General features: G+C 71.0%; 51 protein-coding genes and 1 pseudogene (1 of these 52 running past the window's edge). 23 read left to right on the top strand and 29 right to left on the bottom strand.

Annotated elements, in window-relative coordinates; all coding sequences use genetic code 11:
* From H537_RS51595 to H537_RS0128200, 9 genes are all read right to left on the bottom strand, one after another.
* A partial coding sequence (locus H537_RS51595; protein ID WP_259375247.1) for a tripartite tricarboxylate transporter substrate-binding protein occupies positions 1-514 on the bottom strand: 514 nt, incomplete at its 3' end.
* 101 nt (positions 515-615) lie between these two features.
* Complete coding sequence (locus tag H537_RS0128165) at positions 616-1,881, bottom strand: phenylacetate--CoA ligase family protein (protein WP_029000527.1); 1,266 nt, start codon at positions 1,879-1,881, stop codon at positions 616-618.
* Positions 1,874-2,167, bottom strand: a complete 294-nt coding sequence (locus H537_RS0128170) for a hypothetical protein (protein ID WP_029000528.1) — start codon at positions 2,165-2,167, stop codon at positions 1,874-1,876. Before H537_RS0128170 ends, H537_RS0128165 begins: the two co-directional genes overlap by 8 nt.
* 24 nt (positions 2,168-2,191) lie before the next feature.
* Positions 2,192-2,998, bottom strand: coding sequence for an ABC transporter ATP-binding protein (locus H537_RS0128175; protein WP_029000529.1), 807 nt, complete (start codon positions 2,996-2,998; stop codon positions 2,192-2,194).
* Positions 2,999-3,096: 98 nt separating this feature from the next.
* The gene (locus H537_RS0128180) at positions 3,097-4,443 is read right to left on the bottom strand and encodes an ABC transporter substrate-binding protein (RefSeq protein WP_029000530.1); all 1,347 of its coding nucleotides are present in this window, start codon (positions 4,441-4,443) and stop codon (positions 3,097-3,099) included.
* A gap of 85 nt (positions 4,444-4,528) precedes the next feature.
* Positions 4,529-5,605: a branched-chain amino acid ABC transporter permease gene (locus tag H537_RS0128185; protein WP_029000531.1), complete on the bottom strand. Its 1,077-nt coding sequence runs from the start codon at positions 5,603-5,605 to the stop codon at positions 4,529-4,531.
* 19 nt (positions 5,606-5,624) lie between these two features.
* Positions 5,625-6,554 carry a branched-chain amino acid ABC transporter permease gene (locus H537_RS0128190; RefSeq protein WP_029000532.1) on the bottom strand — a complete coding sequence of 310 codons (930 nt, stop codon included), beginning with the start codon at positions 6,552-6,554 and terminating at the stop codon, positions 5,625-5,627.
* A gap of 70 nt (positions 6,555-6,624) precedes the next feature.
* On the bottom strand, positions 6,625-7,482 hold the full coding sequence (locus H537_RS0128195; RefSeq protein ID WP_084150995.1) for an ABC transporter ATP-binding protein: 858 nt from the start codon (positions 7,480-7,482) through the stop codon (positions 6,625-6,627).
* A complete protein-coding gene (locus H537_RS0128200; protein WP_029000534.1) occupies positions 7,482-9,428 on the bottom strand; it encodes an AMP-dependent synthetase/ligase in 1,947 nt (648 codons plus the stop codon). The genes H537_RS0128195 and H537_RS0128200 overlap by 1 nt, the downstream gene beginning before the upstream one ends.
* 127 nt (positions 9,429-9,555) lie before the next feature.
* Between H537_RS0128200 and H537_RS0128205 the strand changes: the two genes are divergently transcribed.
* Positions 9,556-10,287 (top strand): Crp/Fnr family transcriptional regulator, encoded by a 732-nt coding sequence (locus H537_RS0128205; protein WP_029000535.1) that lies wholly within the window; start codon positions 9,556-9,558, stop codon positions 10,285-10,287.
* Positions 10,288-10,351: 64 nt separating this feature from the next.
* Positions 10,352-11,464, top strand: coding sequence for an AI-2E family transporter YdiK (ydiK, locus tag H537_RS0128210; protein ID WP_043460372.1), 1,113 nt, complete (start codon positions 10,352-10,354; stop codon positions 11,462-11,464).
* A 30-nt stretch (positions 11,465-11,494) separates the two neighbouring features.
* Here the strand turns inward: ydiK and H537_RS0128215 are convergent, their stop codons facing one another.
* The 12 genes from H537_RS0128215 to gspG all read right to left on the bottom strand — a co-directional run bounded on the left by H537_RS0128215 (position 11,495) and on the right by gspG (position 23,515).
* Positions 11,495-12,496 (bottom strand): AAA family ATPase, encoded by a 1,002-nt coding sequence (locus H537_RS0128215; protein WP_029000537.1) that lies wholly within the window; start codon positions 12,494-12,496, stop codon positions 11,495-11,497.
* A 201-nt stretch (positions 12,497-12,697) separates the two neighbouring features.
* Positions 12,698-13,918, bottom strand: a complete 1,221-nt coding sequence (gene gspF / locus H537_RS0128220; RefSeq protein WP_029000538.1) for a type II secretion system inner membrane protein GspF — start codon at positions 13,916-13,918, stop codon at positions 12,698-12,700.
* A gap of 40 nt (positions 13,919-13,958) precedes the next feature.
* On the bottom strand, positions 13,959-15,377 hold the full coding sequence (gene gspE, locus H537_RS0128225) for a type II secretion system ATPase GspE (RefSeq protein WP_029000539.1): 1,419 nt from the start codon (positions 15,375-15,377) through the stop codon (positions 13,959-13,961).
* Between the two features lie 32 nt (positions 15,378-15,409).
* Positions 15,410-17,806, bottom strand: a complete 2,397-nt coding sequence (gspD, locus tag H537_RS0128230) for a type II secretion system secretin GspD (protein WP_156901989.1) — start codon at positions 17,804-17,806, stop codon at positions 15,410-15,412.
* A 2-nt stretch (positions 17,807-17,808) separates the two neighbouring features.
* Positions 17,809-18,594, bottom strand: coding sequence for a type II secretion system protein N (gene gspN / locus H537_RS0128235; RefSeq protein ID WP_051243485.1), 786 nt, complete (start codon positions 18,592-18,594; stop codon positions 17,809-17,811).
* Positions 18,595-18,686: 92 nt separating this feature from the next.
* Complete coding sequence (locus H537_RS0128240; RefSeq protein ID WP_238446828.1) at positions 18,687-19,202, bottom strand: type II secretion system protein M; 516 nt, start codon at positions 19,200-19,202, stop codon at positions 18,687-18,689.
* Entirely contained in the window at positions 19,199-20,440 is a 1,242-nt protein-coding gene (gene gspL, locus H537_RS45990) for a type II secretion system protein GspL (RefSeq protein WP_043460374.1), read from the bottom strand. The genes H537_RS0128240 and gspL overlap by 4 nt, the downstream gene beginning before the upstream one ends.
* Positions 20,441-20,540: 100 nt before the next feature.
* Positions 20,541-21,581 (bottom strand): type II secretion system minor pseudopilin GspK, encoded by a 1,041-nt coding sequence (gspK, locus tag H537_RS0128250; RefSeq protein ID WP_043460376.1) that lies wholly within the window; start codon positions 21,579-21,581, stop codon positions 20,541-20,543.
* Positions 21,578-22,216, bottom strand: a complete 639-nt coding sequence (locus H537_RS0128255; protein ID WP_051243397.1) for a type II secretion system protein GspJ — start codon at positions 22,214-22,216, stop codon at positions 21,578-21,580. The genes gspK and H537_RS0128255 overlap by 4 nt, the downstream gene beginning before the upstream one ends.
* Positions 22,217-22,221: 5 nt before the next feature.
* A complete protein-coding gene (gene gspI, locus H537_RS0128260; protein ID WP_084150998.1) occupies positions 22,222-22,581 on the bottom strand; it encodes a type II secretion system minor pseudopilin GspI in 360 nt (119 codons plus the stop codon).
* Positions 22,582-22,583: 2 nt separating this feature from the next.
* A complete protein-coding gene (locus H537_RS0128265) occupies positions 22,584-23,030 on the bottom strand; it encodes a prepilin-type N-terminal cleavage/methylation domain-containing protein (RefSeq protein WP_029000546.1) in 447 nt (148 codons plus the stop codon).
* Positions 23,031-23,080: 50 nt separating this feature from the next.
* A complete protein-coding gene (gene gspG / locus H537_RS0128270; protein ID WP_029000547.1) occupies positions 23,081-23,515 on the bottom strand; it encodes a type II secretion system major pseudopilin GspG in 435 nt (144 codons plus the stop codon).
* Positions 23,516-23,556: 41 nt separating this feature from the next.
* Here gspG and H537_RS55145 point away from each other — a divergent pair, with 41 nt between their 5' ends.
* A complete protein-coding gene (locus H537_RS55145; RefSeq protein ID WP_051243399.1) occupies positions 23,557-24,237 on the top strand; it encodes a hypothetical protein in 681 nt (226 codons plus the stop codon).
* A 67-nt stretch (positions 24,238-24,304) separates the two neighbouring features.
* Here H537_RS55145 and ilvA read toward each other — a convergent pair whose 3' ends face one another.
* Positions 24,305-25,873 (bottom strand): threonine ammonia-lyase, biosynthetic, encoded by a 1,569-nt coding sequence (gene ilvA, locus H537_RS0128280; protein ID WP_029000548.1) that lies wholly within the window; start codon positions 25,871-25,873, stop codon positions 24,305-24,307.
* Between the two features lie 343 nt (positions 25,874-26,216).
* Here ilvA and H537_RS0128285 point away from each other — a divergent pair, with 343 nt between their 5' ends.
* Positions 26,217-26,639 carry an OsmC family protein gene (locus H537_RS0128285; protein ID WP_029000549.1) on the top strand — a complete coding sequence of 141 codons (423 nt, stop codon included), beginning with the start codon at positions 26,217-26,219 and terminating at the stop codon, positions 26,637-26,639.
* A gap of 35 nt (positions 26,640-26,674) precedes the next feature.
* Here the strand turns inward: H537_RS0128285 and coq7 are convergent, their stop codons facing one another.
* Positions 26,675-27,322, bottom strand: coding sequence for a 2-polyprenyl-3-methyl-6-methoxy-1,4-benzoquinone monooxygenase (gene coq7, locus H537_RS0128290; protein ID WP_029000550.1), 648 nt, complete (start codon positions 27,320-27,322; stop codon positions 26,675-26,677).
* Here coq7 and H537_RS0128295 point away from each other — a divergent pair.
* Positions 27,321-28,706 (top strand): porin, encoded by a 1,386-nt coding sequence (locus H537_RS0128295; RefSeq protein WP_084150999.1) that lies wholly within the window; start codon positions 27,321-27,323, stop codon positions 28,704-28,706. The two genes, coq7 and H537_RS0128295, sit on opposite strands and share 2 nt — an antisense overlap.
* Before the next feature lie 163 nt (positions 28,707-28,869).
* Here H537_RS0128295 and lysA read toward each other — a convergent pair whose 3' ends face one another.
* Both lysA and lptM read right to left on the bottom strand, forming a co-directional pair.
* Entirely contained in the window at positions 28,870-30,153 is a 1,284-nt protein-coding gene (lysA, locus tag H537_RS0128300) for a diaminopimelate decarboxylase (protein WP_029000552.1), read from the bottom strand.
* Positions 30,150-30,314, bottom strand: coding sequence for an LPS translocon maturation chaperone LptM (gene lptM / locus H537_RS51605; protein ID WP_238446829.1), 165 nt, complete (start codon positions 30,312-30,314; stop codon positions 30,150-30,152). The genes lysA and lptM overlap by 4 nt, the downstream gene beginning before the upstream one ends.
* A 51-nt stretch (positions 30,315-30,365) precedes the next feature.
* On the opposite strand from lptM, the gene cyaY reads away from it, so the two are divergent.
* Positions 30,366-30,719, top strand: coding sequence for an iron donor protein CyaY (gene cyaY / locus H537_RS0128310; protein WP_029000553.1), 354 nt, complete (start codon positions 30,366-30,368; stop codon positions 30,717-30,719).
* A 99-nt stretch (positions 30,720-30,818) separates the two neighbouring features.
* Here cyaY and H537_RS0128315 read toward each other — a convergent pair whose 3' ends face one another.
* Positions 30,819-33,200, bottom strand: a complete 2,382-nt coding sequence (locus H537_RS0128315; RefSeq protein WP_084151001.1) for a penicillin-binding protein 1A — start codon at positions 33,198-33,200, stop codon at positions 30,819-30,821.
* Positions 33,201-33,419: 219 nt separating this feature from the next.
* Here H537_RS0128315 and pilM point away from each other — a divergent pair.
* The 17 genes and pseudogenes from pilM (at position 33,420) to H537_RS46030 (ending at position 52,311) form a co-directional block, all read left to right on the top strand.
* A pseudogene (gene pilM / locus H537_RS46000) lies at positions 33,420-34,533 on the top strand (type IV pilus assembly protein PilM).
* Positions 34,533-35,210, top strand: coding sequence for a PilN domain-containing protein (locus H537_RS46005; protein WP_051243405.1), 678 nt, complete (start codon positions 34,533-34,535; stop codon positions 35,208-35,210). Before pilM ends, H537_RS46005 begins: the two are co-directional and overlap by 1 nt.
* Before the next feature lie 6 nt (positions 35,211-35,216).
* The gene (locus H537_RS46010; protein ID WP_051243408.1) at positions 35,217-35,882 is read left to right on the top strand and encodes a type IV pilus inner membrane component PilO; all 666 of its coding nucleotides are present in this window, start codon (positions 35,217-35,219) and stop codon (positions 35,880-35,882) included.
* Complete coding sequence (locus H537_RS0128335; RefSeq protein ID WP_029000555.1) at positions 35,879-36,424, top strand: pilus assembly protein PilP; 546 nt, start codon at positions 35,879-35,881, stop codon at positions 36,422-36,424. Before H537_RS46010 ends, H537_RS0128335 begins: the two co-directional genes overlap by 4 nt.
* A complete protein-coding gene (locus tag H537_RS46015; protein ID WP_084151002.1) occupies positions 36,421-37,977 on the top strand; it encodes a type IV pilus secretin PilQ in 1,557 nt (518 codons plus the stop codon). The genes H537_RS0128335 and H537_RS46015 overlap by 4 nt, the downstream gene beginning before the upstream one ends.
* An 82-nt stretch (positions 37,978-38,059) precedes the next feature.
* On the top strand, positions 38,060-38,638 hold the full coding sequence (locus H537_RS46020) for a shikimate kinase (protein ID WP_259375248.1): 579 nt from the start codon (positions 38,060-38,062) through the stop codon (positions 38,636-38,638).
* A 9-nt stretch (positions 38,639-38,647) separates the two neighbouring features.
* Complete coding sequence (gene aroB / locus H537_RS0128350) at positions 38,648-39,742, top strand: 3-dehydroquinate synthase (protein WP_029000556.1); 1,095 nt, start codon at positions 38,648-38,650, stop codon at positions 39,740-39,742.
* Between the two features lie 67 nt (positions 39,743-39,809).
* Entirely contained in the window at positions 39,810-40,949 is a 1,140-nt protein-coding gene (locus H537_RS0128355; protein ID WP_029000557.1) for a deoxyguanosinetriphosphate triphosphohydrolase, read from the top strand.
* A gap of 11 nt (positions 40,950-40,960) precedes the next feature.
* Positions 40,961-41,656 carry a transposase gene (locus tag H537_RS0128360; RefSeq protein WP_029000558.1) on the top strand — a complete coding sequence of 232 codons (696 nt, stop codon included), beginning with the start codon at positions 40,961-40,963 and terminating at the stop codon, positions 41,654-41,656.
* A 134-nt stretch (positions 41,657-41,790) separates the two neighbouring features.
* A complete protein-coding gene (locus H537_RS0128365; RefSeq protein WP_029000559.1) occupies positions 41,791-46,551 on the top strand; it encodes a glutamate synthase-related protein in 4,761 nt (1,586 codons plus the stop codon).
* A 121-nt stretch (positions 46,552-46,672) separates the two neighbouring features.
* A complete protein-coding gene (locus H537_RS0128370) occupies positions 46,673-48,139 on the top strand; it encodes a glutamate synthase subunit beta (protein WP_029000560.1) in 1,467 nt (488 codons plus the stop codon).
* Between the two features lie 184 nt (positions 48,140-48,323).
* Positions 48,324-49,157 (top strand): ABC transporter ATP-binding protein, encoded by an 834-nt coding sequence (locus H537_RS0128375; RefSeq protein ID WP_029000561.1) that lies wholly within the window; start codon positions 48,324-48,326, stop codon positions 49,155-49,157.
* Positions 49,154-49,945 carry a lipid asymmetry maintenance ABC transporter permease subunit MlaE gene (gene mlaE, locus H537_RS0128380; protein WP_084151003.1) on the top strand — a complete coding sequence of 264 codons (792 nt, stop codon included), beginning with the start codon at positions 49,154-49,156 and terminating at the stop codon, positions 49,943-49,945. The genes H537_RS0128375 and mlaE overlap by 4 nt, the downstream gene beginning before the upstream one ends.
* Before the next feature lie 38 nt (positions 49,946-49,983).
* Positions 49,984-50,490, top strand: a complete 507-nt coding sequence (gene mlaD, locus H537_RS0128385; protein WP_029000563.1) for an outer membrane lipid asymmetry maintenance protein MlaD — start codon at positions 49,984-49,986, stop codon at positions 50,488-50,490.
* Positions 50,491-50,528: 38 nt separating this feature from the next.
* Positions 50,529-51,317 carry an MlaA family lipoprotein gene (locus H537_RS46025; RefSeq protein ID WP_064736066.1) on the top strand — a complete coding sequence of 263 codons (789 nt, stop codon included), beginning with the start codon at positions 50,529-50,531 and terminating at the stop codon, positions 51,315-51,317.
* Between the two features lie 71 nt (positions 51,318-51,388).
* Positions 51,389-52,006: an MlaC/ttg2D family ABC transporter substrate-binding protein gene (locus H537_RS0128395; protein ID WP_051243415.1), complete on the top strand. Its 618-nt coding sequence runs from the start codon at positions 51,389-51,391 to the stop codon at positions 52,004-52,006.
* 5 nt (positions 52,007-52,011) lie between these two features.
* On the top strand, positions 52,012-52,311 hold the full coding sequence (locus H537_RS46030; RefSeq protein ID WP_238446841.1) for an STAS domain-containing protein: 300 nt from the start codon (positions 52,012-52,014) through the stop codon (positions 52,309-52,311).
* 90 nt (positions 52,312-52,401) lie between these two features.
* Here H537_RS46030 and H537_RS0128405 read toward each other — a convergent pair whose 3' ends face one another.
* The 3 genes from H537_RS0128405 to zwf all read right to left on the bottom strand — a co-directional run.
* Positions 52,402-53,274 carry a MurR/RpiR family transcriptional regulator gene (locus tag H537_RS0128405; RefSeq protein WP_029000565.1) on the bottom strand — a complete coding sequence of 291 codons (873 nt, stop codon included), beginning with the start codon at positions 53,272-53,274 and terminating at the stop codon, positions 52,402-52,404.
* Positions 53,275-53,352: 78 nt separating this feature from the next.
* Positions 53,353-54,531, bottom strand: coding sequence for a right-handed parallel beta-helix repeat-containing protein (locus H537_RS0128410; RefSeq protein ID WP_051243418.1), 1,179 nt, complete (start codon positions 54,529-54,531; stop codon positions 53,353-53,355).
* Positions 54,528-55,942, bottom strand: the 3' portion of a protein-coding gene (gene zwf / locus H537_RS0128415; RefSeq protein ID WP_029000567.1) for a glucose-6-phosphate dehydrogenase. 61 nt of this gene lie beyond the right edge of the window; only the last 1,415 of its 1,476 coding nucleotides appear in the window; the start codon falls outside the window, past its right edge; it ends in the stop codon at positions 54,528-54,530. The genes H537_RS0128410 and zwf overlap by 4 nt, the downstream gene beginning before the upstream one ends.

Genomic DNA, 55,942 nt, shown 5'->3' on the forward strand with positions numbered 1-55,942 from the left:
CCATCTTCAGGCTCTGCTGGAACAGCAGCCCGCACAGGTGCGAGGCAGCGCCCAGGCCGGCGTGCGCCAGGTTGACCTTGCCCTGGTTGTCCTTGAGCCACTTCTGCAGCTCGGCCCAGTTGTTGGCCGGCAGCCCGGACTTGCCGATCACGGTCATCGGCACCTCGTTGATCAGGCCCAGGTACTCGAAGTCCTCCACGGGCTTGAACGACAGGCTGCGGTACAGCGCCGGCGAGGTCGCCATGCCGACGTGGTGCAGCAGCAGCGTGTAGCCGTCCGGCGCGGCCTTGGCGACCTTGGCCGCACCCAGCGTGCCGCCGGCGCCGCCGACGTTCTCGATGACGATCGTCGCCTTCAGCGGGCCGCGCAGTGCCTCGGCCAGGTCGCGCGCGACCTTGTCGGTGGGTCCGCCCGCGGCGAAGGGCACGATGATCGTGACGGGCTTCTCGGGGTACTCCGCCAGCGCGGCCGAGGTGGCGGCCAACGCCATGGTGGCGAACAGGAACTTCTTCATGGGGACTACCTCAGGATGAGAAACGGCAGGCCGCGGTGGCTGGGAAAGTCCGCCGCGCGTCGGTTGCGTATCGGTCGCGGCGGCGGCAACTTGAGCCAGCCTCACTCGTAACGGCGGCTGTCCTCGATCACTTTGCCGTCATTGGGCAGGCTGCCCGGCGTGCACAGCTCCACCTCGGCCCTCAGCTTCGTGACTTCACGCACGCTGGCTGCCAGCAGTTGAGCCAGCTCCTGCGCCTGGGGTTCCGTGACTTCCGCGCGCAGCAGCAGTTTTTCCGCCGCCGGCTCGCCGCTGACGACCAGCCGCAGCCGCCCCAGCCCCGGATGGCGCTGCGCCACCTGCGCCAGCTGTCCCGGGTGCACGAACATGCCGCGCACCTTGGTCGCCTGGTCCGCGCGGCCCAGCCAGCCGCGCAGGCGCACGTTGCTGCGCCCGCTGGGGCAGGCGCCCGGCAGCACGGCCGAGAGGTCGCCGGTGCCGAAGCGGATGAGCGGGTAGTCGGGGTTGAGCGTGGTCACCACGACCTCGCCGATCTCGCCCTCGGCCACCGGCTCGCTGCCGCCGGGCTGCACGATCTCCACGATCACGCCTTCGTCCACCACCAGCCCCTGGCGCGCGGCGGTCTCGTAGGCGATGAGCCCCAGGTCCGCCGTGGCGTAGCACTGGAAGGCCTGCACGCCGCGCGCGGCGAACCACGCCTGCAGCGAGGGCGGGCAGGCCTCGCCGCTGACCAGTGCCTTGGTGAGCTGCGGCAACGCGGTGCCTTGCTCCGCCGCCCGCTCCAGCAGGATCTTCAGGAAGCTCGGGGTGCCGACGTAGCCGTGCGCACCCAGCTCGGCCAGGGCCTGCAGCTGCAGCTCGGTGTTGCCCACGCCGCCGGGAAACACCGTGCAGCCCAGCGCGTGGGCGCCGGTCTCCATGATCGAGCCTGCCGGCGTGAGGTGGTAGCTGAAGCTGTTGTGCAGCAGGTCGCCGCTCCTGAAGCCCGCGGCGAAGAGCGCGCGCGCCATGCGCCACCAGTCCGGCGCCGTACCCTCGGGCTCGTACAGCGGCCCGGGCGACTGGAACACGCGCCGCGCCCCGCCGGGGCGCGGCAGGCCGTTCCAGCCGATGGCGGCGAAGCCGCCGAAGGGGTCGCCGTGGCGGCGCTCGCGCTGGCGCTGCAGCAGCTCGGACTTGCGCAGCACCGGCAGCTGCGCCAGCGCCGCGCGGCTGCCCACGTCCTGCGGCTGCACGCCGGCCAGCAGCTCGGCCGCGGCGCTGCTGTGCGCCTGCGCGCGGGCCACCACCTGGGGCAGCGCCGCCATCAGCGCCGCTTCGCGCGCGCCCGGATCGCGCGTTTCCAGCGCGTCGTAGAACTCACTCATCCCGGTCTCCCCAGCGTGCGAGCTCACGTTTGAGCTCGGCGACGAAATCGCGCAGCGCGGCGCCGTCCTTGATGCTCTTCTCAATCCATTGCGGGCTGCGGGCCGGCTCGCGCACGCGGGCCGCCTTGAGCGCCGCGCCGTCGAGCGCCACGCGCGCCACGGGCTGGCCGCGGCGTTCGAAGCGGCCCTCGCGCTCCGTCAGGCCCAGGCCGCGCAGCTCGCGCTGCAGGCGCTGCAATCCCTCCTCGGGCTTGAAGGGGGGCGGGGCGAAGATGTCGTCGCTCATGGCGCAGCTCCCGTGCTGCGGGCGTCAGGCCAGCCAGCGCTTGCGGCGCTTGTAGCTCTTGACGTCCTTGAAACTCTTGCGGTCGCCGCCGCCCACGCCGAGGTAGAACTCCTTGACGTCCTCGTTCTCGCGCAGGGCCTTGGCCTCGCCGTCCATGACGATGCGGCCGCTTTCCATGATGTAGCCGTAGTCGGCGTAGCGCAGCGCCATGTTGGTGTTCTGCTCGGCCAGCAGGAAGGTCGTGCCCTCCTTGGCGTTGAGGTCCTTCACGATCTCGAACACCTCCTCGACGATCTGCGGCGCCAGGCCCATCGAGGGCTCGTCGAGCAGCACCATCTTCGGGTTGGCCATCAGCGCGCGGCCGATGGCGCACATCTGCTGCTCGCCGCCGGAGGTGTAGGCCGCCTGCGAGCCGCGCCGCGTTTTCAGGCGCGGGAAGTAGGCGTAGACCTTCTCCAGCGTCTGCGCCACCGAGGCCTTGCCGTCGCGCCGGGTGTAGGCGCCGGTCATGAGGTTCTCCTCGATGGTGAGGTGCGCGAAGCAGTGCCGCCCCTCCATCACCTGGATCACCCCGCGCTCGACCATGGCCGCGGGCGTGAGCTTCTCGATGCGCTCGCCGCGCAGCTCGATGGTGCCCTTGGTGACCTCGCCGCGCTCGCCTTCGAGCAGGTTGGAGATGGCGCGCAGCGTGGTGGTCTTGCCGGCGCCGTTGCCGCCGAGCAGCGCGACGATGCGGCCTTCGGGTATCTGCAGCGACACGCCCTTGAGCACCAGGATGACGTGGTTGTAGATGACCTCGATGCTGTTGACGTTGAGCAGCGGTGGGGACATGGCGGAAGGGGGCAGGGTGGTTGGCGGGAGGCTCCCGCCCGGGCCGGGCCCGGACGGAAGCCTTTCAGGGCCTGGGCGGCCTCAGGCCGTCAGGCGCATCAGGCGCCGCTCTGGCAGTCCTCGGGCGGACGGCGGGTGAGCTTCTTCTCCGCGGCGTACTTGTCCGCGGCGGCCTTCACCAGCGGCTTGGAGATCTGCTCGTCGGCCTGGTACCAGTCGGAGCTGAAGTTCCACTTGCTGCCGTCCCAGGTGTGCACGCGCACCCAGCTGGAGCCCATGTGGTCGGTGCAGGAGGTGCTCAGCGGGCGCATCACGCCCGAGAGGCCCAGCGCGTCGAGCTTCTTCTGGTCCAGCGACAGGTTCTCCAGGCCCCAGCGCACCTGCTCGGCCGTCATGACCTTGCCCTTGCCGAAGCGCTCCTGGGCGCGGCGCACGGCCTCCACGCCCAGCATCTGGATGATCACGCCGCGCATGTACAGCACCGAGCCGACCTCGTCGCGCGGGCCCGAGCCCTGGCCCTTGTCGTGCACGTGCTTGAGGATGTCCTGCACCACCTTGAACTGCTGGCCCGACGGGTTGAGCGCCAGCGCGCTGTAGCCCTTGGCGCCTTCGCCCACGTCCTTCACGTCGGGCTCGGCGCCGGCCCACCACACGCCGAACATCTTCTCGCGCGGGTAGCCCGTGGCCTGCGCCTCCTTCAGCGCGGTGGAGTTCATCACGCCCCAGCCCCACAGCAGCACGTAGTCCGGACGGCTCTGGCGCACCTGCAGCCAGGCCGACTTCTGCTCCACGCCCGGGGCCGTCACGGGGATGAGCTGCAGGTCGAAGCCGTGCATCTTGGCGCGCTCCTGCAGCAGCGGGATGGGCTCCTTGCCGAAGGGGCTGTCGTGGTAGACCAGCCCGATCTTCTTGCCCTTGAGCTTGTCCAGGCCGCCTTCCTTCTTGCCGAGGTGCTGGATCAGCGCGTCGGCGCCGGTCCAGTAGCTGCCCATGAGCGGGAAGTTCCACTTGAACACGCCGCCGTCCTGCGAGGCCGCCAGGCCGTAGCCCAGCGTGATCAGCGGGATCTTGTCCGTGGGCGCCTTGTCGGTCAGCGCGAAGGTGATGCCAGTGGACTGCGGGTCGAAGAGCGTGTTGGTCTTGCCCTTGAGCCGCTCGTAGCACTCCACGCCCTTGTCAGTGGCGTAGCCGGTCTCGCACTCCTCGAAGGCGATCTTCACGCCGTTGATGCCGCCATCGCGGGCGTTGATCATCTTCAGGTAGTCCTGCTTGCCGTTGGCCCAGGGCGTGCCGTTGGGCGCGTAGGCGCCGGTACGGTAGACCAGCAGCGGGAAGAACTGTTCCTTGGCCTGGGCCTGGGCGTCGGTGCTGCCGAAGGTGCCAGCCAGCGTTGCGGACACGGCCGCGGCGGCCAGGGCGAGCGAACGGATGCGGGAAAGCTTCATGACAAGTCTCCTCTGGAGTTGCGGCGCACTCTAGGGTGCGGTGTTCAGGACGGTTGCCGAAGGGAGCGCGCGAAGAAGGCGCGCCTCAGTGCGGGAAGGGCCACAGGCGCAGCTTCTCCTTGGCGGTGGACCACAGCCGGGCGATGCCGTGCGGCTCCACGATCAGGAAGAAGACGATGAGGCCGCCGAAGATCATGAATTCGAGGTGGCTCAGCACGGCGGTGTCCACGTGCAGCCCCACCAGCGCGCCCAGCGTGGGCAGCGTGTTGGTCAGCACGATGGGCAGCACGACGATGAAGGCCGCGCCGAAGAAGCTGCCCATGATCGAGCCCAGCCCGCCGATGATCACCATGAACAGCAGCTGGAACGAGCGGTCAATGTTGAAGGCCGCCGGCTCCCACGAGCCCAGGTGCACGAAGCCCCACAGCGCGCCGGCCACGCCCACGATGAAGGAGCTCACCGCGAAGGCGCTGAGCTTGGCGTACACGGGGCGAATGCCGATCACGCTGGCCGCCACGTCCATGTCGCGGATGGCCATCCATTCGCGCCCGATGGCGCCGCGCACCAGGTTCTTGGCCAGCAGCGCGAACACGCACAGCAGCGCCAGGCAGAACAGGTACTTCTGCACCGGCGTCTCCAGCGGCAGCCCGAACAGGTTCAGCCCCGCCACGCTCACCGAGCCCGAGGACGAGCCGTTGGTCACCCAGCCCAGGCGCAGGCAGGCCCAGTCCACGAAGAACTGCGCCGCCAGCGTCGCCACCGCCAGGTACAGGCCCTTGATGCGCAGCGAGGGGATGCCGAAGAGCACGCCCACGGCCGTGGCGCTCAGGCCCCCGCCCAGCAGCGACAGCAGCAGCGGCATGCCTTCGAAGCGCACGTGGAAGTTGTAGGCCGCGTAGGCGCCCACGGCCATGAACGCGCCCGTGCCCAGCGAGATCTGCCCGCAGTAGCCCACCAGGATGTTCAGCCCCAGCGCGGCCAGCGCCAGGATCAGGAAGGGGATCAGCACGGCACGGAACAGGTACTCCGGCGCCACCGCCGGCACGGCGACGAAGGCCAGCGCGACGAGGGCCAGGATGGCCCAGCGGTCCTGTGCGATCGGGAAGATCTGCTGGTCGGCCTGGTAGCTGGCCTTGAACTGGCCGTTCTCGCGGTAGAGCATGGTTCTTCTCCTTGTAGGCTCAGACGCGGTCGATGATCTTTTCGCCGAACAGGCCCTGCGGGCGCACCAGCAGGAACAGCAGCGCCAGCACGTAGGCGAACCAGATCTCGATGCCCCCGCCCAGCAGCGGGCCGATGTAGACCTCCGAGAGCTTCTCGCCCACGCCGATGATCAGCCCGCCCAGGATGGCGCCGGGCACCGAGGTCAGCCCGCCCAGGATCACCACCGGCAGCGCCTTGAGCGCCACCAGCGACAGCGAGAACTGCACGCCCAGCTTGGAGCCCCAGATGATCCCGGCCACCAGCGCCACGAAGCCCGCCACGGTCCAGACGATGATCCAGATGCGCGACAGCGGGATGCCGATGGACTGCGCCGCCTGGTGGTCGTCGGCCACCGCGCGCAGCGCGCGGCCCGTGCCCGTCTTCTGGAAGAACAGCGACAGCACCGCCACCAGCGCCGCGGCGATCAGCGCGGCGTAGAGGTCCTCCTTGTTGAGCAGCACGCCGCCCTCGAAGAAGCTCTCCAGCACGAAGATCGGGTCCTTGGGCATGCCCACGTCGATCTTGTAGATGTCCGAGCCGAAGAGCGTCTGGCCGAAGCCGTCGAGGAAGTAGGTGATGCCCAGCGTGGCCATCAGCAGCGTGATGCCCTCCTGGTTCACCAGCTTGCCCAGCACCAGGCGCTCGATGGCCCAGGCCACCGCCGCCATCACCGCCAGCGCGCAGCCGAAGGCCAGCAGGTTGGCCAGCAGCCGGCTCTCGAAGCCCAGCAGCTTGGGCAGCCACTCGGCGAAGCGCGCCATCGCCAGCGCCGCGAACAGCACCATCGCGCCCTGCGCGAAGTTGAAGACGCCGCTGGCCTTGTAGATGAGCACGAAACCCAGCGCAATCAGCGCGTAGAGCATGCCGGCCATCAGCCCGCCGGTGAGCGTTTCCAGAAAGAAGCCCATGGTCTCCTCGATGCGTGGTGTCCGGTGCGCCGCGCGCACGGCGCGGCCCGGGAGCTTGTCGTTGTGGTCGTCAGTGCGAGGTGCCGAGGTAGGCGCGGATCACGTCCTCGTTGCGCCGCACCTCGTCGGGCGGGCCGTCGCCGATCTTCTTGCCGTAGTCGAGCACCACCACGCGGTCGGAGATGTCCATCACCACGCCCATGTCGTGCTCGATCAGCACGATGGTGGTGCCGAACTCGTCGTTGACGTCCAGGATGAAGCGGCACATGTCCTGTTTCTCCTCGACGTTCATGCCCGCCATGGGCTCGTCGAGCAGCAGCACCGAGGGCTCCATCGCCAGCGCGCGGCCCAGGTCCACGCGCTTCTGCAGCCCGTAGGGCAGGCGGCCCACGGGGGTCTTGCGCCAGGGCTGGATTTCCAGGAAGTCGATGATCCGCTCCACCGCCGCGCGGTGCTCCATCTCCTCGCGCTGCGCCGGGCCCAGCCTCAGCGCCTGCTGGAACAGGTTGCTCTTCATGCGCAGGGTGCGCCCGGTCATGATGTTGTCCAGCACGCTCATGCCCTTGAACAGCGCGAGGTTCTGGAAGGTCCGGGCCACGCCCGCCTCGGCCACCTGGCGCGGGTTCATGTTGCGAAAGCTCTGGCCGCGCAGCGTGATGGAGCCTTCCTGCGGCTGGTACACGCCGTTGATGCAGTTGAGCATCGAGCTCTTGCCGGCGCCGTTGGGGCCGATGATCGAGCGGATCTCGTGCTCCCGCACGTCGAAGCTGATGTCGGTGAGCGCCTTCACGCCGCCGAAGCGCAGCGTGATGTGGCTCACCGCCAGGATCACGTCGCCGATGCGCTTGCCCGGCGCGGGCTCCAGCCCGGGCGGGGTCAGTGCGGTGTCGGGCTGGGCGAGCAGCTCAGAGCTGACGATGGCGTTCATCAAGCGGCCCTCCGGGCAACGGGGTAGGTCTTGGCCTCGGCGATGCGCAGCGTGGCGCTGACCACGCCGCTGCGTCCGTCCTCGAACTTCACCGGGGTTTCGATGTACTGGCTCTCGCGCCCGTCGAAGAGCGCCTGCACCAGCGGCGCGTAGCGCTCGGCGATGAAGCCGCGGCGCACCTTGCGCGTGCGCGTGAGCTCGCCGTCGTCGGCATCGAGCTCCTTGTGCAGCACCAGGAAGCGGTGCACCTGGCAGCCCGCGAGCTGCTCGTCGCGTGCGAGGTCGGCGTTGATCTGCTCCACGCAGCCGCGGATGAGTTCCAGCACCTGCGGCTTGCTCGCGAGGTCGGTGTAGCCGGTGTAGGGCAGGTTGCGGCGCTCGGCCCAGTGGCCCACGGCTTCCATGTCGATGTTGACGAAGGCGCACACCCGGTCGCGCCCGTCGCCGAAGGCCACCGCCTCTTTCACGTAGGGGAAGAACTTCAGCTTGTTCTCCACGTACTTGGGCGCAAACATGGCGCCGTCGAAGTCGCCGCCCTTGAGCCGGCCCACGTCCTTGGCGCGGTCGATGATCTTCAGGTGCCCGCCGGCGTCCAGGAAGCCGGCGTCGCCGGTGCGGTACCAGCCGTCCTGCATCACCTCGGCCGTGGCCTGCGGGTTGCGGAAGTAGCCCTTGAGCAGCCCCGAGGACTTCACCTGCACCTCGCCGTCGGCGGCAATGCGCAGCTGCACGCCCTCGATGGGCACGCCCACCGTGTCGGCGCGCGCCTCGTTGTCGGGCTGCAGGCACACGAACACCGCCGTCTCGGTGGAGCCGTAGAGCTGCTTGAGGTTGATGCCGATGGCGCGGTAGAAGCTGAACAGGTCCGGCCCGATGGCCTCGCCGGCGGTGTAGGCCACGCGCACGCGCGACATGCCGAGCTGGTTGCGCAGCGGGCCGTAGATGCACAGGTCGCCCAGCTTCCACGCCAGCCGGTCCGCCAGCGGCAGCGGCAGCGGCTTGCCGTCCATGCGGTCCGGGCCCACGCGGCGCGCCAGCTTCATGAAGCGCTCGAACAGCCAGCGCTTCACGCGCCCGGCGTCCTCCATGCGCACCATCACGCTGGTGAGCAGGCCCTCGAACACGCGCGGCGGCGCGAAGTAGTAGGTGGGCCCGATCTCCTTCATGTCGATCGCGACGGTCGCGGCCGACTCCGGGCAGTTCACCACGTAGCCGCAGGCCAGCCACTGCGCGTAGCTGAAGATGTTCTGGCCGATCCACGCCGGCGGCAGGTAGGCCAGCACCTCCTCAGCGTCGCTGAGCTTGTCGAAGCGCGCGCCGGCCTGGGCGCGGTCCAGCAGCGAGGCATGGGTGTGCACCACGCCCTTCGGGGTGCCGGTGGTGCCCGAGGTGTAGAACATCGCCGCCGCGTCATCGGGCTTCGCCTGCGCCACCTCGGCGTCGAAGAAGTGGGGATGCTGCTGCGCGTGCGCGCGGCCTGCCTCGGCCAGGGCGTCCAGCGAGGCCAGGCCCGGCTCGCGGTAGTTGCGCAGGCCGCGCGGATCGTCGAACCACAGCCGCTGCAGCTGCGGGCACTGCGCCCGGATCTCCAGGAACTTGTCCACTTGCTCCTGGTCCTCCGCCACCACGAAGCGCACCTCCGCGTTGCGCAGCGGGAACACGAACTCCGCCGCCACCGCGTCCTGGTACAGCGGCACCGGAATGGCGCCCAGCGACTGCGCCGCCAGCATCGAGGCGTACAGCCGCGGCCGGTTCTCGCCGACCACGATCAGGTGCTCGCCCCGCTGCAGCCCGGCCTGCGCCAGGCCATGCGCCAGCGCGCGCACCAGCGAGGCCAGATCGGCCCAGGTCAAGGTCTGCCAGATGCCCAGGTCCTTCTCGCGCAGCGCAGCGGCCTGCGGGCGACGGGCGGCATGTTCAAGCAGCAAGTGAGGAAAAGTCGTCAACGGCGTCTCCTGGCGGCAGGCCCCGCAATCCCGTGATTGCGAAGTGCGCGAATTCTGGGCGGCGCTTTGACGCCAAGTTGTCGCGACGGCGACAATCTGCGGGTCTGTCCCCAAAGGGGTTTCCCGCATGGTCCTTCGTGATCTGACGCCCGCGGCCTCGCTGCTTTCCCGCTCGCGCACGCCGAGCCCGCAGGACCTGCAAGGCATCCACTGGCTGCCGCGGCTGGAGCCCGAGGCGCGCAAGCTTGCGCTGTCTGCGCTGCGCGTGGTGGAGGTCGAGCCCGGCGAGCTGGTGTGCCGCATGGGGCGCCCGCCGGCCTACTGGTTCGGCGTGGTGGACGGCCTGCTCAAGATCAGCAACGACAGCCTGATGGACCTGCCCGTGACCTACACCGGCGTTCCTTCGGGCGGCTGGTTCGGCGAGGGCACGGCGCTCAAGCGGGAGGTCTACCGCTTCAACGTGCAGGCGCTGCGGCGCAGCGTGCTGGCCGGGCTGCCCATCGACTGCTTCGACCGGCTGTTGGAGAGCAGCCTGGGCTTCAACCGCTTCCTGATGCAGCAGCTCAACGAGCGGCTGGGCCAGTTCATCGCCGCGCGCGACATCGACCGGCTCTCGCAGCCCGACGCGCGCGTGGCGCGCAGCCTGGCGGCGCTGTTCCACCCGGTGCTCTATCCCGGCGTGGGCGAGCTGCTGCGCATCACGCAGCAGGAGCTGGCCTACCTGGTGGGCCTGTCGCGCCAGCGCGTCAACCGCGCGCTGCGCGCCATGCAGGCCGCGGGCGTGATCCGCATCGAGTACGGCGGCGTGCGCGTGCTGGCGCTGGACAAGCTGCGCAACTACGGGCCGGCGCTGGACTGACGAAGCCGTCAGGAGCGCTGGTTAGCATCCCGCCGCCGCGCCCGTTACTGCCGCCCTGACACCGATGCCCCCGTCCCCGCCCGACCTGCCACGCGCCACGCTCGGCGTACTGTTCATCGCGACGTTGATCGTGGGCTCGCTGTGGATCCTGCGGCCCTTCCTGGGGCCGGGCATCTGGGCGGCGATGCTGGTGGTCTCCACCTGGCCGCTGCTGCTGCGCGTGCAGCGGCGGCTGTGGAACCGGCGCTGGCTGGCGGTGACAGTCATGACGCTGCTGCTGGTGCTGCTGCTGGTGCTGCCCCTGACGCTGGCCGTGGGCGCGCTGGTGTCGCACATCGACCAGATCGGCGAGGGCGTGCGCGCGCTCACCGACTGGCGGCCGCCGCCCAGGCCGCCGGCCTGGCTGGCCGGGCTGCCCTTCATCGGGCCGCAGCTCACCCGCGCCTGGGCCGAGGCCGTTTCGATGGGCGTGGGCGGGCTGGTGGCCATGCTCACGCCCTACGCCGGCAACGCCACGCGCTGGCTGCTGACAGAGGTGGGCGGCGTGGGGCGGCTGTTGCTGCAGTTCCTGGTCACGACCGTGCTGGCGGCGGTGATGTACGCCGTGGGCGAGCGCTGGGCGGCGGCGCTGCGGCGCTTCGCGTGGCGGCTGGGCGGGGACCAGGGCGAGGCCGTGGTGGAGCTGGCGGGCCAGGCCATCCGCGGCGTGGCGCTGGGCGTGGGGCTGACGGCGCTGCTGCAGGCGCTGCTGGCCGGCGTGGGCCTGGGGCTGGCCGGCGTGCCGCTGGCCGGGCTGCTGACCATGCTGATGTTCATGCTGTGCATCGCGCAGTTGGGCGCGCTGCCGGTGCTGCTGCCCGCCACTGCCTGGGTGTTCTGGCAGGGCCACACGGGCTGGGGCGTGTTCCTGCTGGTGTGGTCGCTGGTGGTCACGACCATGGACAACGTGGTGCGCCCGGTGCTCATCCGCCTGGGCGCGGACCTGCCGCTGCTGCTGATCTTCACCGGCGTGGTGGGCGGGCTGCTGGCCTTCGGGCTGGTGGGCATCTTCATCGGCCCGGTGGTGCTGGCCGTGGCCTACACGCTGCTCGACGCCTGGGCGCGGCAGGGGACGGCGCTGCCGGGCGCCACGCCGGCGCTGCCGCCCCAGCCGCCGCGGGAGCCGCCCGCGGCCTGAGAGCCGACGGGCGCCGCCGCGGCGCGCCCGCTACTGCGTCACGAAGCCGATGGGCGCGCGCTTCGGCGCCGCGCCGGGCAGGTCCGCCGGCTCGATGTGGTCGCGTCCGGCCAGGCGGGCGTTGCCGAAGGCCGTCATCCAGGTACGGCGCATCTCGCGCGGCGCCATCGCCGCCAGCCGCTCCAGCACCTCCGGCTGCGGCTCAGGCTCGAAGCGCCGGCCCCAGTCGTGCGCGGTGCGGATGCCCTCGTACAGCCGCAGCGCGATGCAGCGCGCCGCCTCGTGGTCCGGCGGCTGCACCTCGTACACGTTCATGCGGTTGAGGATCGGCTCGGGGATGCAGCGCTCGTCGTTGGCCGTGGCGATCCAGATCACCTGGCTCGCGTCGATGGGCACCTCGGCGAATTCGTCGGTGAAGCTGTGCGCCGTGTCGTGCTCCAGCAGCCCGTAGAGCGCGCCCAGCGGGTCGTAGGCCTGCTCGGCGCGGGCCTTGTCGATCTCGTCCACCACCATCACCGGGTTGGCGTAGGCGCCGTCCACCAGCGTCTCGAACACCTTGCCCGGGCGCGCGCCCTTCCACTGGCTGGAGGCGCCGCTGAGCACCCAGCCCGCCGTCAGCGAGCTCATCGAGATGAAGCCCAGCCCCGTGGCCAGGAGCTGCGACACCGCGCGCGCGAAGTGCGTCTTGCCGATGCCCGGCGGGCCCAGCAGCAGCATGGGCGTGATCTCCAGCGCGTCGCGGCTGTCGTGGCACAGCGCGAGCTGGCGCCGCACGTCGTCGAGCACCTCGCGGAAGTTGGGCAGCTCGTCGTAGAGGTGCTGCATCGCCGGCAGCCCCGAGGGCTTCACCTGGAAGCGCTCCGGCCCCTTTTCGAGCATGCGCTCGTAGGTGCTGCGCAGGTGCTCGTGCTCGCGCGGGGGCAGCTTGGTCAGCCGCCGCTCCACTTCTTCCAGGCGGTAGAGGCTGCGCAGGCTGGCAATGGGAATGCCGCTGGCAGGGGAAGGAACGAGATCGGTCGATGGGGCAGCCATGGAACACCTCCTTGCACTTCGAGGCGCGCGGACCACATCTGACCGCCATCCAGCGCGGAAGGACCGTGCCGCTGCGCCTTTTGCCTGAATTTAAGCAAGAGGCGGGCCCAGCAGGAAAGGCCCATCGGTCACTGATGGCGTGCCGTCTTCACGCTCCAGGCCGGGTTGCGCGGGGGAGGCCCGCCACGCACCACGCTGGGGCTACTTGACCCAGGTGTTGAGCTGGATGATGGGCAGCAGCACCGCCAGCACGATGAGCATGACGATGCCGCCCATGCCCACGATCAGCAGCGGCTCCAGGATCGTGGCCATCGCCATCGCGCGGCGCTGCACCTCGGCGCCCAGCTGCGCGGCGGCGCGGCCGAGCATGCGCGGCAGCTCGCCGGTCTGCTCGCCCAGGCGCGCGAACATCGACAGCAGCCCGGGGAAGCGCTTCTTGGCCGCCAGCGCCAGCGCCAGCGGCGCGCCCTCGCGCACCTGCACCAGCGCATCCATCGCGTCGGCGCGCATGGCCTGGTTGGACAGCGTCTCGGCCGCCGCCTGCAGCGCCTTGAGGATAGGCACCCCCGCGCCGGCCAGCATCGCCAGCGTGCCGGCGAAGCGCGCCGCGTTGTAGCCGCGCGAGAGCCGTCCCAGCAGCGGCAGCCGCAGCCAGGCGGCGTCGAAGCGCTCGCGGAAGGCCGCGTTGCGCAGCGCGAAGACCAGCCCGATGCCCCCGGCCACCATCAGCGCCAGCACCAGCCAGCCCCAGTTGCGGGTGAAGTCGCTGATGGCCAGCATCGCCACCGTCAGCGCCGGCAGCGCGCGCTTGGAGCTGGTGAAGACCGAGGCCACCTGCGGCACCACGTAGGTCACCAGGAACACCACGATCACCACCGCGATCAGCGACACGATGGCCGGGTACAGCGTCGCGCCGATGAGCCGCGCGCGCAGTGCCTGGCGCTCCTCCAGGTCGTCGGCCAGCCGCTCCAGCACCGTGCCCAGCGCGCCGCTCTGCTCGCCGGCGGCGACCACGGCGCGGTAGACGTCGTCGAACTCGCGCGGGGCGCTGGCCAGCGCGCGCGCGAAGGCGGCGCCGGCGTTGACCTCGCTGCGCAGGTGCGCCACCAGCTCGCGCTGGCGCGGGTCCTCGGCCTCGTCGGCCAGCGCCGTGAGCGCGCGCTCCAGCGGCAGCCCCGAGCCCACCAGCCCGGCGAGCTGGCGCGTCCACACCGTCAGCGCCGTGCTGCCGAACACGCGCCCGCGCCAGCGCGCCAGGCCCGTGGGCCCGCCGTCCGCGCCGGCAGCCACGGGCTGCACCTGCAGCGGCACCAGCGACTGCGCGCGCAGCTGCGCCCGCGCCGCGCGCGCGTTGTCGGCTTCCAGCAGCCCGGTGCTGGTCTTGCCGCTGGCGGTCAGGGCCTCGAAACGGTAGGCGGGCATGTCAGGGACCTATGGGGTTTCAGCGTTTTCCGGAATCGCGCTACTCGCGCGTCACGCGCAGCACTTCCTCGGGCGAGGTGATGCCCTGGGCCACCAGGCGCTCGCCGTCCTCGCGCATGGAGCGCAGCCCCGCGGCCTCGGCGGCGGCACGCATCTGCGCCTCGGGCGCGCGGCCGTGGATCAGCCCGCGCACCTGCTCGTCGGCCACCATCAGCTCGTACACGCCGGTGCGGCCGCGGTAGCCGCTGTGGCCGCAGGCCGGGCAGCCCACCGGGTGCCAGCGGCCCAGGTCGTCCTGGCGCTTGCAGTCCGGGCACAGCTTGCGCACCAGGCGCTGCGCCAGCACGCCCAGCAGGCTGGAGGACAGCAGGAAGGGCTCCACGCCCATGTCGGTCAGCCGCGTGACGGCGCTGGGCGCGTCGTTGGTGTGCAGCGTGGCCAGCACCAGGTGGCCGGTGAGCGAGGCCTGGATGGCGATCTGCGCCGTCTCGTAGTCGCGGATCTCGCCGATCATGATCACGTCCGGGTCCTGGCGCAGGATGGCGCGCAGCGCCTTGGCGAAGGTCAGCTCGATGCGCGCGTTGACCTGCGTCTGCCCGATGCCCGGCAGCTCGTACTCCACCGGGTCCTCCACCGTGAGGATGTTGGTGGTGCTGGTCTCCAGTCGGCCCAGCGAGGCGTAGAGCGTGGTGGTCTTGCCCGAGCCGGTGGGGCCGGTGACCAGCACGATGCCGTGGGGCTGGTGCACCAGGCGGTCGAAGGTGCTGAGCACCTCGCCGTCCATGCCCAGGCCTTCCAGGCTGAATTTCGCCTCGCCCTTGTCCAGCAGGCGCAGCACCGCGCGCTCGCCGTGCGCGCTGGGCAGCGTGGAGACGCGCACGTCGATGGCGCGCCCGCCGATGCGCAGCGAGATGCGCCCGTCCTGCGGCAGCCGTTTCTCGGCGATGTCGAGCTCGGCCATGATCTTCAGGCGCGAGATCAGCGCCGCGTGCAGCGCGCGGTTGGGCTGCACCACCTCGCGCAGCGTGCCGTCCACGCGGAAGCGCACCGAGGAGCTGCGCTCGTAGGGCTCGATGTGGATGTCGCTGGCGCCGTCCTTGGCCGCCTGCGTCAGCAGCGCGTTGAGCATGCGGATGATGGGCGCGTCGTTGGCGGCCTCCAGCAGGTCCTCCACGGCGGGGAGGTCCTGCATCATGCGGCTCAGGTCCACGGCGCTCTCGACCTCGCCCACCACCGCCGCGGCGCTGGACTCGCCCCCGGCGTAGGCCGCGGCGATGCGCTGCGACAGCGTCGCGGTGGCCTCGCGCTCGAAGCTGCCGACCTCGTAGAGCCGCAGCACTTCCGACAGCGCCGTCGCGGGCGTGGTGTCGGCGCTCCACAGCGTGAGCTGGCTGCCGTCGCTTTCGAGCAGCAGCGTGTTGGACTTGGCGTAGGCGTAGGGCAGGGGATAGCGACCCATGGCGGACCTCGGTACTGCGATAGGGTTGGACTTCAGCGCTGCTGCAGCGTCTCCACCTGCGGCTCGGGCACGGGCTGGGGCTGCGCCGCCGGGGGCGGCCCCGATTCGCCCAGCGGGCTGGGCGGCGCACCGGCGGGCGGCTGCACCGGGGCGGGCTGCGGCGGCGTGCCCGAGGTCGGGCGCACGGGCTGGATGGGCGAGCCGCGTCCGGGCACCTGGGGCTGCGCGGGCAGCACCGGCGCGTCGTTGACCGGCGTGACGGCGCTGGGCGTGGGCTGGTTGCTGACCTGCATGGCGCGGATGGCGTCATAGCGGTCCAGCGACAGCGCCTGGGCGTCGCTCTGGTTGCGCAGCACCACCGGGCGCAGGAACACCAGCAGGTTGCTCTTCACGCGCTGGCGGTTGCGGCTCTTGAACAGGCCGCCCACCACCGGCAGGTCGGCCAGGCCGGGCACGCGGTCCTCGCCGTCGGCGTACTCGTCGCGCATGAGGCCGCCCAGCACCAGCACCTGGCCGTCGTCCACCACCACGGTGGTCTCGATCGAGCTCTTGTCCGTGGTGGGGCCGTTGCTGGTGGTGGCGCCCGGCACCACGGCGGAGTTCTCCTGGAAGATGCTCATGCGCACCGTGCCGGCCTCGCCGATCTGGCTGCGGATGCGCAGCGTCAGGCCCACGTCGCGCCGCTCCACGGTCTGGAACGGGTTGATCGCGCCGGTGCCGGTGCCGGTGTTGGTGAAGGTGCCGGTGACGAACGGCACGTTCTGGCCCACCACGATCTTGGCTTCCTCGTTGTCCAGCGCCACGAGGTTGGGCGTGGACAGCACGTTGCCCCCGACCTCGTTCTGCAGGAAGTTGGCCAGCGACACCAGCGTCACCACGCCGTTGACCCGGCGCACCAGACCGACGTTCAGGCCGTTGCCGGGCAGCGAGCCGGTGGAGCCGCTCGACGTGGTGCCGCCCGTCAGGGCGTTGACGCCCTGGATGATGTTGAAGACGTTGTTGTTGGCGTAGTTGGTGCCGGAGTACAGGAAGTTCTTGTCGCCTTCCTTGCCCAGGATGCCCTGCCACTGGAAGCCGAACTGCGCGGCCTTGGTGGCGTCCACGCGCACGATCATCGACTCGACGTAGATCTGGGCGCGGCGCGAGTCGAGCTGGTCGATCACGGCGCGGATCTGCCGGTACATCGGCTCCGGCGCGGTGATGATCAGCGAGTTCGTCGCCGGGTCGGCCTGCACGAAGCCGCCGGTGCTGGGCTGCGCCGTGGCCTGCACCGGCGCCGTGGCCTGGGCCGACATCCCGGTGCTGGTGCTGCTGCCGGAGCCGGTGGCGCCGAAGCTGGTCTGCTGCACCGCGGGCTGCTGCGCCGCGGTCGGCACCGCCCCGCCGCCCACGGCGGCCGCCCCGCCCACGCCGCCGGCGCCCGTGCCCGCCTGGGTCTGCGCCGCGAAGGCCGCGCGCAGCACCGTGGCCAGGCGCACCGCGTCGGCGTTCTTGAGGTAGACGACGCGGATGTTGCCGGCGTCGCTGCCCTCGCTGGGACGGTCCAGCTTGTCCACGAAGGCGCGGATCTGCGACAGCCGCGCCGGGCTGGCCGCGCGCACCAGCAGCGAGTTGCTGCGCGGATCGGCCAGCACCGAGGTGCCGGCGCCGCCCGCGCCCGGCACCGCGGCCTGCGCCGCGCCGGCGACGCCACCGCCGCCGTCGGCCAGGCGCTGCACCAGCGTCACCACGTCGCTGGCCACCGCGTAGCGCAGCGGGATGATCTCCACGTCGGTGCCGGTGGGCTGGTCCAGCGCGGCAATGATGCGGCCGATGCGCTGCAGGTTGTCCGCGTAGTCCGTGACCACCAGGGTGCTGGTGCTCGGGTTGGCGTTGATGGTGTTGTTGGGGCTGATGAGCGGACGCAGCACCGCCACCAGGTTGTTCGGGTTCTCGTGGTTGAGCCTGAAGATCTGCGTGAGCACCTGGTCGCCGCGCTGCGTCGGCGGCCCCACCGAGACGGTGCCGGCCTGCAGCTTGGCGTCGGCCTCGGGCACCACCTTGAGCAGCCCGCCGCTCTCCACCACCGTGAAGCCCAGCCCGCGCAGCTGCGCCAGGTAGTTCTGGTAGGCCTGGCGCACCGTGAGCGGCTGCTCGCTGTAGAGCGTGATCTGGCCGCGCACGCGCGGGTCCACCAGGATCTGCCGGTCCACCATCGCCGCGATGGCGCGCGTGACGGCCTCGATCTCGGCGTTGACGAAGTTCAGCGTCACCGGCGTGCGCGAGTTCAGCGCCGGGCCCGAGGGCACGGCCGGCGCGGGCTGCTGGGCCTGGGCCCACAGCGGCGGCGGCAGCAGCATCGCGGCCAGCACGGCGCAGGACACGGGCCGCGCCAGGGGAAAGCTCGGGCGCCGGCGCGGCGCGACGGCGGAGGAGGGGCGCATCTTCATGCTCATCCGATCGTGATGATGGCCCGCGCACCTTGGCGCCGGCCGATGATGTTCACCAAATTGTTCAGGGCGGCCTCGCTGCCCTCGGCAGCGCGGGCCTCGCCGTTGAAGCGCAGCCGCGAGCCGGTCCACTGGCCCTGGCCCGAGAGCTGCAGCGCTCCCTGCAGCGTGGACAGCTCCAGCATGGTGGCCTGGCCCGTGCCCTGGATCTGCAGCCGGTAGCTGCCCAGCGGCTGCAGCGTGGACAGCCGCGAGGACACGCCCAGCAGGTCGAACTGCGCGTTGCCCTGCATCGTCGTGCGGCCCTGCACCATCTCGAACTGCAGGCCGGTCGAGTTCAGGTTCAGCAGGCCGCCGAGCTGCAGCGTGTTCCAGGGCGTGCCCAGGCCGCTGAGCCAGGCCGCGGGCCACTGGCCCAGCCGGCCGTCGCTCGGGGGCTCCAGCGTGGCGCGCAGGCGCCCGAAGCCCGGCTGCAGCCGCAGCAGGATCGGGCGCGCCATGCAGCAGTCCTGGCGCACCTGCAGCGCCGCCTGCAGCCCGGCCGGGCGCAGCGTCCACTGCAGCCGGCCGGGCAGCAGCACGGCGTCCTGGCTGTCGGGGCCGGCGCTGAGCACCAGCGCCGCGCTGCCGTTCCAGACCGTGCCGCGCGCCTGTACCAGCAGCACGCGCTGGCCGCTGGCCGAGGCCAGCCCCTGCGCCAGCCAGGCCGCCGGCGCGAACACCGCCAGCGCCACCAGGCCGCCGGTCAGCGCGCCCCACAGCGCCCAGCGCCGGCTGGCGCGCAGCATGCGCTGCCAGGCCTGCGCCGTCAGCGCGGCTTCCGCCTGCGCCAGGGCGCTGGCACGGGCCGGGCCGCGCCGCGGCCAGCTCAGGCCGCGCCTCAAGACGCGCTCCCCAGGGCCAGCACCAGGCTGCCGCTGAAGCCCTGGCCCGCGCGCGTGAGCTGCACCTCCACCGGCCGCGCGCGCGCGCCGCTGCGCACTTCGGCCAGGAAGTCGCGCAGCTGCTGGCCCTCGATGCCGGTGAGCGTGAGCGTGGCGCGCTCGCCCGCCACCGTGAGCTTGGCCCGGTCGCCCAGGCGCTGCGCGGCCGAGCGCAGGGCTTCCAGGCTCTGCGCCGGCGCCACCGGCGCGGTGCCGCTGAGCTCGCGCGCCTCGGCGGCCAGGCGCTGCATGCGCTGCAGCTGCGCCTCCAGCCGGTCGATCTCCACCGGTGCCTCGCGCAGCGTGCGCAGCGCCGGCTGCACCAGCAGCAGCCACAGCAGCAGCACCCCCAGCAACGCGCCCAGCACGCTCAGCAGCCGGCGCTCGCGCGGGGCCAGGGCGCGCCAGCGCGCGCGCAGCATCTCGCGCCCGACCCGCAGGCGCTGCAGTTGTTCGTTGGCCGTCGCGTTCATGCCCCGCCCTCCGGACGCAGCGTGAGCCGGCCCTCGGCCGACTCCACCACCCAGCCGCCGGGACGCAGCTGGGCCTTGAACTGCTCGATCTCCTGCGGGCTCCAGCCCGCGGCCGGCAGCGTCAGCCGCCCGGGCTCGTAGCGCAGCCCGTCCAGCGCCGGGCGCCCCTCGGGCCAGGCCAGCGCGGCGGCCGAGAGCAGCGATTCGAAGTCCGCGTCGCCAGGGCGGCCGGCGGCGGTGCGCAGCGCCTGCGTCTCGCGCTCCATCTGCAGCGGCGCGTCCAGCACCGCGCGCACCTGCGGGAAGGCCCCGCGCAGCACCTGGTCCATCGCCTGCCGGCGCTGCTCGATGCCCGAGCGCAGCTGCCACGCGTTGAGGTTCATGCCCAGCAGCTGCACCCCGGCCAGCGCCACCAGGCCCCAGCGCACCGGGCGCCAGGGCGGGCTGCGGAACTGGCGCCAGGCGTCGCGCAGCGCCAGCATGCCGCGGTGCTGGGGCATCAGCTCGAACTGGCGCAGGTTCCACAGCGAGCGCGCCGCTTCGAGCATGCGCTCCTCGTCGCTGAGCAGCTGCACCGGCGTGCCCAGCCAGCGCTCGGCCTCGGCGGCGGCGGCGGGGGAGGCGGTCCAGCGTGGCGGGGTTTCGCCGGCCTGCCAGCGCGCCAGCAGCTGCCGCGCCAGGCTGCCCTGCAGCCGCAGCGCGGTCACGCCGTCGGCGTCGCACCAGGTCAGCCGCAGCGGGGCTTGCGGATCGTCGCCCGGCACGGTGCTGAAGTGGCCGTGGGGCAGGGTGGCATCGGGCCAGGCCGCGGGCAGCACGCGCTCGACCAGCAGCCCGGCGCCTTCGAGCACCGCCAGCTGCGACGCCAGCCAGGGGCGGTGCGTGGCGGCGATCCAGGTCGGCTCGCCGGGCGTGGCCTTGGGCGCCAGTGCCAGGTGCACCACTTCCGGCTCCTCCAGCAGCGACTCCTCCAGCAGCCCCAGCAGCGCCGCGCGCAGCTTGGCCGCCGGGGCCTTGGGCAGCGTGGCGCGCAGCCAGCTGCAGTCGGTGTCGGCCAGCACCGCCAGCACCGTGTCGGCCCGCGGCAGCAGCGCGGCGGCGCAGCGGCCGCTGCTGCCCACGGCCAGCCCGTCGGGGCTCAGGACGTAGGCGAAATCCCCGCCGCCGCGCGGCGCCGCGGCGCCGTCATCGGCGCTCAGGCGCTCGCGGGGCGGGATCTGGACGACAAGGATGGACATGGATGGATCGAGGCTATCGGGTTTGCTGCATTGCGATGATTGGACGGTGCCCGCGCCGGCGCACGGGGCGGCAGGCTACCGCAGTTGCGTAACCGCCACGTTAACGGAGCGCAGCGGGATCGGCGGTGACGTTGATGCGCTCGCGCCGCAGGACGGGCAGATTGTTCGGTCCCGTGCCGTTGCGCTCCACCAGCGAGCGCTCCACCAGCACCTGGTCGCCCAGCCGCAGCCGGCCGCGCACTTCGAAGTAATTGCTTTCGACGCTCAAAGCGTTGGTCAGCCAGTTCGTCTGCACCGGGGTGGCAGTCGGGCCCAGCGCCTGACTCACGGCCGTGCCAAGGGTGCTCTGCTCGTAGGGCCGGTGCTCGCGCTGCTGTACCAGCACCTGGGCCGCCCCCATGCCGTTCGTCGGGATGACGGCGGCCAGCACTTCCCGGGGCGCGGTGTTGACGTTGACCTTGGTGGGCTGCGGCAGCAGCGTGACCCACGGCGCGAGCTTGGCGCGGGCCGCCTCGTCCAGCCCCAGCCAGCCGAGCTGGTCGAAGCTTTGCGGCCACAGCAGCGCCTGCGGGTCGTTGTTCAGGACCAGGGCCAGCTGGCTGGCGATCTGGAGCGCGAGGGTCGGCGACACCAGCGCCGTGCCCAGCAGCCGCTGCAGCACGGCGACCTGGTCCTTGTCGGGCACGAAGGGGGTGCTGGTGGTGGTGCCCGAGCCGAGGCTGGTGGTGGCCTGGGTCACCAGGTTGCGCAGGTTGAAGCGCGACTGCGCATCGGTGATGTCGCCGGAGAGGAAGGCCTCTGGGCCGTCGTCGGCATTGGTGCTGCGCTCGGCAGCCAGGAAGGTGGACAGCCGCGCCTCGGCCAGCGGCACGGACCAGGGCTCGCCCAGATGGTCCACCTTGCTGGTGCGCGCATCTTCCCGAAGGATCAGCCGCGCCCAGTCCAGCGCGCCGTTGAGGATCCAGGCCGACTGCGTGCGCGCGCGCTCGGCCGCCTCCACCTCCACCGCGCGCCACTGCTGCCACACCATGCCCGCGGCCAGCGTGGTCACCACCGTCACCAGCACCATTGCCACCAGCAGCGCAGCGCCTGACTGGCGTGGTCGTCGCGCCGGGGCGCCGAGGCTGTGGCGCCGCGTCATGGCTGGGCCCCCAGGGCGATGCTGCGCGTGATCGTGCCCTCGCGCGGCTGCGTGAGTGTGAGCACCACGCGCACGCCCCGGATCTGGCCGGCCGTGCCGGCGCTGGACTGGCAGTTGGTCCAGGCGTTGCCGCGGAAGAAATAGATCTGCATGCCGGTGGCGCCTTCGAGCAGGCGCAGCTGCCCGGTCTCGTTGCCCAGCAGCTGCTGGCTGCGCAGCCACTGCTCCTGCAGCTCGCCGGCGCGCTGGACCGCGGGGCTGGCCCAGCGCAGCCACAGCGGGCTGCGCAGCTGCCACGCCACCATCTGCACGCCGCCTTCGGCCACGCGGGTCAGGCGCAGCGTCGAGCCGTCGCAGGAGAGCGCCGGTACCGGACCGCCACCGCCGCTGCTGCCGGCGCTGCCCGCGGTGCCGGCGCTGGCGTCGGGGTCGTACAGCGCCTGCAGGTCCGCCTCGAGCTGCGCGACCACGGTGTTGATGCGCTCGGTGGTTTCCAGGTTGGCCTGGGTGGCCTCGCGCGCACGCGCCAGCCCGTCGATGCCGCGCCAGGCCAGGCCGGCCATCACCGACATCACCAGCAGCGCCACCAGGACCTCCACCAGCGTGAAACCGCCCGCGCGTGCGCGTCCTCGCATGGTCGTCATCTCGACAGGATGGTGGAGATCACCAGCAGCGTCTGGCCGGATTCGTCGCTGACCACCGCGTCCACGCGCCGGAAGTTGGGATTGGGCGTCTGGCGCACCTTCTGAAGGCCGTTGTAGCGGCGACCGAGCTGCTCGCAGGCGAAATCGGTATCGCCGATGCCGGGGAAGGCGCGCTGCAGGCGCTGCTCGGTGAGCTGGTTCTGGGCGCACCACTGCGCGGCGCTGACCTCGGCCAGGCGCTGCGCGTTGTTGCCCAGCGCGCCCGCGGCCTTCATGCCCGCGCCCAGCGCGATGGCCACGATGGCCAGCGCCACCAGCACCTCGATGAGCGTGAAGCCCCGGGCAGCGCGCTTCATGTTCATGGCCGCGGCGTCTCCACGACGACGAAGGGCCCCAGGCCGTCGGTGGCCAGCGTCAGGTTGCGCTCCGCCAGCCGCAGCACGAGGCGCTGCGCTCCGATCAGCGGCTCGGGCCCCAGGCGCAGCGCGCGCGCGCCCAGGATCTCGGCGCTGGTGCGGCTGTCGAGCCACTGCGTGGGCATCTTCACCGCGGGGGGCAGGTTGACGAAGCGGAAGGCGCCGTCGGTGTTGCCGGCCGAGGCCAGCTCGAAGCGCGCCGGCAGCCCGGCCGCGCGCGCCTGGGCGCGGGCCGATTCCAGCAGCGCGGACAGCCGCGCCGCCTCCTGGTCCAGCGTCTTGGCGTCGGCATCGCGCAGCGCCAGGCTGCTGACGCCGGCGGCGATGGCGATGATCGCCACCACCACCATCAGCTCGATGAGCGTGAAGCCGCGCTGCCTGCGGGTCATGGTGGCTGCCGGAGGGGGAAGGCGGAAAGGGTACCGCCGGGCCAGGGCGTTTACTGCCAGGAGCCGACGTCGGCGTTGTTGCCTTCGCCGCCGGGCTGGCCGTCGGCGCCGAAGCTGAAGACGTCCACCTCGCCCTTCACGCCCGGGTTCACGTACTGGTAGGGCCGGCCCCAGGGGTCGTTGGGCAGCTTCTCCACGTACGCGCGCCAGTTGGGCGGCACGGTGCCGGTGGTGGGCTTGCGCACCAGCGCTTCCAGGCCCTGGCTCGCTTCCGGGTAGCGCAGGTTGTCGAGCTTGTAGAGCTTGAGAGCCTGCATCAGGTTGTTGACGTCGGTGCGCGCGGCGGTCACGCGGGCATCGTCGGCACGGTTGAGCACGTTGGGCACGATCAGCGCCGCCAGCACGCCGATGATCACCAGCACCACCATCAGCTCGATGAGCGTGAAGCCGCGCTCGCGCCGCGGTTTGGAAGAAGAAACAGGCATGGCTACCACGCAAGTCAAGGGGGCGCCATGATAATCGCCGCATGCAAGCCCGCCTGACCGCCTTCCTGCTCTGGGCCGCCGTTGCCGCCACGATCGTGTTCTGGGGGCTGCGGCTTGGCGCCCGCGCCCCGTCCGTGCCCAGGCAGGCGGTGCCGGTGTCCACCGCCGCGGGCGCGCGCGGCGACCTGGACCGGCTGCTGGGCCACGACGCACCGGCTGCGGCCGAGGAAGCGCCGGTGTCGGCGGACGCCGGCCGCTTCCAGCTCGTGGGCGTGGTGGCTCCGCGCGGCAATGGCGGCGACACCGAGGGCCTGGCCGTGATCGCCGTGGACGGCAAGCCCGCGCGCACCTACCGCGTCGGCGGGGCCGTGGACGATCGCTGGGTGCTGCAGTCGGTGCGCACGCGCGGCGCCTCGCTGGGCCCGCGCGGCGGCAATGCTCAGGTCCAGCTGGAGCTGCCGCCGCCGCCCGTGGCCAGCACCGGCACGCTGCCGGCGGCCGGCAGCGATGAACCGGCCGCGGCGGCGCAGCCCGGCCGGCTGCCGCCCAACGGCGCCGCGCCGCGCAACCTGCCGCCGGGCCAGATGCCGCCAGGCATGGCGCGGCAGCAGATCCCGCAGCAGCAGATGCCTCAGGACCTGCCGCAGGACATGCCGGTGCAGGAGGCCCCGGTGCAGCAGGAGGCGGAGCCGGCCGATCCGGCGCAAGGGCAGGGCGGCTGACACGCCGCACCCGCCCCGCAGGGCGGGCGGTGAAAGGCCCGCCGGGCCTTGCGCACGCCAGGGCGCTTCAGCGCAGGAAGAGGCGGTAGACCGGGTTGTCGGTCTCGTCCACGCAGGGATAGTCCAGCGTGTCGAGGAAGCGCTTGAGCGCGGCGCGATCGCCGCGCGGCACTTGGATGCCTACCAGGATGCGGCCGTAGTCGGCGCCCTGGTTGCGGTAGTGGAAGAGGCTGATGTTCCAGTCCGGCTGCATCGCCTCCAGGAAGCGCAGCAGCGCGCCCGGCCGCTCGGGGAAGGTGAAGCGGAACAGCCGCTCGTCGCGGGCCAGTTCGGAGCGCCCGCCCACCATGTGGCGCAGGTGCTGCTTGGCCAGCTCGTCGTCGGTCAGGTTCAGCGTGGTGAAGCCGTGGCGCTCGAAGTTGCGCGCCAGCTTGTCGGCCTCCTCGCGCTTGCTGATGCCGATGCCCACGAACACGTGCGCCACCTGCTGGTCGGAGATGCGGTAGTTGAACTCCGTGACCTGGCGCGGATGCGCCGGCGTGCCGATGGCCTCGCAGAAGCGCCGGAACGAGCCGCGTTCCTCGGGAATGGTGACCGCGAACAGCGCCTCGCGGTGTTCGCCGACCTCCGCGCGCTCGGCCACGAAGCGCAGCCGGTCGAAGTTCATGTTGGCGCCGCAGGTGATGGCGGCAAAGGTGCGGCCCTTGAGCTTGTGCTGGTCGACGTACTTCTTGATTGCCGCCACGCCCATGGCACCGGAGGGCTCGACGATGCTGCGCGTGTCCTGGAACACGTCCTTGATGGCGGCGCAGACCTCGTCGTTGTCCACCACCACGAAGTCATCCACCAGCTCGCGCGCGATGCGGAAGGTCTCCTCGCCCACCAGCTTGACCGCCGTGCCGTCGGCAAACAGGCCCACGTCGCTGAGCTGCACGCGCTTCTTGGCGCGCACCGAGCGCACCATGGCGTCGGAATCGACGCTCTGCACGCCGATGACCTGGATCTCCGGGCGCACCGCCTTGATGTAGGCCGCCACGCCGCTGATGAGGCCGCCGCCACCGATGGCCACGAACACCGCGTCCAGCGGACCCTGGTGCTGGCGCAGCAGCTCCATGGCGATGGTGCCCTGGCCGGCGATGACGTCCGGGTCGTCGAAGGGGTGCACGAAGGTGAGGCCGCGCTCCTTTTCCAGCGCGCTGGCGTGCAGCGCGGCGTCGGAATAGCTGTCGCCGTGCAGCACCACCTCGCCGCCGAGCTGCTGCACGGCGTCGATCTTCACGCGCGGGGTGGTCACGGGCATCACGATCACGGCCTTGCAGCCCAGCCGCTTGGCCCCCAGCGCCACGCCCTGCGCGTGGTTGCCAGCGGAGGCGCAGATCACGCCGCGCGCGAGCTGCTCGGCCGAGAGGTGCGCCATCTTGTTGTAGGCGCCGCGCAGCTTGAAGCTGAACACCGGCTGCTGGTCCTCGCGCTTGAGCAGCACCTGGTTGCCCAGGCGGCGCGAGAGGTTGCGCGCCAAATCCAGCGGCGATTCCACCGCCACGTCGTAGACCTTGGCGGTCAGGATCTTCTTGAGATAGTCCGGCGCGGAGGCCGCTGCCTTGCGGCTCTGGACAGGGGGTCGGCGGCCGACCATGGGCGATGCTCCTCGGGCTGTGTCTGTGTAACAGGGCGCCGGATCATAAGCGCCGTCGCCAACCGGCCCCGGAGGCACGCGCGCCGCGGTCCATGCGGCCAAAAAAAAGCCCAGGGGGTTTGCCCTGGGCTTGAATCCACCAATGGAGGAGGTGGAGGAGACAACCTGCATCTGCCAACTTCGGGAATGTCCCGATGCAGACAACGCCTTCAGTGTATCCACGTTTGTGCTGCGATGCAATATCTCCATCCGCAAAAACCCGCATACCACCACCGGTTCCCGGCGGGGTGCGTTGCAGAATGCACGCTTTTCAGACAGGACGCCCCGGCGTGGGCTTGCGACGATGGAATGCACGATCAACTGGGTGCCCGCCAGCGGCATGGCTTTCGTGGCCGAGACGGGCAGTGGCCACTTGCTGACCATGGATGGCGCCCCAGACGGCGGCGGGCGCAACCTGGCGCCGCGCCCGATGGAAACCCTGCTGGCCGGCGCTGGCGCCTGCACCGCGTACGACGTGGTACTGATCCTCAAGCGCGGTCGGCACGAGGTCAGCGGCTGCCAGCTCAAAGTCAGCTCCGAGCGCGCGACGACGGACCCCAAGGTGTTCACCAAGATTCACCTTCACTTCGTCGTCAGCGGCCGCAAGCTGCCGGCCGCGGCAGTGGAGCGCGCCATTGCGCTGTCACACGAGAAGTACTGCTCGGCCACCATCATGCTCGGCCGCACCGCCGAGGTGACGACGGGCTACGAGATCGTCGAAGCCTGATGTCCTGATGCCGTACCGGCGCGCCGCCGTTCGGCTCAGATGTAGTGCGCCGTGGTGGTCATCACCTTGGCTGCGGCGCGCATGAGGCCACGCACCGGTGCGGGCAGCTCCATGCCGCCGGCGGCCAGCGCGTTGTCGGCGTGGCGCGCCTCGTCCACCTTCATCTGCTCGACGATGGCGCGCGAGGCGACATCAACTTCGGGCAGCCGCTGCAGGTGGCTCGCCAGGTGCTGCTCCACCTGACGCTCGGTTTCCACCACGAAGCCCAGGCTCACGCGGTCACCCAGCCGTCCTGCGAGCATCCCGATGCCGAAGGCGCCGGCGTACCACAGCGGGTTGAGCAGGCTCGGGCGCGAGCCCAGTTCGTCCAGCCGCTGCTGCGTCCAGGCCAGATGGTCGATTTCCTCGCGCGCGGCCTGCGCCATTTGCTCGCGCAACGATGGCGAGCGCGCCGTCAGCGCCTGCGCCTGGTACAGCGCCTGGGCGCAGACCTCTCCCACATGGTTGACGCGCATGAGCGCACCAGCCTCGCGTTTTTGCTCCTCGCTGAGCATGGCCGGCTCAGCGCCCGTGCCGGCGGCAACCGGCGTCGGCTGTGCCGCGTGCACGCTGCTGGTGACGGTGCGCAGCGCCCGGTCGAGTGAAGTCAGCCAGAGATCGAGAGCACTGAGCGAACGGGACATGGGCCTGGTTGCGATGGAAATCCCGGGAGTATGGCACTGCGGTGAAAGGGGGAGTCCCGTTGTGCGCAGGCAACAGGCTTGTTCGCTTTTTGGCCGCTTTCCTTGGCAATCGGAAAGACCGTCTGGTGCAATAGCGCCAGCTTCCGCTGAGGAGGTTGGCCTGATCAGCACTCAAGCGCCCACCGTCAGGGCGCCGTATCGGGACCTCTTGTCAACAACCCTGGAGATACTGCAAATGAAGAAATCTCTGATCGCCCTGGCCGCGCTGGGCGCGTTCGCCGGTGCTGCTTCGGCCCAGTCGTCGGTCACGCTGTATGGTCTGCTGGACCTCAACTATCAGTTCATCAAGGCTGGCGATTCCGCCTCGCTCGGCACGGCTGCCGGCTCTGACATCAACAAGCTGTCCGACGGCAACGATTGGGGTCCGGGCTCGCGCTGGGGCCTGCGTGTTGCCGAGGACCTGGGTTCGGGTCTGAAGGCCAACGTGGTGCTGGAGTCGGGCTTCACGTCCGACAACGGCGCGTCTGGCCAGAACGGCCGCCTGTTCGGCCGCCAGGCTTTCGTGTCGCTGGCTTCCGCCACCCTGGGCGAAGTCCGCCTGGGCCGCCAGTACACCCTGCATGACGAAGTGCAGCTGCTGACCAACCCGTTCGGCAACGCCACCATCCTGAACCCGGGCGGCGGCGGCGGCTACGCCACGGCCGGCACGCTGGCTGCGCCGACGGGCACGAGCCGCCTGCCGCTGTTCATCGACGCCGTGCGTCAGGACAACGCCGTGCAGTACATCTCGCCGAGCTTCGCGGGCTTCCGCGTGCAAGGCATGGTGGCTGCTGGCGAAGGCGTGTCTGACCGCTATCAAGGCGTGAAGGGCACGTATGCCAACGGTCCGCTGAACGTGGGTCTGTCCTACGAGCAGAGCCATGCCCGCGTGCCGGTCGGTGGCCTGAGCAACGTCAACAAGATCGTTGAGCTGGGCGCCAACTACGACTTCGGCGTGGTCAAGCTGTTTGGCGGCTTCCAGCAGGGCAAGGACCTGACCATCGGCTCCGGCGCGCCCGGCGGTGCCGGCAACGGTTCCCAGATCGGCAGCCTGACCATCCCGGCGGTCGGTGGCGCTGCCTTCGTCGCCAACAAGCTGCGTGCTGGCACCGTGGGCGTTTCCGTGCCCTTCGGCGCCATCACCCTGGCTGCCAACTACACCCAGGCCAAGTACGAGAACGCCGCCGGTCTGGACCGCACCCTGGGCCGCGTCGGCATCGGCGCCACCTACGCCCTGTCGAAGCTGACCACGCTGTACACGGCTTACGGCCAGTCCACCGGCGACCTGAAGGACGCCGTCCTGGAGAAGCAAGTGTTCCAGCTGGGCCTGCGCAAGGCCTTCTGATCGCACAGAATCAGAAATTGCGGGCCGGCCCGTCCGGCCCTTGCCTCAAGGCGTCCTTCGGGACGCCTTTTTTCATGAGCCGTTGCGCAGGCAACGCCAGGCTCGCAAAAAAGCCGCCGGTCCCTCGCAGGCGCGGCGGCTTTCGCCTTGGCGGCAGCGATGCTCAGCCGATGAGCCGCTCGTGCGCGAACAGGTCTTCCACCTTCTCGCGCTCGCGGATGCACCAGGCCTGCGAGCCCTCGACCATCACCTCCGCCGCGCGCGGCCGGGTGTTGTAGTTGCTCGCCATGCTCATGCCGTAGGCGCCCGCGGACAGCACGGCCAGCACGTCGCCCTCGCGCACGGCCAGCGTGCGCTCGCGGCCCAGCCAGTCGCCGGACTCGCACACCGGCCCCACCACGTCCCAGGTCTCGGCCGCTTCGCCGGCACGCTCGACGCACGGCACGATGCCCATCCAGGCTTCGTACATCGCCGGGCGCATCAGGTCGTTCATGGCCGCGTCCACGATGCAGAAGTGCTTGCCCTCGACTTCCGAAGGCTTGAGGTACTGCACCTCGGTCAGCAGCACGCCGGCGTTGCCCACCAGCGAGCGCCCGGGCTCCATCAGGATCTCGCGGTGACCGTGCCCGCGCGCGTCGATGCGCTCCAGCAGCGCCGTCACCAGCGCATCCGGCGTGGGCGGCGCTTCGTCGGTGTAGGTGATGCCCAGTCCGCCGCCCAGGTCCAGGTGGTGCAGCGTGATGCCTTGCGCCTCCACCGCCTCCACCAAGTCCAGCACGCGCTCCAGCGCGTCCAGGTACGGGCCGATCTCGGTGATCTGCGAGCCGATATGGCAGTCGATGCCCACGACCTCCAGGCCCGGCAGCGCCGCGGCGTGCTTGTAGACGTCCAGCGCGCGCTGGTGGCTGATGCCGAACTTGTTGCCCTTGAGGCCGGTGGAGATGTAGGGGTGCGTCTTGGCATCCACGTCCGGATTGACGCGCAGGCTCACCGGTGCGCGCCGGCCCATGCCCTGTGCCACCTGCGACAGCCGGTCGAGCTCGGCCTCGCTCTCGACGTTGAAGCAGCGCACGCCGGCCTGCAGCGCTTGGCGCATCTCGGCGGGCGTCTTGCCCACGCCCGAGAACACCACCTTGCCGGCATCGGCGCCCGCGGCCAGCACGCGCTGCAGCTCGCCGCCGGAGACGATGTCGAAGCCGCAGCCGGCCTGCGCGAAGAGCTGCAGCACCGCCAGGCTGGAGTTGGCCTTCATGGCGTAGCACAGCAGGTGCGCGCGCCCTGCCAGGGCCTTCTCGTAGGCCGCCAGCGCCGCGCGCATCGCGCCGCGCGAGTAGACGTACAGCGGCGTGCCGTGCTCGCGTGCGAGCGCGTCCAGCGCGCAGTCCTCGAAGTACAGCCGGCCATCGGCGCGGCGCTGCAGGAAGGGGGCTCCGGGCAGGGCGCTCATCGCGTCGCTCCCGGGTTGCTTGCCGGCGCAGAGGCCGCAGGCGCGGCCGCCGCGGGCGGGTTCTCGGGCAGGCGCAGCGGCCCCTTCTGGCCACAGGCCGCGAGGCTCGCCAATGCACCCACGGCCAGCAGCAGCTTGGCCGCGGTGCGGGTGCGGGGCACCGCTACACTCGATCGGAACTTCGTATTCATCTGGAAATTTTACCGACCGCCATGAGCGACACCCCCGCACAGCGCCTTTCGGACGCCGACTATCACCGCCTCAGCCACGCCGTGCTGGCCAGCGTGGAAGCGCAGATCGACCGCTGGCTGCAGGACGACGTGATCGACATCGACGCCGCCCGCACCGGCGGCCTGCTGGAGCTGGCCTTTCCCGGCGGCAGCAAGATCGTCCTCAACACGCAGCCGCCGCTGCAGGAGCTGTGGCTGGCCGCGCGCAGCGGCGGCTACCACTTCAAGCACGTCGACGGCCGCTGGATCGAGCGCGAAGGGCGCGACTTCTTCGACGTGCTCTCCGAGGCCGCCAGCACCCAGGGCGGCAAGCCGCTGCGCTTCACGGCGCCCTGACGCGCTGATGCCCGGCCACCGCGCGTGCGGCGGCCCCCATGAAAAACGCCGGCCCGAGGGCCGGCGTCGCTTTTTGACGGCCTGGAAGGCCGAGGGCCGTCAGCGGCGGAACAGGTCCAGGATCGAGCTGCGCTCCTCCTCGGAAGCCGCCGGTGCCGCGCCCTGCGGCGGACGATCCAGCCCCACGCCGGTGACGCCTTCGCCGTGGGCGTATTCCTCGTAGAACCACTCGCCGCCCTGGTTCACCACGCCCGGCGGCGGCTGGTACTCCTGCACCGGCACGTCGCGCAGCGCACGGCTCATGAACTCGATCCACACCGGCAGCGCCAGGCCGCCGCCGGTTTCGCGGTCGCCGAGCTTGCGCGGCTGGTCGTAGCCGATCCACACCACCGACACCAGCGAGGGCTGGAAGCCGGCGAACCAGGCGTCCATCGCGTCGTTGGTGGTGCCGGTCTTGCCGTAGAGGTCGGGGCGCTTGAGCGTGGCCTGCGCCTTGGCGGCGGTGCCCGAGCGCGTGATCTCCTGCAGCAGCGTGTCCATCACGAAGGCGTTGCGCGCGTTGAGCACGCGGTTTTCCTCCGTGAGCGCCTGCGGCGGGCTGTCGTGCAGCACGCGGCCGTCGGCATCGGTGACGCGGCGGATGAGCACCGGGTTGAGCAGGTGCCCGCCGTTGGCGAACACGCCATAGGCGCTGGCCATCTGCATCGGCGTTACCGAGCCTGCGCCCAGCGCCATGGTCAGGTAGGCCGGGTGCTTCTCGGCCTCGAAGCCGAAGCGCGTGATCCACTGCTGCGCGTTGTGCGTGCCCACGTGCTGCAGCACGCGGATGGAGACCATGTTCTTGGACTTGGCCAGCGCGCGGCGCAGCGTCATCGGGCCGTCGAAGGTGCCGTCGTAGTTCTTGGGCTCCCAGGGCTGGCTGCCGGTCGTGCCCGCGTCGAAGAACAGCGGTGAGTCGTTGACCACGGTGGCCGGCGTGAAGCCCTTTTCCAGCGCCGCCGAGTAGATGAAGGGCTTGAAGCTCGACCCCGGCTGGCGCCAGGCCTGCGTGACGTGGTTGAACTTGTTCTTGCGCCAGTCGAAGCCGCCCACCAGGGCGCGGATGGCGCCGTCGCGCGGGTCCAGCGCCACGAAGGCGCCTTCCACCTCGGGCAGTTGCGTCAGCATCCAGCTGTCCTTGGGCCCCTTGACGGCGCGCACCACCGCGCCGCGGCGGATCTGCTTCTGCGCCGCGGCCTTGTCCGACAGCCCCGAGGCCACCGGCTTGAGGCCGTCGCCCGTGACCGTGATCGACTCGCCCGACTGCAGCACCGCCACCACCTTGCGCGGCGAGGCTTCGAGCACCACCGCGGCGCGCAGGTCGTCGTTGTCCGGGTGCTCGTTGAGGGCCTCGGCGATGCGCAGGTCCAGCTCCTTGGGGTCCGAAGGCAGCACCACGTAGGCCTCGGGGCCGCGGTAGACCTGGCGCCGCTCGTAGTCCATGAGCCCACGGCGCAGCGCCTGGTAAGCCGTGCGCTGCTCCTCGGCATCGAGCGTGAGCTGCACGTTGAAGCCGCGCGTGTAGGCCTCGTCGCCGTACTGGCTGAACATGAGCTGGCGCGCCGTCTCGGCCACGTACTCGGCATGCACGGCCACCTCGGAGGGCGCGCGGTAGTGCAGCTGCTCGCGCTTGGCCTCCTCGTACTGGGCCTGCGTGATGAAGCCGCCGTCGAGCATGCGCTCGATGATGTACTGCTGGCGGATGGTGGCGCGGCGCGGGTTGGCGATGGGGTTGTAGGCCGAGGGCGCCTTGGGCAGCCCGGCCAGCATCGCGGCCTCGGCCACGCTCACCTTGTCCAGCGTCTTGCCGAAGTAGGTCTCGCTCGCGGCGGCGAAGCCGTAGGCGCGCTGGCCCAGGTAGATCTGGTTCATGTACAGCTCCAGGATGCGTTCCTTGCTGAGCTGCCGCTCGATCTTGAGCGCGAGCAGGATCTCGTAGATCTTGCGCGTGAAGGTCTTCTCGCTGGTGAGGTAGAAGTTGCGCGCCACCTGCATGGTGATGGTGGAGGCGCCCTGGCTCTTGGCCTCGCCGAAGTTGGCCAGGCCCGCGCGGATCACGCCCAGGTAGTCCACGCCGCCGTGCTGGTAGAAGCGCGCGTCCTCGATGGCCAGCACCGCGTCCTGCATCACCTTGGGGATCTGCGCGATGGGCATGAAGCGCCGGCGCTCCTCGCCGAACTCGCCCAGCAGCACGCCGTCGGCGGAGTAGATGCGCATGGGCAGCTTGGGCCGGTAGTCCGCCAGGCCGTCAATCTGCGGCAGCTGCGGATAGGCCACCGCCAGCGCGATGGTCACCAGCACCGCCGCCGACAGCGCCAACGCCACCGAAACGCCCAGCAGCAGCATCAGCGGACGCAGCACCCAGCGCGCCACGGGACTGCGGCGCACGGGGGTGGAACGGGGATCGGAAGAAGAGGAGGGCGGACGCCCGGGTTCGGTCATGAGGCGGGCTCGGCCAGGCAGAAAAGGGGTCGAATTATAGAAAACGGCCCTTGCACGGCCGGTTGCCGCGCTGCAATCCCGAGCCCGGCGGGGAACCCGTGAACCAGTAGCCCGGCGCTGCCCAGCCGGCATTTCCCTAGTGCCGTCCTCGGCACAGGTGCATAGCATTCAGTTACTTATGGATACGGCACGTTTCTCGTGGGGTCCGAAGTAAAGGCACTGCTGCGGCGCTGGCGCCCCGGGCAAGGGGTGCCGCCGCTGCTCGGCGTGGACCTGGGCAGCAGCAGCGTGCGGCTGGTGGAGCTGAGCGGCGATGCCCGGCAGCCGGTACTGGAATGCCTGGCGCGCGAGCCGCTGGACAAGGGCTGGATCAACGACGGCCAGATCGAGGACTTCGACGCCGTCACCGAGGCCGTGCGGCGTGTGGTGCAGCGCAGCGGCACGCGCACGCGCCGGGTGGCGCTGGCGCTGCCGGCCTCCGCCGTGATCACGCAGCACCTGCGCCTGCCCGCCGGGCTGTCCGAGACGGCGCTGGAGCAGCAGGTGGCGGTCGAGGCGCAGCAGCACCTGCCCTTCGCGCCGGAGGAAATGAGCCTGGACTTCTGCATCGTGGGCGCCGGCGAGGGCGGCGTGGAGGTGCTGGCCGCGGCCTCGCGCAAGGACCGGGTGGAGGACCGCCAGGGCCTGGCCGAGGCCGCGGGGGCTGGAGCCGGTGCTGCTGGACGTGGAGTCGCACGCTGCCCACCGCGCGCTGGCCCGCTGCGCGGCGCTGCTGCCCGAGGTGGACGAGGCAAGTGAGGCGGACGCGCCCATCGCCCCCGGCCCGCGAGGCGCCGGCACGCCGCCGGTGGCGCTGTTCGAGATCGGCGCCTTCGCCACCACGCTGAAGCTGCTGCGCGGCGAGGACCTTCTCTACGAGCGCGACCAGGCCGTGGGCGGCGCGCAGTACACCCGGCTGATCGCGCGCCAGCTCGGCCTGGGCTTCGACGTGGCCGAGCAGATGAAGCTGGACGGCGCGGTGCCCGAGGACCTGGCACCGGCGCTGCAGGCGGATTTCGTGGACGGCCTGGCGCAGGAGCTGGCGCGGGCCTTGTCGATCGCCTTCACCAGCGGCCCCTGCCAGCAGGTGCGCTGCGTGATGCTGGCCGGTGCCACCGCCGCGCTGCCCGGGCTGGCGGTGCGCATGGGCCAGCTCACCGGCTTCGAAACCCGGGTGGCCGATCCCTTCGCGGCCATGGCGCCCGGCGCGGCGGTGCACGCCGCGTGGCTGCCGCGCGAGGCGCCGGGCTACCTCAAGGCCTGCGGACTGGCGCTGCGGCGCTTCCTACCGTGATGCTGCTCAACCTGTTTCCCTACCGCGAGTCGCGCCGGCGCCGGCGCCGCCAGGTCTTCAAGGTCCTGCTGGCCGCGGCGGCCGGCCTGGGCCTGCTGGCGGCGCTGCTGGGCTACGCCGCGCTGCAGCAGCGCACGGCGGCGCAGGAGCGGCGCAATGAGCTGCTGTCGGCCGAGATCGCCGCGCTGGACGCGCCGCTGTCGGCCGCGGCCCGGCTGCGTGCCGAGCTCACCGCGCTGCAGGGCCGCGTGCAGGGGCTGCAGGGCCTGCACTGGGAGCGCCGCCGCCCCGCGCAGCTGCTGGAAGCCCTGGCGCGCCACACGCCCGACGGCGTGCAGCTCACCATGCTGCGCCAGCAGGCGGAGCGCTTCACGCTGGGCGGCGTGGCGCAGGGCAGCGCCGAGGTGCAGGCGCTGGTGCACAACCTGTCGCAGGACACGGCGCTGCTGCAGCGGGTGGCGCTGGTGGAGATCAAGGCCGCCGCGCCGGCCGGCCGCGACGCGCGCCGGCTGTTCGATTTCACGCTGGAGTTTCGACTGCAGCCGCTGCCGGCCACGGCGGATGCCGGCGCCTCCGCGCCATCCCTGGCCGCCAGCAGCGCCGTCCCGGGCATGGCGCCGACCGTCCAGCCCGGCCCCACGGCGGGGCCGCCCGCGGCCATCCGCGCCGGAGCCTGAAAACCGATGAGCCTCCTGCCCACCTCATTCACCGCGGCCCGGCTGGCCGGTGCCTTCCGCGCGCTGGACTGGCGCGACCCGGCGCTGTGGCCGCCGCTGCCGCGCGGGCTGCTGTGCACCCTGGTGGCGCTGGGCGTGGCGCTGCCCGCGTGGGGGCTGCTGTCGGCCAGCGCCGGGGCCGACCTGGCGGCGGCGCGCGAGCGGGAGACGGCGCTGCGCCAGGCCTTCACGGCCAAGCTGGCACAAGCCGCGCAGCTCGCGCCGCTGCGGCAGCGCCGCCAGGACCTGCAGGACTTGGCTGCCGACCTGGAGCGCCGCCTGCCGCCGCCGGGCCAGCTCGACGCGCTGCTGTCCGCACTGCACTTGGCGGCGCAGCGCCACGGGCTGCAGGTGGAGCTGATCCGCCCCGAGCCGGCGCAGCCCCGCGCCCACCTGGCCGAGGTGCCGATCGCGCTGCGGCTCTCGGGCCGCTTCCACGCCCTGGGCGCCTTTGCCGCCGACGTGGCGGCGCTGGAGACGCCCGTGACGCTGCACGCGCTCCAGGTGGGCGCCGGCAGCCGCGAGGCCGTGGCGACGCTCGAAGCCTCGGCGCGGGCCTGGCGCCGGCTGGACGCCGCGGAGGCGCCGCGCCCGGCCGCGTTGCCTGGCTCGGTGTCAGGAGCGACGCCGTGAGGCCGCAACGCCCGGCGGTCGTCCTCCTGTTTCCGGTGATGCTGGCCGGCTGCGGCGACGACACGCAGGACCTGCGCGACTGGATCGCCCGCGAGCGCCAGGCCGCGGTGGCGCCCGCGCTGCCGCCCTGGTCCGCGGCCGAGGCGCCGTCGCCGTCGCCTTACCGGGGCCACGAGGCGCCGGACCCTTTCGACCCGCAGCGTCTGGCCCCGGCGCCCCCGCCGGTGCCAGTTGCCGTGGCGGCGTCCCCGGCGCCCGGCGCGGCACCGCTGCCGCCCGCCGGCGCGCCGCTGGAGGCCTATCCGCTGGAATCGCTGCGCATGGTGGGCAGCCTGGTGCGCGAGGGCCGCACGCTGGCGCTGGTACGCGCGCAGGGCACGCTGCATACGGTGCAGCCCGGCGACCGGCTCGGCGGCCCGCACGGCGGCCGGGTCGTGCGCATCACCGAAAGCGCGATCACGCTGCACGAACGGGTGCGGGACGCCCAGGGCGCCTGGACCGAGCGCAGTACCACGCTGGCCCTGCAGGAGACGCCACGATGAGCCTTCGAGCAGTCCGCGCAGTCCCCGGGTGTGTGCTTTTCCTGGCCGCCGCGCTGCCATCGGCGGCGCCGGCCCAGCCCGATGCCCCGGCCGTGGCGGCGGTGGCCGCGGCGCTGCCCTCAGCCGCCGCGCGCCCCATTCCCGGCGCGGCGGCCAGCTACGGTGGCGAAAGGCTGTCACTGAACTTCCGCGACATCGAGGTGCGCGCGGTGCTGCAGGTGATTGCCGAGTTCACGGGGCTGAACATCGTCACCAGCGACAGCGTCACTGGCTCCGTCACGCTGCGGCTCAAGGACGTGCCTTGGGACCAGGCACTGGAGACCGTGCTGCAGACCAAGGGCTTGTCCATGCGCCGCAGCGGCGCGGTGGTGTGGGTGGCGCCGCGCGAGGAGGTGCTGGCGCGCGAGGCGACGGAGCTGGAGACGCAGAAGCGCTTGGCCGAGCTGGAGCCGCTGCAGACGCGCGCCTTCCAGCTCAACTACGCCAAGTCCGAGGCGGTGGCGCGCGCCCTGGCCGGACAGAACCCAGCATCGCCGCCCGCGCCCGGCGGGGCCACCGCCGCGGCACTGGCCCCGCTGTTCGGCGGCACGGCCGCGCCGCCGCCCGCCACGCGGCTGCTGTCCTCGCGCGGCAGCGTGCTGGCCGAGCCGCGCACGAATCAACTCTTCGTCACCGACGTGCCCACGCGGCTGGTGGAAGTGCAGGCGCTGATCGGGCGCATCGACATACCGGTGCGGCAGGTGCTGATCGAGGCGCGCATCGTCGAGGCGGACGAGCGCTTCGGCCGCGCGCTGGGCGTGCGGCTGGGCGCCACGGACCTGCGCGCCGCCGCGGGCCAGCGGCCCGGCTTCGGGCTGGGCGGCGGCAACGGCATCGCCCCGGGCGGCAACTACGACGCGGTGGGCGCCGCCACGGGGCAGGGCGCCACCGCCGCCTACGCCGACAGCCGCTTCGTCAGCCTGCCGGCCAACACCGGCGCGCTGGGCACCACGGCGCCGGCCGCCACCTTCGCGCTCACGCTCTTCAGCCCGTCGGCGCACCGCTTCCTCAACCTGGAGCTCTCGGCGCTGGAAGCCGACGGGCGCGGGCGCGTGGTGTCCAGCCCGCGCGTGCTCACGGCCGACCAGGTGAAGGCCGAGATCGAGCAGGGCGAGGAGATCCCGTACGCCTCCGGCACCTCCAGCGGCGCCACGCAGGTGGAATTCAAGAAGGCCAGCCTGCGCCTGGAAGTCACGCCGCAGATCACGCCCGAAGGCCAGCTGATCCTGGACGTGCTCGTGAGCAAGGACAGCCGCGGCGCGATCACGCCCACCGGCCCGGCCGTGAACACCAAGCGCGTGCGCACGCAGGTGCTGGTGGAGGACGGCGGCACCGTGTCGCTGGGCGGCATCCTCACGCAGGAGGAGCGCCGCGACGTCAACAAGGTGCCGCTGCTGGGCGACCTGCCGGGCATCGGGGCGCTGTTCCGCGACACCGTGCGGCTGGAGAACAAGACGGAACTGCTGGTGTTCCTCACGCCGCGCGTGGTCGCGCCCGGCACGCCCGCACGCTGACGCGTCAGCGGGACGAAGGTGGGGGCGCGTCATACTCGCGCCTTTTCGCAGCCCGCAGCGCCTCTTCGCCGCCCTTCGCGCCGTGCCCCTGATCTCCCTCGTCGGCATGCCCGGCGGTGGCAAGTCCACCGTCGGGCGCCAGCTCGCCCGGCAGCTCGGCCTGCCCTTCCACGACTCCGACCACGAGATCGAGGTGCAGATCGGCATGTCGATCCGCTCCTATTTCGAGCTGCATGGCGAGCCGGCCTTCCGCGACATGGAGAGCCAGCAGATCGACCGGCTCACGCGCGGGGGCGAGTGCGTGCTGGCCACCGGCGGCGGCGCGCCGCTGCGGGAGCAGAACCGCCAGATGCTGCGCGAGCGCTCGCACGTGATCTACCTGCGCTCCACGCCGGAAGACCTGTTCCGCCGCCTGCGCCACGACACCTCGCGCCCGCTGCTGCAGGTCAAGGACCCGCTCAAGCGGCTGCGCGACCTGTTCCGAGAGCGCGATGGCGTGTACCTGCGCACGGCACATTTCGTGATCGAGACCGGGCGGCCCTCGGTGCCGGCGCTGCTGCAGATGATCCTGATGCAGCTGGAGCTCGCCGGCCTGGTGGACGCCTCGCGCGTGCCTTCGCCCATCGACCCCCACCACGGCCCGGAAGCGGGCCCTGCCTAGAATTTCCGCATGAATCCCGTCCCTCCGAGCCGCCTGCGCATCGACCTCGGCGAGCGCAGCTACGACATCCGCATCGGCTGCGGCCTGCTGTCCGACCCCGAATCCTGGAGCGGCCTGCCGCGCGCGTCGCAGGCGCTCATCGTCAGCAACACCACCGTGGCGCCGCTGTACGCGCAGCGGCTGCAGGAGGCGCTCGGCGCCCACCACGAGCGCGTGCTGCAGGTGGTGCTGCCCGACGGCGAGGCCCACAAGGACTGGAACACGCTCAACCTGATCTTCGACGCGCTGCTGGAGCAGGAGTGCGACCGCCGCACCGTGCTGTACGCGCTGGGCGGCGGGGTGGTGGGCGACATCACCGGCTTCGCCGCCGCCTGCTACATGCGCGGCGTGCCCTTCGTGCAGGTGCCCACCACGCTGCTGGCGCAGGTGGACTCCTCGGTGGGCGGCAAGACCGCCGTCAACCACCCGCGCGGCAAGAACATGGTCGGCGCCTTCTACCAGCCGCGGCGCGTGATCTGCGACCTGGACGTGCTGGACACGCTGCCGGCGCGCGAGCTCTCCGCGGGCCTGGCCGAGGTCATCAAGTACGGCCCCATCGCCGACCCGGCGTTCCTGGACTGGACCGAGCGCAACCTCGACGCGCTGCGCGCGCTGGACAAGGCGGCGCTGTCGCACGCGGTGCAGCGCAGCTGCGAGATCAAGGCGCAGGTGGTGGCGGCCGACGAGCGCGAGAGCGACCTGCGCGCGATCCTGAATTTCGGCCACACCTTCGGCCACGCCATCGAGGCCGGCATGGGCTACGGCGAGTGGCTGCACGGCGAGGCCGTGGGCTGCGGCATGGTGATGGCGGCCGAGCTGTCGGCGCGGCTGGGCCTGGTCGAGGCCGACTTCCCCGCGCGCATGCGGCGCCTGGTGGAGCGCGCCGGGCTGCCGGTGCAGGCGCCGGCCTTGCCCATCGAGCAGTGGCTGGCCCTGATGCGGCTGGACAAGAAGGCGCTGGCCGGCGAGATCCGCTTCGTGCTCATCGACGGCCTGGGCAAGGCGGTGCAGCGCGGCGCGCCGGAGAGCGTGGTGCGCGAGGTGATCCAGGCCTGCAGCGCCTGAGCCCGGCCCCCGGGCGCGCCGCCGGGCCGGCCGTTTCCCGCAAGGCTTGACACGGAAGGAACTGCCCATGCCCCTGGCGCCCTATGCCAGCGACCCGGCCCGCTCGCGCGGGCGGCGCCACCCGCAGACGGCCGCGCCCACGCGCAGCGAATACCAGCGCGACCGCGACCGCATCGTCCACAGCACGGCGTTCCGGCGCCTGGTCTACAAGACGCAGGTCTTCCTCAACCACGAGGGCGACCTCTACCGCACGCGGCTGACGCACTCGCTGGAGGTGGCGCAGCTCGGCCGCTCCATCGCGCGCACGCTGCGCCTGGACGAGGATCTGGTGGAGGCCATCGCGCTGGCGCACGACCTGGGCCACACGCCCTTCGGCCACGCCGGGCAGGACGCGCTCAACGACGCGCTGCGCGGGCACGGCGGCTTCGAGCACAACCTGCAGAGCCTGCGCGTGGTGGACCAGCTGGAGCAGCGCTACCCCGAGTACGACGGCCTGAACCTGAGCTTCGAGACCCGCGAGGGCATCCTCAAGCACTGCAGCCCGTCGAACGCCCGCAAGCTGGAGGCGCAGGAGCCCGGCGGCGTGGCGCGGCGCTTCATCGAGGGCACCCAGCCTTCGCTGGAGGCGCAGCTCACCAACCTGGCCGACGAGATCGCCTACAACGCGCACGACATCGACGACGGCGTGCGCTCGGGGCTGCTCACCATCGAGCAGGTGAGGGCGGTGCCGCTGTTCGCGCGCTTCCACGACTCGGCGCTCGCGGAGCACCCGACGCTGGCCGGGCGGCGGCTGCTGTTCGAGGCCATCCGCCGCATGCTCTCGCAGCAGATCTACGACGTGATCGGCGCCACGCAGGCGCGGCTGGAGAAGTACGCGCCCCGCAGCGCCGACGACGTGCGCCATGCGCCGCCGCTGGTGTGCTTCAGCGACGCCATGCGCGAGGAGAGCCGGCAGCTGAAGAGCTTTCTCATGCGCCACCTCTACCGCCATCCGCGGGTGATGGAGACCACGGGGCGCGCCAAGGAGGTCGTCCGGGCGCTGGTGGCGGCGTACCTGGACCGGCCCTCGGAAATGCCGCCCGATTTCGCGCAGCGCGCTGACCGGCCGCGCGCCGTGGCCGACTACATCGCCGGCATGACCGACCGTTTCGCGCTGCGCGAGCACGCGCGGCTGACCGGGGCGCCGGCCTTCGACTCCCCGCTCTAGACCTTCCCCGCATGGCCCGTCTCCCCCGCCTGGCGCTGGCCGGGCACCTGCACCACCTCGTCCTGCGCGGCAATGCCGGGCAGGCGCTGTTCGTCGACGACGAGGACCGGCAGCGCTGCCTGCAGATGCTGCGCGAGGCGCTGCGCGAGCATGGCGTGGCGCTGCACGGCTACGTGCTGCTGGAGGACAGCCTGCAGCTGCTGCTCACGCCCGACACCGACGCGGGCCTGAGCGCCGCCGTGCAGGCGCTGGGCCGGCGCTACGTCGCGGCCTTCAACCGCCGCCATGGCCGCGCGGGCACCCTATGGGAAGGGCGCTACCGCGCCACGGTGGCGCAGCCGCAGCGGCATTTCATCGCGCTGCTGACGCTGCTGGAGTGGCAGCCGCAGCGGCTGGGCCTCAGTGCCAGCGCGCTGGAATGGCCGTGGTCCAGCGCCGCGCACCACCTGGGCCGCCGGCGCGACCCGCTGGTGACGGACCACCCGCTGTTCTGGGCCACCGGCAACACGCCCTTCGAGCGTGAGCTCGCGCACCGCGCCCGGCTGGAGGCGGGGCTCCCCGAGGCCCAGGCGCGCAGCCTGATGGACGCCACGCTCAAGGGCTGGGCGCTGGGCGACGCCGCCTTCCTCGCCGCACTGGCTGCGCGCACTGAGCGGCCGCTGCAGCCGCGCCCGCGGGGCCGGCCGCGCAAAACTGCACCAATCTGAACTGTCCCTATTTTTCAATGCACGTCAGCGGTGCGATATTTAATTGTGGTCGTACCCCATTTTTTAGCACTTGAATCGGGGGGCTTCCTGCACTAGTCTCCGGGACTTCCCTGATTCCCTGATGGAGAGCGCCCATGAGCACGGCCGCCGGACCTACGAACAACACTGCTACGGCTGCCGAGATCGCGGCGCTGGCCGAGGGTGGTCTGTACCAGTCCACCAACGAGAAGGACGCCTGCGGCGTTGGTTTCGTGGCCCACATCAAGGGCCAGAAGGCGCACAGCATCGTCGAGCAGGGTCTGAAGATCCTGGAGAACCTGGACCACCGGGGTGCGGTCGGTGCCGACAAGCTCATGGGCGACGGCGCGGGCATCCTGATCCAGATCCCCGACGAGCTCTACCGTGCCGACATGGCGCGCCAGGGCGTGCAGCTGCCCCCGCTGGGCGAGTACGGCGTGGGCATGATCTTCCTGCCCAAGGAGCACGCCTCGCGTCTGGCGTGCGAGCAGGAGATGGAGCGCGCCATCAAGGCCGAGGGCCAGGTGCTGCTGGGCTGGCGCGACGTGCCGGTCAACCGTGAGATGCCGATGAGCCCCACGGTGCGCGCCAAGGAGCCGGTGATCCGCCAGGTCTTCATCGGCCGCGGCCCCGACCTGATCGTGCCGGACGCGCTGGAGCGCAAGCTGTACGTGATCCGCAAGACGGCTTCCGCCGCGATCCAGAAGCTCAAGCTGACGCACAGCCACGAGTACTACGTGCCCAGCATGAGCTGCCGCACGGTCATCTACAAGGGCCTGCTGCTGGCCGACCAGGTCGGCACCTACTACCTGGACCTGCAGGACGAGCGCACGACCTCGGCCCTGGCCCTGGTGCACCAGCGCTTCTCCACCAATACCTTCCCCGAGTGGCCGCTGGCGCACCCGTACCGGATGGTGGCCCACAACGGCGAGATCAACACCGTCAAGGGCAACTTCAACTGGATGCGCGCCCGCGAGGGCGTGATGAAGTCGCCGGTGCTGGGCGACGACCTGAGCAAGCTCTACCCGATCAGCTTCGAGGGCCAGTCGGACACCGCGACCTTCGACAACGCGCTGGAGCTGCTGAGCATGGCCGGCTACCCGCTGGCGCACGCGGCGATGATGATGATCCCGGAGGCCTGGGAGCAGCACACGCTCATGGACGAGCGCCGCCGCGCGTTCTACGAGTACCACGCCGCCATGATCGAGCCCTGGGACGGCCCGGCCTCGATGGTGTTCACCGACGGCCGCCAGATCGGCGCCACGCTGGACCGCAACGGCCTGCGCCCGGCGCGCTACATCGTCACCGACGACGACCTGGTGATCATGGCCTCGGAGACCGGCGTGCTGCCCATCCCCGAGAACCGCATCATCAAGAAGTGGCGCCTGCAGCCGGGCAAGATGTTCCTGATCGACTTCGAGCAGGGCCGCATCGTCGACGACGAGGAGCTGAAGAACCAGTTCGCCAGCGCCCGCCCGTACCGCCAGTGGATCGAGAACGTGCGCATCAAGCTCGACTCGATCGACGCCAAGGGCGAGATGCCGCAGCTCGCCGAGACGCTGCTGGACCGCCAGCAGGCCTTCGGCTACACGCAGGAAGACATCAAGTTCCTGATGGCCCCGATGGCCACCGCGGGCGAGGAAGGCACCGGCTCCATGGGCAACGACAGCCCGCTGGCCGTGCTGTCGGACAAGAACAAGCCGCTCTACAACTACTTCAAGCAGCTGTTCGCCCAGGTCACGAACCCGCCGATCGACCCGATCCGCGAGGCCATCGTGATGTCGCTCAACAGCTTCATCGGTCCCAAGCCCAACCTGCTGGACATCAACGCGGTGAACCCGCCGATGCGCCTGGAGGTGTCGCAGCCGGTGCTGGACTTCGACGACATGGCGCGCCTGCGCTCCATCGAGAAGAGCACCAACGGCAAGTTCAAGACCTATGAGCTGAACATCGTCTACCCGCTGGCCTGGGGCCACGAGGGCGTCGAGGCCAAGCTCGCCTCGCTGTGCGCCGAGGCCGTGGACGCGATCAAGAGCGGCCACAACATCCTGGTCATCACCGACCGCCGCATGGACCGCCAGAACGTGGCGATCCCCGCGGTGCTGGCGCTGTCCGCGATCCACCAGCACCTGGTGCGCGAGGGCCTGCGCACCACGGCCGGCCTGGTGGTGGAGACGGGCTCTGCGCGCGAGGTGCACCACTTCGCCGTGCTGGCGGGCTTCGGCGCCGAGGCCGTGCATCCGTACCTGGCGCTGGAGACGCTGGCGGAGATGCACCAGTCGCTGCCGGGCAACCTCAGCGCCGAGAAGGCCATCTACAACTACATCAAGGCGATCGGCAAGGGTCTCTCGAAGATCATGTCGAAGATGGGCATCAGCACGTACATGTCGTACTGCGGCGCCCAGATCTTCGAAGCCATCGGCCTGGACAAGGCGGTGGTGGACAAGTATTTCCGGGGCACCGCCAGCCAAGTGGGCGGCATCGGCGTGTTCGACATCGCCGAGGAAGCCATCCGCATGCACCGCGCGGCCTTCGGCGACGACCCGCTGCTGCAGTCCATGCTCGACACCGGCGGCGAGTACGCGTGGCGCGTGCGTGGCGAAGAGCACATGTGGACGCCCGACGCCATCGCCAAGCTCCAGCACTCCACGCGCTCGGGCAAGTTCGAGACGTACAAGGAGTACGCTCAGCTCATCAACGACCAGTCCCGGCGCCACCTGACGCTGCGCGGCCTGTTCGAGTTCAAGTTCGACCCGAGCAAGGCCATCCCGCTGGAGGAGGTGGAGCCCGCGGCGGAGATCGTCAAGCGCTTCGCCACCGGCGCCATGTCGCTGGGCTCGATCAGCACCGAGGCGCACTCGACGCTGGCCATCGCCATGAACCGCATCGGCGGCAAGAGCAACACCGGCGAGGGCGGCGAGGATCCGGCGCGCTACCGCAACGAGCTCAAGGGCATCGCGATCACCGACGGCACCAAGGTGTCGGACGTGGTGGGCAGCGAAGTGGTCGTGACCGACTACGCCATGAAGGCCGGCGACAGCCTGCGCTCCAAGATCAAGCAGGTCGCCTCGGGCCGCTTCGGCGTCACCACCGAGTACCTGGTCAGCGCCGACCAGATCCAGATCAAGATGGCCCAGGGCGCCAAGCCGGGCGAGGGCGGCCAGCTGCCGGGCGGCAAGGTGTCCGAGTACATCGGCTTCCTGCGCTACTCGGTGCCGGGCGTGGGCCTGATCTCCCCGCCGCCGCACCACGACATCTACTCGATCGAGGACCTGGCGCAGCTCATCCACGACCTCAAGAACGCCAACCCGCGCGCCGACGTGTCGGTGAAGCTGGTGTCGGAAGTGGGCGTGGGCACCATCGCCGCGGGCGTGGCCAAGTGCAAGGCCGACCACGTGGTGATCGCCGGCCATGACGGCGGCACGGGCGCCTCGCCCTGGTCGTCGATCAAGCACGCCGGCACGCCGTGGGAGCTGGGCCTGGCCGAGACGCAGCAGACGCTGGTGCTCAACCGCCTGCGCAGCCGCATCCGCGTGCAGGCCGACGGCCAGATGAAGACCGGCCGCGACGTGGTCATCGGCGCGCTGCTGGGTGCCGACGAGTTCGGCTTCGCCACCGCGCCGCTGGTGGTCGAGGGCTGCATCATGATGCGCAAGTGCCACCTCAACACCTGCCCGGTGGGCGTGGCCACGCAGGACCCGGTGCTGCGCGCCAAGTTCTCGGGCAAGCCCGAGCACGTGGTCAACTACTTCTTCTTCGTGGCCGAAGAGGCGCGCCAGCTCATGGCGCAGCTGGGCATCCGCAAGTTCGACGACCTGATCGGCCGCGCCGACCTGCTCGACATGAAGAAGGGCATCGAGCACTGGAAGGCGCAGGGCCTGGACTTCACCCGCATCTTCCACCAGCCGGTCGTGCCGGCCGAGGTGCCGCGACTGCACGTCGAGCTGCAGGAGCACGGCCTGGAGAAGGCGCTGGACCAGCGCCTGATCGAGAAGGCCCGCCCCGCCATCGAGCGCGGCGAGAAGGTGCAGTTCATGGAGCAGGTGCGCAACGTCAACCGCTCCGTGGGCGCGATGCTCTCGGGCGAGCTGATCCGCCACCGCCCCGAAGGCCTGCCCGACCAGAGCATCTTCGTGCAGATGGAAGGCACCGGCGGCCAGAGCTTCGGCGCGTTCCTGGCCCAGGGCATCACCTTCTACCTGATCGGTGAGGCCAACGACTACACCGGCAAGGGCATGTCGGGCGGCCGCATCGCGGTGCGTCCGAGCATCGAGTTCCGCGGCGACGCGACGCAGAACATCATCGTGGGCAACACGGTGCTGTACGGCGCCACGGCCGGCGAGGCCTTCTTCCGCGGCGTCGCGGGCGAGCGCTTCGCGGTGCGCCTGTCCGGCGCCTCTACGGTGGTGGAAGGCACGGGCGACCACGGCTGCGAGTACATGACCGGCGGCACGGTGGTCGTGCTGGGCAAGACCGGGCGGAACTTCGCCGCGGGCATGAGCGGCGGCCTCGCCTACGTCTACGACGAGGACGGCCAGTTCGCCAAGCGCTGCAACACCGCGATGGTGGCGCTGGAGAAGGTGCTGCCCGCCGACGAGCAGCGCGCCGCGCAGGACGCGGTGACCTTCCACAAGGGCCAGACCGACGAGGCGCTGCTGCGCAAGCTGGTGGAAGACCACCACAAGTGGACCGGCTCGCTGCGTGCGCGCGAGATCCTGGACAACTGGGCCGCCGCGCGCGCCAAGTTCGTCAAGGTGTTCCCGCACGAGTACAAGCGCGCCCTGGGCGAGATGGCGGCGCGCCGCGAGGCCGGCCAGACCATCGCCAAGGCCAAGGCGGTGGAGGCCAAGGCCGCCGGGAGCGTGCCCGCGAAGTAAAGGGGAAGCCGGCCCGCGGCAGCCGTGCCGCCGCGGGGCCGGTCCAGCCGCGCCGCCGCGCGTGCAGAGCCTGCGCGCGCGGCCGGCGGCAGCCAACGATCAGCGAAAGTAGAGAAACACCATGGGTAAGGTCACCGGCTTCCTCGAATACGAGCGCATCGAGGAAGGCTACGAAGGCGTCGAGACGCGCCTGAAGAACTACAAGGAATTCGTCATCGGCCTGAACGCCGAGCAGGCGCAGGTGCAGGGCGCGCGCTGCATGGACTGCGGCACGCCGTTCTGCAACAACGGCTGCCCGGTCAACAACATCATCCCGGACTTCAACGATCTCGTTTACCGCAACGACTGGCGCAACGCGATCACGGTCCTGCACACGACCAACAACTTCCCCGAGTTCACCGGCCGCATCTGCCCCGCGCCCTGCGAGGCCTCGTGCACGCTCAACGTGAACGACGACCCGGTGGGCATCAAGTCCATCGAGCACGCCATCATCGACCGCGCCTGGGCCGAAGGCTGGGTGGTACCGCAGCCGCCCAAGGCCAAGACCGGCAAGAAGGTCGCCGTCATCGGCTCCGGCCCCGCCGGCCTTGCCGCGGCGCAGCAGCTCGCGCGCGCCGGCCATGACGTGGTGGTGTTCGAGAAGAACGACCGCGTGGGCGGCCTGCTGCGCTACGGCATCCCCGACTTCAAGATGGAGAAGTCGCACATCGACCGCCGCACCGAGCAGATGAAGGCCGAGGGCGTGGTCTTCCGCACCGGCGTGGTCGTGGGCGACATCGCCAAGAGCACCAAGATCACGAATTGGGCCAAGGAGCGCGTGAGCCCTGAGCAGCTGCAGGCCGAGTTCGACGCCGTGCTGCTGGCTGCGGGCTCCGAGGTCTCGCGCGACCTGCCCGTGCCGGGCCGCGACCTCGACGGCGTCCATTTCGCGATGGAGTTCCTGCCGCAGCAGAACAAGGTCAACGCCGGCGACAAGCTCAAGGGCCAGCTGCGCGCCGAGGGCAAGCACGTGGTCGTGATCGGCGGCGGCGACACCGGCAGCGACTGCGTGGGCACCAGCAACCGCCACGGTGCCGTGAGCGTGACGCAGTTCGAGCTGCTGCCCATGCCGCCGGAGCAGGAGAACAAGGACCTGACCTGGCCCTACTGGCCGTACAAGCTGCGCACCTCCTCCAGCCACGAGGAAGGCTGCCAGCGCGAGTTCGCCATCGCCACTAAGGAATTCATCGGCGAGAAGGGCAAGGTCACGGGCGTCAAGACGGTGCGCGTGCAGTGGGAAGGCGGCAAGATGGTCGAGGTGCCCAACACCGAGCAGGTGCTCAAGGCCGACCTGGTGCTGCTGGCCATGGGCTTCACCAACCCGGTGAACACGCTGCTCGAAGGCTTCGGCGTGGAGCGTGACGGCCGCGGCAACGCCAAGGCCACGACCGAGTTCACCGGCGGCTACGCCACGAACGTGCCCAAGGTCTTCGCCGCCGGCGACGTGCGCCGCGGCCAGAGCCTGGTGGTGTGGGCGATCCGCGAAGGCCGTCAGGCCGCGCGCGCGATCGACGAGTTCCTGATGGGCGCCAGCGACCTGCCGCGCTGATCCTCAGGTACGGCGCCCGTGCCGGGCGCCGGTTTGCACACACGCGGCGCCTGCTGGCAAGCCGCTTGCTGTGAAGCCACAACGCTGCCGGTACCACAGCAGCGTGCATGAGACAATGAAGGCCCGCCCGCATTCATGCCGGCGGGCCTTCTTTTTGCGCGGTATTTCGCGTTCCTTGCCATTCCTGATGCCTGAGCCCGAGTCCCTGATCGAGATCGACCATGTCAGCTTCGGCTACGACGCCCGTCGGCTGATCCTCAACGACGTGAGCCTGCGCTTTCCGCGCGGCAAGGTCACGGCCATCCTGGGCGGCTCGGGCTGCGGCAAGACGACGCTGCTGCGGCTCATCGGCGGCATCGCCGCACCCAACGCGGGTCGCGTGCGCTTCGACGGCGAGGAGGTCAACGCGCGCGACCGCAACCAGTTGCTGCGGCTGCGCCGGCGCATGGGCATGCTGTTCCAGTTCGGCGCGCTGTTCACGGACCTGGACGTGTTCGACAACGTGGCCTTCCCGTTGCGCGAGCACACCGGGCTGTCCGAGGCGCTGATCCGCGACATCGTGCTCATGAAGCTCAACGCGGTGGGGCTGCGCGGCGCGGCGCGGCTGCGCATCTCGGAGGTCTCGGGTGGCATGGCGCGGCGCATTGCGCTGGCGCGCGCCATCGCGCTGGACCCGGAGCTGATCATGTACGACGAGCCCTTCGCGGGCCTGGACCTCATCTCCATGGGCGTGGCGGCCAACCTCATCCGCAAGCTCAACGACGCCACGGGCGCGACCTCGCTGGTGGTGTCGCACGACATTCCCGAGTGCATGGCCATCAGCGACCACGTGATCCTGATGGCCGCGCCGGGCGGGCGCATCGTGGCGCAGGGCACGCCCGCGGAGCTCATGGCCTCCACCGACCCCGAGGTGCGCCAGTTCGTGCGCGGCGAGCCCGACGGCCCGGTGAAGTTCCACTTCCCCGCGCCGCCGCTGGCGCAGGACTTCGGCGTGTCCAAGCCGGGGAGGGCGGCATGAAGACCCCGCTCGACGCACTGGCGCGCCTGGGTGCGGGCGTCATCCAGATGCTGCGTTCGATGGGCCACGCGGCCTTCTTCTTCATCGACCTGCTGCGCACCACGCCCGCGGCGCTGTCGCGCTTCTCGCTGGTGGTGGCGCAGCTGCATGCCATCGGCAACTTGTCGCTGCTGATCATCCTGGCCTCGGGCCTGTCGGTGGGCTTCGTGCTGGCGCTGCAGATGTACTACGCGCTGGTGACCTACGGCGCCACGGAGTCGCTGGGCCTGATCGTCAACCTGGCGCTGGTGCGCGAGCTGGGCCCGGTGGTGGCGGCGCTGCTGTTCGCTGGCCGCGCGGGCACCTCGCTGACGGCCGAGATCGGGCTGATGAAGGCGGGCGAGCAGCTCGCGGCCATGGAGATGATGGCCATCGACCCGCGCGCGCGCGTGCTGGCGCCGCGCTTCGTCGGCGGCGTGGTGGCGATGCCGCTGCTGGCGGCGATGTTCTCGGCCATCGGCATCCTGGGCGCCTACGTCGTGGCGGTGCTGCTCATCGGCATCGACTCGGGCAACTTCTGGTCGATCATGCAGGGCCGGGTGGACGTCTGGCGCGACGTGGGCAACGGCATCGTCAAGAGCGCCGTGTTCGGCGTGATCTGCACCTTCGTCGCGCTCTACCAGGGCTACGAGACCCAGGCCACGCCCGAGGGCGTGGCCTACGCCACCACGCGCACGGTGGTGATCTCCTCGCTGGGCGTGCTGGCGATGGATTTCGTGCTCACGGCGCTGATGTTCTCCACGCCCTGAACCTGAACCCTTCGCCGCGATTCCTTCACACACAACCCATGGCAAAGAAAAGTATCGAGATTCTGGTGGGCGGCTTCGTGCTGCTGGGGCTGGCGGCGCTGCTGTTCCTGGCGCTCAAGGCCGCCAACCTGGCCGCCTTCAGCAACGGTGAAACCTATGCGCTCAAGGCGCGCTTCGACAACATCGGCGGCCTCAAGCCGCGCGCGCCGGTGCGCAGCGCCGGCGTGACGGTCGGCCGCGTCGAGTCGATCACGCTGGATCCGCAGACCTACATGGGCGTGGTCACGCTGCAGGTCAAGCAGGGCGTGCAGTTCCCGCGCGACTCCTCGGCCAAGATCCTGACCTCGGGCCTGCTGGGCGACCAGTACATCGGCATCGAGCCTGGCGCGGACGACAAGATGCTCGATCCGGGTGCCACCATCACGCAGACGCAGTCGGCCGTGGTGCTGGAAAACCTCATCGGCCAGTTCCTCTTCAACAAGGCGGCCGATGCCGGCGGCGGCACCGGCGAGGGCACCCCGGCCTCCGCTCCCGCCAAGCCGTGAGCCCCTCCGACCCGCGCCTTTCACCCAGGAGCCCCGCCATGAAGCTCGCCCCCTTGTCGCTGGCCGCCGCGCTGCTGATGGGCGCCGCAGTTGTCCAGGCGCAGCCCACGTCCCCGCAAGATCCGCTGGAGCGCGTCAACCGTTCCATCTTCAACTTCAACGAGGGGCTGGACCGCAACGTGCTGCAGCCCGTGGCCAGCGGCTACCGCAAGGTGGTGCCCTCGATGGTGCGCACGGGGGTGGGCAACTTCATCGGCAACTTCGGCGACGCCTGGTCCGCGATCAACCAGTTCCTGCAAGGCAAGCCGCAGGAGGGCGTGCACATGGGCTTTCGCGTGCTCGTGAACACGACGCTGGGCCTGGGCGGCCTTCTGGACTGGGGTACCGAACTGGGCCTGGAACGCCAGAGCGAGGACTTCGGCCAGACCCTGGGCCGCTGGGGCCTGGGCGCGGGCCCGTACCTGGTGCTGCCGCTGCTGGGGCCGTCCTCGCTGCGCGACGCTGGGGGCCTGGTGCTGGACCTGCAGACCTCGCCCAGCGCCGTGCTGTTCAGCGAAGGCAGCGACGTTGCGGCGGCTTCGGCGCTGCAGGTGGTGCACCGGCGCTCGGAACTGCTGGATGCCACGCGGGTCGTGGACGACATCGCGCTGGACAAGTACCAGTTCATCCGCGACGGCTACCTGGCACGCCGGCGCAGCCAGGTCTACGACGGCAACCCGCCCGAGGAGCGCCAGGACGAGGACGACGGCGGCACGCCGGATGCCACGTCCGGGCAACCTCCCGCCGCGCCCCAGGCTCCGGCCCCGGCCTCCGCGCCGGCGCGGTGAACCAAACGGCGCCCTTGCGCGTTGAAGACACGGCGCCGCTGTAGGCGCCGCAACCTGAAGGAACCCATTCCGTGATCCGAAAGTTTCTGGCTCTCTTCGCTTTCCTGGGCACCTTCCTGCTGGCCGGGCCGCTGCACGCGCAGGGCGTGGCGCCCGACGCCTTCGTGCGCCAGCTCTCCGACGAGGTGCTTGAGGCCATCAAGGGCGACAAGGCGGTGCAGGGCGGCGACGTGAGCCGCATCCGCGCCCTGGTGGACGCCAAGGTGCTGCCGCACGTGAACTTCCAGCGCATGACCTCCGCCACGGTGGGCCGCCCCTGGCGCACCGCCACGCCGCAGCAGCAGCAGCGGCTGCAGGAGGAGTTCAAGACCCTGCTGGTGCGCACCTATGCCGGCGCGCTCACGCAGGTGAAGAGCTCGACCACCATCCAGCTCAAGCCCTACCGCGGCAACGCGACCGACCAGGAAACCGTGGTGCGCTCCGAGGTGCGCGGCGGCAACGAGCCGATCCAGCTCGACTACCGCCTGGAGAAGGCCGGCGACGGCTGGAAGATCTACGACGTCAACGTGCTGGGCGTGTGGCTGGTGGATCAGTACAAGAACAGCTTCGCGCAGGAAATCGCCGCCGGCGGCATCGACGGCCTGATCGCCAAGCTGGCCGAGCGCAACAAGACCGGCGGCAAGGGTTGAAGCCCGTGGCCCTGACGCTGCCCGACACCGTGACGCTGGCCACCGCCGCGCAGACCCTGCGCGCGCTGGAGCCGGCGCTGGGCGCCGCGCCGGTGGAGGTGGACGCCTCCGCGCTGCGCGACTTCGATTCCGCGGCGCTGGCGGTACTGCTGCAGCTGCGCCGCAGCGCGCAGGCCGCCGGTGGCGACCTGCGCATCAGCGCCGCCCCGCGGCCGCTGGCCGAGCTGGCGCAGCTCTACGGCGTGGACGAGGCGTTGCCGGGGCTGGAGGAGACGGCGCGGCCTGCGGCCGTCAACACAGCCTGACGCCGCCCGCCGAAGACTGGAGCCGATGCCCGCGAAAGCGGGCATCGGTCTTTCTGGCAGCCCGAAAGCTGCCGGCGGGCCGGCGGCGCCTCAACTCCCGTTGACGTAGCGCCGGTTGCGCAGGTTCTTCTTGATCTCCTGCAGCATGGGCTGCAGCGTCTCGCCGCCCAGGCGCAGCGCCAGGCCGGTGGTGAGCACGTCGATCACCATCAGGTGCAGCAGCCGCGACACCATGGGGCTGTAGCGGTCGGCGTCCTCGGGATGGTCCACCGACAGCAGGATCTGGTGCGCGCCGTTGCTGCCCGTCTGCGCCAGCGGTGTGGCGCTCGCGGTGATGAGGATCAGCGTGGCGCCGCGCCGGCGCGCGATGTCGGCCACGTCCAGCAGGTCGCGGCTGCGGCCGGAGTTGCTGATGATCACGGCGCAGTCGCCGGGCTGCAGCATCGTGGCGCTCATCACCTGCACGTGGCCGTCGCTCACCGCGGTGGCCGTCACGCCCAGGCGGAAGAACTTGTGCTGCGCGTCCTGCGCCACGATGCCCGAGTTGCCCACGCCGTAGAACTCGATGCGCCGGTGCGCGCGGCAGGCGTGCTCCAGCGCGTCGATGGCGCGCTCGAAGGCATGCGGCGCGGCCTGGTTGCGGTAGGCCAGCATCGCGCCGATGGCGTTGTCCACCACCTTGACGAGGAGTTCGCCGGGCCGGTCGCCGGCGTCCACCGCGCGGTGCACGAAGGGCACGCCCTCGTTGACGCTGCCGGCCAGGCGCCGCTTGAAGTCCGCCAGCCCGCCGTAGCCCACGCTGCGGCAGAAGCGCACCACCGTGGGCTTGCTGACGTTGGCGCGCTCGGCCAGCTCCGCCACGGGCAGCTCGGCGAAGGCGCGCGCGTCCTCCAGCAACAGGCGCGCGACCCGCTGCTCGGCCGGCGACAGGGCCGGCACGGCGGCGCGGATGCGTTCCAGCATCGGGCTGCCTTCGCTCATCGCTGTCCTCCCACGCTCAGGCGCTCACGTGGTGCGGACGGGGCGGCAGGGCGCGGCGCCTCACTGGAAGGCCCCTGGCGACCAGGCGGCCGGGGCCGTGATCGCGCGCGTGCCCAGGGGCAGCAGGAACTCCGCCGTCGGTGCCAGCGAGCGTCCGCCGCCGGTGCCCGGCGCCGAGCCGGTGCCGCGCAGCGGCGAGCCCGCCACGAGCCGGAAGTTGAGCGACGAAGGCGCCTGCAGCGAGGACAGCGTCGTCATCTTGTTGCTGGCGGGCCAGGCGAGGGTGCCGGTCTGCACGTCGCCCGTGCCCACCAGCAGGTTGTTGACGAAGCGCGCGTCCAGCCCCGCCGACAGGCGCGTCGGGGACACGCGCACGAAGGTGCCGGCGCTGCGGTTGTTGACGATCGTGTTGTTGGCCATGTAGAGGCCGTGGCGGGAGAGGGAGGACGTCTCCTCGCCGTACATCACGATGTTGGAGTTCTGCGTCAGCGCGCTCTGGCTGATGACGTTGCCGATGAGCCAGGCCATGCCGCCTTCGGGCAGGTCCACCTCGTAGGACGCCTTGCCGGCGCTGCCGTCCACCAGCAGGCTGTAGCACACGATGGTTTCCTGGGCGCGCGACTTCAGCAGGTGGCCGGCCAGCCCGTCGTGGAAGCGGCAGCCCGAGATGAACAGCTGCTTGATGCGCCCGGCGTACAGCAGGTGCGGCGGATAGGGCGAGCTTACGGCGGGGCTGTTGGCCGCGAAGCCGAACTCGCTGTTGCGCACCTTCAGCACCGAGTTGGGTTCGTGGCTGGTGAGGATGCCCATCTCGTTGTCGAAGAAGGCGCAGTTGCTCACCTTCAGCACGCCGCTCTCGAAACGGATGCCTGCGCCATTGAGATCGGCCACGCGCGCGCCGCGGAACTCCAGGTTCTCGATGCGCACGTCGGTGGCGCCGCGCACGACGAGGATGGCCTTGCCTTCGGCCGAGACGCCGTTGGCGTTGAGCACCGGGCGCGTCGTGCCCACGCCGCGGATGGTGAGCACGCGCTGCGTGACCACGCCGACCTGCGCCATGTGCGTGCCCGGCATCACCTCGATGACGTCGCCTTCGCCCGATGCGGCCAGCAGGGCCGGCAGCGACATGCCCGGGTAGAGCTGCCGCACCACGCCCGCAGCGCGCGCGGGGGCGTGCAGTGCGGCCAGGGGCACGGCACCGGCAACGCTCAGAGCCTGGATCAGTTCTCTTCTTCTCATTGCTCTTCTTCCCACATGAACCCATCCCGGGCCACCAGAGCGCTGGCGGCCGGCGGCCCCCAGCTGCCCGCGACGTAGGGTCGCGGACCGACCGGGTCCTGGTTCCATGCTTGAAGAATCGGCTCCACCCAGGCCCAGGCCTGCTCCTGTTCGTCGCTGCGCACGAACAAGTTGAGCCGCCCGGCTATGGCATCGAGTAACAAACGTTCGTAAGCGCCAACGCGTCCGCTGGCGAAGGCCTTGTCGAAGTCCAGGTCGAGCGACACCGGCGACAGCGCCTCGCTGCCGTGGCCCACGCTGCCCTTGGCCGCCATCAGGTGCAGCTCCAGGCCGTCTTCGGGCTGCAGCTTGATGACCAGCTTGTTGGCCTGGTGCACGCCGGCAAAGATCGGGTGCGGCACGGGGCGGAAATTCACGACGATGTGGGCGTCGCGCCCCGCCAGGCGCTTGCCCGTGCGCAGGTAGAAGGGCACGCCGGCCCAGCGCCAGTTCTGCACCTCGGTGCGCAGCGCCACGAAGGTCTCGCAGCGGCTGCCCGTGGGCACCTTGGACTCGTCCGCGTAGCCCGGCACCGCCTGCCCGCCCACGCTGCCGGCGCGGTACTGGCCGCGCACCACGTCGCGCTGCACGCTCTCGCGCGTGAAGGGCTTCAGGCTCTTGAGCACCTTCAGCTTCTCGTCGCGGATCGCGTCGGCGTCCGCGGTGGGCGGCGGCTCCATGGCGATCATGGTCAGCAGCTGCAGCGCGTGGTTCTGGATCATGTCGCGCAGCGCGCCCGTGCGGTCGTAGAAGTCCCCGCGCGTGCCCACGCCCAGCGACTCGGCGATCGTGATCTGGATGTTGGCGATGCTCTCGCGCCGCCACAGCGGCTCGAAGAAGGCGTTGCCGAAGCGCAGCGCTGAGAGGTTCTGCACCGAGGGCTTGCCCAGGTAGTGGTCGATGCGGAAGGCTTGGCTTTCCTTGAACACCGAGCGCACCACGGCGTTGATTTGGCGCGCGCTCTCCAGGTCGTGGCCCAGCGGCTTTTCCAGCACGACGCGGATGCGGTCGTGGTTCAGCCCCGCGTTGCCGAGCTGCTCGCAGATGACCGGGAACAGGTGCGGGCTGGTGGCCAGGTACAGCACCACGGTGTCGGCCGGGCTCGTGCGGCCTTCCTCGGCGCGCGGCTCGTCGAGCCAGCGCTTCAGGCGCGCGTAATGCTCGGGCTGCGACAGGTCCATCTGCCGGTAGTGCAGCAGCTGCGCGAAACGGGCGAACTCGTCGTCGCTGGGCCGCTTGGCGGCATCGACCTCGTCGAAGCGCTGGCGGATGAACTGGCGGTACTCGTCATCGCTGCGCGCGTCGCGCGCCACTGCCAGGATGCGCCCGCCTTCGGGCAGCTTGCCGTGCCGGAAAGCCTGGAACAGGGCGG

The sequence above is a fragment of the Azohydromonas australica DSM 1124 genome (assembly GCF_000430725.1).
GTDB classification, from domain to species: domain Bacteria; phylum Pseudomonadota; class Gammaproteobacteria; order Burkholderiales; family Burkholderiaceae_C; genus Azohydromonas; species Azohydromonas australica.

Excerpts from the sequence above, each read along its gene's own strand:
- H537_RS0128165 (WP_029000527.1), bottom strand. The coding sequence starts at position 1,881 with ATGAGTGAGTTCTACGACGCGCTGGAAACGCGCGATCCGGGCGCGCGC.
- H537_RS0128170 (WP_029000528.1), bottom strand. The coding sequence starts at position 2,167 with ATGAGCGACGACATCTTCGCCCCGCCCCCCTTCAAGCCCGAGGAGGGA.
- H537_RS0128175 (WP_029000529.1), bottom strand. The coding sequence starts at position 2,998 with ATGTCCCCACCGCTGCTCAACGTCAACAGCATCGAGGTCATCTACAAC.
- H537_RS0128180 (WP_029000530.1), bottom strand. The coding sequence starts at position 4,443 with ATGAAGCTTTCCCGCATCCGTTCGCTCGCCCTGGCCGCCGCGGCCGTG.
- H537_RS0128185 (WP_029000531.1), bottom strand. The coding sequence starts at position 5,605 with ATGCTCTACCGCGAGAACGGCCAGTTCAAGGCCAGCTACCAGGCCGAC.
- H537_RS0128190 (WP_029000532.1), bottom strand. The coding sequence starts at position 6,554 with ATGGGCTTCTTTCTGGAAACGCTCACCGGCGGGCTGATGGCCGGCATG.
- H537_RS0128195 (WP_084150995.1), bottom strand. The coding sequence starts at position 7,482 with ATGAACGCCATCGTCAGCTCTGAGCTGCTCGCCCAGCCCGACACCGCA.
- H537_RS0128205 (WP_029000535.1), top strand. The coding sequence starts at position 9,556 with ATGGTCCTTCGTGATCTGACGCCCGCGGCCTCGCTGCTTTCCCGCTCG.
- ydiK (WP_043460372.1), top strand. The coding sequence starts at position 10,352 with ATGCCCCCGTCCCCGCCCGACCTGCCACGCGCCACGCTCGGCGTACTG.
- H537_RS0128215 (WP_029000537.1), bottom strand. The coding sequence starts at position 12,496 with ATGGCTGCCCCATCGACCGATCTCGTTCCTTCCCCTGCCAGCGGCATT.
- gspF (WP_029000538.1), bottom strand. The coding sequence starts at position 13,918 with ATGCCCGCCTACCGTTTCGAGGCCCTGACCGCCAGCGGCAAGACCAGC.
- gspE (WP_029000539.1), bottom strand. The coding sequence starts at position 15,377 with ATGGGTCGCTATCCCCTGCCCTACGCCTACGCCAAGTCCAACACGCTG.
- gspD (WP_156901989.1), bottom strand. The coding sequence starts at position 17,806 with ATGAAGATGCGCCCCTCCTCCGCCGTCGCGCCGCGCCGGCGCCCGAGC.
- gspN (WP_051243485.1), bottom strand. The coding sequence starts at position 18,594 with ATGCTGCGCGCCAGCCGGCGCTGGGCGCTGTGGGGCGCGCTGACCGGC.
- H537_RS0128240 (WP_238446828.1), bottom strand. The coding sequence starts at position 19,202 with ATGAACGCGACGGCCAACGAACAACTGCAGCGCCTGCGGGTCGGGCGC.
- gspL (WP_043460374.1), bottom strand. The coding sequence starts at position 20,440 with ATGTCCATCCTTGTCGTCCAGATCCCGCCCCGCGAGCGCCTGAGCGCC.
- gspK (WP_043460376.1), bottom strand. The coding sequence starts at position 21,581 with ATGACGCGGCGCCACAGCCTCGGCGCCCCGGCGCGACGACCACGCCAG.
- H537_RS0128255 (WP_051243397.1), bottom strand. The coding sequence starts at position 22,216 with ATGCGAGGACGCGCACGCGCGGGCGGTTTCACGCTGGTGGAGGTCCTG.
- gspI (WP_084150998.1), bottom strand. The coding sequence starts at position 22,581 with ATGAAGCGCGCTGCCCGGGGCTTCACGCTCATCGAGGTGCTGGTGGCG.
- H537_RS0128265 (WP_029000546.1), bottom strand. The coding sequence starts at position 23,030 with ATGACCCGCAGGCAGCGCGGCTTCACGCTCATCGAGCTGATGGTGGTG.
- gspG (WP_029000547.1), bottom strand. The coding sequence starts at position 23,515 with ATGCCTGTTTCTTCTTCCAAACCGCGGCGCGAGCGCGGCTTCACGCTC.
- H537_RS55145 (WP_051243399.1), top strand. The coding sequence starts at position 23,557 with ATGCAAGCCCGCCTGACCGCCTTCCTGCTCTGGGCCGCCGTTGCCGCC.
- ilvA (WP_029000548.1), bottom strand. The coding sequence starts at position 25,873 with ATGGTCGGCCGCCGACCCCCTGTCCAGAGCCGCAAGGCAGCGGCCTCC.
- H537_RS0128285 (WP_029000549.1), top strand. The coding sequence starts at position 26,217 with ATGGAATGCACGATCAACTGGGTGCCCGCCAGCGGCATGGCTTTCGTG.
- H537_RS0128295 (WP_084150999.1), top strand. The coding sequence starts at position 27,321 with ATGGGCCTGGTTGCGATGGAAATCCCGGGAGTATGGCACTGCGGTGAA.
- coq7 (WP_029000550.1), bottom strand. The coding sequence starts at position 27,322 with ATGTCCCGTTCGCTCAGTGCTCTCGATCTCTGGCTGACTTCACTCGAC.
- lysA (WP_029000552.1), bottom strand. The coding sequence starts at position 30,153 with ATGAGCGCCCTGCCCGGAGCCCCCTTCCTGCAGCGCCGCGCCGATGGC.
- cyaY (WP_029000553.1), top strand. The coding sequence starts at position 30,366 with ATGAGCGACACCCCCGCACAGCGCCTTTCGGACGCCGACTATCACCGC.
- H537_RS0128315 (WP_084151001.1), bottom strand. The coding sequence starts at position 33,200 with ATGACCGAACCCGGGCGTCCGCCCTCCTCTTCTTCCGATCCCCGTTCC.
- H537_RS46005 (WP_051243405.1), top strand. The coding sequence starts at position 34,533 with ATGCTGCTCAACCTGTTTCCCTACCGCGAGTCGCGCCGGCGCCGGCGC.
- H537_RS46010 (WP_051243408.1), top strand. The coding sequence starts at position 35,217 with ATGAGCCTCCTGCCCACCTCATTCACCGCGGCCCGGCTGGCCGGTGCC.
- H537_RS46015 (WP_084151002.1), top strand. The coding sequence starts at position 36,421 with ATGAGCCTTCGAGCAGTCCGCGCAGTCCCCGGGTGTGTGCTTTTCCTG.
- aroB (WP_029000556.1), top strand. The coding sequence starts at position 38,648 with ATGAATCCCGTCCCTCCGAGCCGCCTGCGCATCGACCTCGGCGAGCGC.
- H537_RS0128355 (WP_029000557.1), top strand. The coding sequence starts at position 39,810 with ATGCCCCTGGCGCCCTATGCCAGCGACCCGGCCCGCTCGCGCGGGCGG.
- H537_RS0128360 (WP_029000558.1), top strand. The coding sequence starts at position 40,961 with ATGGCCCGTCTCCCCCGCCTGGCGCTGGCCGGGCACCTGCACCACCTC.
- H537_RS0128365 (WP_029000559.1), top strand. The coding sequence starts at position 41,791 with ATGAGCACGGCCGCCGGACCTACGAACAACACTGCTACGGCTGCCGAG.
- H537_RS0128370 (WP_029000560.1), top strand. The coding sequence starts at position 46,673 with ATGGGTAAGGTCACCGGCTTCCTCGAATACGAGCGCATCGAGGAAGGC.
- mlaE (WP_084151003.1), top strand. The coding sequence starts at position 49,154 with ATGAAGACCCCGCTCGACGCACTGGCGCGCCTGGGTGCGGGCGTCATC.
- mlaD (WP_029000563.1), top strand. The coding sequence starts at position 49,984 with ATGGCAAAGAAAAGTATCGAGATTCTGGTGGGCGGCTTCGTGCTGCTG.
- H537_RS46025 (WP_064736066.1), top strand. The coding sequence starts at position 50,529 with ATGAAGCTCGCCCCCTTGTCGCTGGCCGCCGCGCTGCTGATGGGCGCC.
- H537_RS0128405 (WP_029000565.1), bottom strand. The coding sequence starts at position 53,274 with ATGCTGGAACGCATCCGCGCCGCCGTGCCGGCCCTGTCGCCGGCCGAG.
- H537_RS0128410 (WP_051243418.1), bottom strand. The coding sequence starts at position 54,531 with ATGAGAAGAAGAGAACTGATCCAGGCTCTGAGCGTTGCCGGTGCCGTG.